The organism is Blastopirellula marina (assembly GCF_002967765.1).
GTDB lineage: Bacteria > Planctomycetota > Planctomycetia > Pirellulales > Pirellulaceae > Bremerella > Bremerella marina_A.
In genome coordinates this window covers 1-57,671 of sequence record NZ_PUHY01000016.1, presented here as the reverse complement: position 1 = coordinate 57,671, position 57,671 = coordinate 1, and the positions used below count along the sequence as shown (strand labels likewise).

The 57,671-nt window shown below is 51.5% G+C and carries 38 protein-coding genes and 1 pseudogene (1 of these 39 running past the window's edge); 18 read left to right on the top strand and 21 right to left on the bottom strand.

Annotation, left to right across the window (positions count from 1 at the left end; genetic code table 11):
- The 9 genes from C5Y83_RS28000 to C5Y83_RS27955 form a co-directional block, all read left to right on the top strand.
- Positions 1-899, top strand: the 3' portion of a protein-coding gene (locus C5Y83_RS28000; RefSeq protein ID WP_105333127.1) for a hypothetical protein. Its footprint begins 595 nt before the window's first position; 899 of the gene's 1,494 nt are visible here — the last part of the coding sequence; the start codon falls outside the window, past its left edge; the stop codon is at positions 897-899.
- A 1,295-nt stretch (positions 900-2,194) separates the two neighbouring features.
- A complete protein-coding gene (locus C5Y83_RS27990) occupies positions 2,195-3,181 on the top strand; it encodes a DUF1559 domain-containing protein (protein ID WP_105333125.1) in 987 nt (328 codons plus the stop codon).
- The gene (locus tag C5Y83_RS27985) at positions 3,182-3,634 is read left to right on the top strand and encodes a hypothetical protein (RefSeq protein WP_105333124.1); all 453 of its coding nucleotides are present in this window, start codon (positions 3,182-3,184) and stop codon (positions 3,632-3,634) included.
- Between the two features lie 191 nt (positions 3,635-3,825).
- On the top strand, positions 3,826-4,743 hold the full coding sequence (locus tag C5Y83_RS27980; RefSeq protein WP_158262568.1) for an ABC transporter substrate-binding protein: 918 nt from the start codon (positions 3,826-3,828) through the stop codon (positions 4,741-4,743).
- The gene (locus C5Y83_RS27975) at positions 4,740-5,750 is read left to right on the top strand and encodes a FecCD family ABC transporter permease (RefSeq protein ID WP_105333122.1); all 1,011 of its coding nucleotides are present in this window, start codon (positions 4,740-4,742) and stop codon (positions 5,748-5,750) included. The genes C5Y83_RS27980 and C5Y83_RS27975 overlap by 4 nt, the downstream gene beginning before the upstream one ends.
- Entirely contained in the window at positions 5,747-6,739 is a 993-nt protein-coding gene (locus C5Y83_RS27970; protein ID WP_105333121.1) for a FecCD family ABC transporter permease, read from the top strand. The genes C5Y83_RS27975 and C5Y83_RS27970 overlap by 4 nt, the downstream gene beginning before the upstream one ends.
- A 5-nt stretch (positions 6,740-6,744) precedes the next feature.
- A complete protein-coding gene (locus C5Y83_RS27965; protein ID WP_105333120.1) occupies positions 6,745-7,554 on the top strand; it encodes an ABC transporter ATP-binding protein in 810 nt (269 codons plus the stop codon).
- 607 nt (positions 7,555-8,161) lie between these two features.
- Entirely contained in the window at positions 8,162-9,754 is a 1,593-nt protein-coding gene (locus C5Y83_RS27960; protein WP_105333316.1) for an aldehyde dehydrogenase family protein, read from the top strand.
- Positions 9,755-10,428: 674 nt separating this feature from the next.
- Entirely contained in the window at positions 10,429-13,575 is a 3,147-nt protein-coding gene (locus C5Y83_RS27955) for a CHAT domain-containing tetratricopeptide repeat protein (protein WP_158262567.1), read from the top strand.
- A gap of 54 nt (positions 13,576-13,629) precedes the next feature.
- On the opposite strand, the gene C5Y83_RS27950 is transcribed toward C5Y83_RS27955, so the two are convergent.
- Entirely contained in the window at positions 13,630-16,716 is a 3,087-nt protein-coding gene (locus C5Y83_RS27950) for a CHAT domain-containing tetratricopeptide repeat protein (protein ID WP_105333118.1), read from the bottom strand.
- 241 nt (positions 16,717-16,957) lie between these two features.
- Here C5Y83_RS27950 and C5Y83_RS27945 point away from each other — a divergent pair, with 241 nt between their 5' ends.
- From C5Y83_RS27945 to C5Y83_RS27925, 5 genes are all read left to right on the top strand, one after another.
- Positions 16,958-17,500, top strand: a complete 543-nt coding sequence (locus C5Y83_RS27945) for an RNA polymerase sigma factor (protein WP_105333117.1) — start codon at positions 16,958-16,960, stop codon at positions 17,498-17,500.
- Positions 17,497-18,372, top strand: a complete 876-nt coding sequence (locus C5Y83_RS27940; protein ID WP_105333116.1) for a hypothetical protein — start codon at positions 17,497-17,499, stop codon at positions 18,370-18,372. The genes C5Y83_RS27945 and C5Y83_RS27940 overlap by 4 nt, the downstream gene beginning before the upstream one ends.
- Positions 18,373-18,529: 157 nt before the next feature.
- Entirely contained in the window at positions 18,530-19,906 is a 1,377-nt protein-coding gene (locus C5Y83_RS27935; protein WP_105333115.1) for a hypothetical protein, read from the top strand.
- Positions 19,907-20,116: 210 nt separating this feature from the next.
- Complete coding sequence (locus tag C5Y83_RS27930) at positions 20,117-20,602, top strand: hypothetical protein (RefSeq protein ID WP_105333114.1); 486 nt, start codon at positions 20,117-20,119, stop codon at positions 20,600-20,602.
- An 89-nt stretch (positions 20,603-20,691) separates the two neighbouring features.
- Positions 20,692-22,908, top strand: a complete 2,217-nt coding sequence (locus C5Y83_RS27925; RefSeq protein WP_105333113.1) for a c-type cytochrome domain-containing protein — start codon at positions 20,692-20,694, stop codon at positions 22,906-22,908.
- Between the two features lie 493 nt (positions 22,909-23,401).
- Here the strand turns inward: C5Y83_RS27925 and C5Y83_RS27915 are convergent, their stop codons facing one another.
- From C5Y83_RS27915 to C5Y83_RS30240, 11 genes are all read right to left on the bottom strand, one after another.
- A complete protein-coding gene (locus C5Y83_RS27915; protein WP_105333111.1) occupies positions 23,402-24,013 on the bottom strand; it encodes a carboxymuconolactone decarboxylase family protein in 612 nt (203 codons plus the stop codon).
- A gap of 81 nt (positions 24,014-24,094) precedes the next feature.
- Positions 24,095-25,009: an RnfABCDGE type electron transport complex subunit D gene (locus C5Y83_RS27910; RefSeq protein WP_158262566.1), complete on the bottom strand. Its 915-nt coding sequence runs from the start codon at positions 25,007-25,009 to the stop codon at positions 24,095-24,097.
- Entirely contained in the window at positions 25,006-26,811 is a 1,806-nt protein-coding gene (locus C5Y83_RS27905) for a CRTAC1 family protein (RefSeq protein ID WP_105333110.1), read from the bottom strand. Before C5Y83_RS27905 ends, C5Y83_RS27910 begins: the two co-directional genes overlap by 4 nt.
- Positions 26,812-26,841: 30 nt before the next feature.
- Entirely contained in the window at positions 26,842-30,375 is a 3,534-nt protein-coding gene (locus tag C5Y83_RS27900; RefSeq protein ID WP_105333109.1) for a CRTAC1 family protein, read from the bottom strand.
- An 11-nt stretch (positions 30,376-30,386) separates the two neighbouring features.
- Positions 30,387-30,821, bottom strand: a complete 435-nt coding sequence (locus C5Y83_RS27895; RefSeq protein ID WP_158262565.1) for a hypothetical protein — start codon at positions 30,819-30,821, stop codon at positions 30,387-30,389.
- 231 nt (positions 30,822-31,052) lie between these two features.
- Positions 31,053-31,817 (bottom strand): hypothetical protein, encoded by a 765-nt coding sequence (locus C5Y83_RS29715; RefSeq protein ID WP_199195168.1) that lies wholly within the window; start codon positions 31,815-31,817, stop codon positions 31,053-31,055.
- A gap of 743 nt (positions 31,818-32,560) precedes the next feature.
- Positions 32,561-32,977 carry a FixH family protein gene (locus C5Y83_RS30245; RefSeq protein ID WP_105333106.1) on the bottom strand — a complete coding sequence of 139 codons (417 nt, stop codon included), beginning with the start codon at positions 32,975-32,977 and terminating at the stop codon, positions 32,561-32,563.
- Between the two features lie 60 nt (positions 32,978-33,037).
- Positions 33,038-33,211: a hypothetical protein gene (locus C5Y83_RS29525; RefSeq protein WP_158262564.1), complete on the bottom strand. Its 174-nt coding sequence runs from the start codon at positions 33,209-33,211 to the stop codon at positions 33,038-33,040.
- Positions 33,212-33,282: 71 nt separating this feature from the next.
- Positions 33,283-33,885, bottom strand: a complete 603-nt coding sequence (locus C5Y83_RS27875) for a hypothetical protein (RefSeq protein ID WP_105333104.1) — start codon at positions 33,883-33,885, stop codon at positions 33,283-33,285.
- Between the two features lie 352 nt (positions 33,886-34,237).
- Positions 34,238-34,588: a hypothetical protein gene (locus C5Y83_RS27870; RefSeq protein WP_146117954.1), complete on the bottom strand. Its 351-nt coding sequence runs from the start codon at positions 34,586-34,588 to the stop codon at positions 34,238-34,240.
- 137 nt (positions 34,589-34,725) lie between these two features.
- On the bottom strand, positions 34,726-34,998 hold the full coding sequence (locus C5Y83_RS30240) for a hypothetical protein (RefSeq protein ID WP_199195166.1): 273 nt from the start codon (positions 34,996-34,998) through the stop codon (positions 34,726-34,728).
- 308 nt (positions 34,999-35,306) lie between these two features.
- Here C5Y83_RS30240 and C5Y83_RS30235 point away from each other — a divergent pair.
- Positions 35,307-35,645: pseudogene (locus C5Y83_RS30235) on the top strand (putative zinc-binding metallopeptidase); the annotation flags it as partial.
- Positions 35,646-35,739: 94 nt separating this feature from the next.
- Here the strand turns inward: C5Y83_RS30235 and C5Y83_RS27855 are convergent.
- Positions 35,740-38,820 (bottom strand): error-prone DNA polymerase, encoded by a 3,081-nt coding sequence (locus tag C5Y83_RS27855; RefSeq protein WP_105333102.1) that lies wholly within the window; start codon positions 38,818-38,820, stop codon positions 35,740-35,742.
- Positions 38,820-40,355, bottom strand: a complete 1,536-nt coding sequence (locus tag C5Y83_RS27850; RefSeq protein ID WP_105333101.1) for a Y-family DNA polymerase — start codon at positions 40,353-40,355, stop codon at positions 38,820-38,822. Before C5Y83_RS27850 ends, C5Y83_RS27855 begins: the two co-directional genes overlap by 1 nt.
- 760 nt (positions 40,356-41,115) lie before the next feature.
- Between C5Y83_RS27850 and C5Y83_RS27845 the strand changes: the two genes are divergently transcribed.
- Positions 41,116-41,790, top strand: coding sequence for an SOS response-associated peptidase (locus tag C5Y83_RS27845; protein WP_105333100.1), 675 nt, complete (start codon positions 41,116-41,118; stop codon positions 41,788-41,790).
- Between the two features lie 200 nt (positions 41,791-41,990).
- On the opposite strand, the gene C5Y83_RS27840 is transcribed toward C5Y83_RS27845, so the two are convergent.
- From C5Y83_RS27840 to C5Y83_RS27815, 6 genes are all read right to left on the bottom strand, one after another.
- Positions 41,991-43,073, bottom strand: coding sequence for a LacI family DNA-binding transcriptional regulator (locus C5Y83_RS27840; protein WP_105333099.1), 1,083 nt, complete (start codon positions 43,071-43,073; stop codon positions 41,991-41,993).
- A gap of 76 nt (positions 43,074-43,149) precedes the next feature.
- The gene (locus C5Y83_RS27835) at positions 43,150-45,018 is read right to left on the bottom strand and encodes a sodium:solute symporter family transporter (protein ID WP_105333098.1); all 1,869 of its coding nucleotides are present in this window, start codon (positions 45,016-45,018) and stop codon (positions 43,150-43,152) included.
- The gene (locus C5Y83_RS27830) at positions 45,002-46,189 is read right to left on the bottom strand and encodes an AGE family epimerase/isomerase (RefSeq protein ID WP_105333097.1); all 1,188 of its coding nucleotides are present in this window, start codon (positions 46,187-46,189) and stop codon (positions 45,002-45,004) included. Before C5Y83_RS27830 ends, C5Y83_RS27835 begins: the two co-directional genes overlap by 17 nt.
- Positions 46,186-48,882: a discoidin domain-containing protein gene (locus tag C5Y83_RS27825; RefSeq protein ID WP_158262563.1), complete on the bottom strand. Its 2,697-nt coding sequence runs from the start codon at positions 48,880-48,882 to the stop codon at positions 46,186-46,188. The genes C5Y83_RS27830 and C5Y83_RS27825 overlap by 4 nt, the downstream gene beginning before the upstream one ends.
- 91 nt (positions 48,883-48,973) lie before the next feature.
- Positions 48,974-49,378, bottom strand: a complete 405-nt coding sequence (locus tag C5Y83_RS27820; RefSeq protein WP_105333095.1) for a carboxypeptidase regulatory-like domain-containing protein — start codon at positions 49,376-49,378, stop codon at positions 48,974-48,976.
- Between the two features lie 35 nt (positions 49,379-49,413).
- Entirely contained in the window at positions 49,414-50,373 is a 960-nt protein-coding gene (locus C5Y83_RS27815; protein WP_105333094.1) for a DUF1559 domain-containing protein, read from the bottom strand.
- A gap of 765 nt (positions 50,374-51,138) precedes the next feature.
- Here C5Y83_RS27815 and C5Y83_RS27810 point away from each other — a divergent pair.
- Together C5Y83_RS27810 and C5Y83_RS27805 are read left to right on the top strand one after the other, a co-directional pair.
- Positions 51,139-52,020 (top strand): ion transporter, encoded by an 882-nt coding sequence (locus C5Y83_RS27810; protein ID WP_105333093.1) that lies wholly within the window; start codon positions 51,139-51,141, stop codon positions 52,018-52,020.
- Positions 52,021-52,525: 505 nt separating this feature from the next.
- Positions 52,526-54,571, top strand: a complete 2,046-nt coding sequence (locus tag C5Y83_RS27805) for a S9 family peptidase (protein ID WP_105333092.1) — start codon at positions 52,526-52,528, stop codon at positions 54,569-54,571.
- Between the two features lie 267 nt (positions 54,572-54,838).
- On the opposite strand, the gene C5Y83_RS27800 is transcribed toward C5Y83_RS27805, so the two are convergent.
- On the bottom strand, positions 54,839-57,070 hold the full coding sequence (locus C5Y83_RS27800; protein WP_105333091.1) for a sodium:solute symporter: 2,232 nt from the start codon (positions 57,068-57,070) through the stop codon (positions 54,839-54,841).
- Between the last annotated feature and the right edge of the window lie 601 nt (positions 57,071-57,671).

The following is a 57,671-nucleotide window of genomic DNA, read 5'->3' as shown; positions in this document are numbered from 1 at the left end:
ATCGTCTTTGGATCGATGACGCGGATCGCACCTATCCCCAGGCTGTGCCCATTCTGGTTCCTAATAGATTCCAATTCCCTCGTGAGATCGGGCTACGTGACGGTCTGCGATTTCGCATGAATCCCAAGTCGACCTACGATTGGACATTCGCGAGACCAAGTTTAGAGACGACCGATCCCGTCATGCAGATCTCTGCTGAGTTCTTCACAGAAGACGGTACGCTGCTTTCCCGTGAGACACCATCGTTTCAGTTATGGCAACTGCACGATGATGCACGCGGGGAAAACAAACTGAACTGGCAAGCAGATTCGGAAAAGACTGAGTACACCGCGTTCCTGCACGCGAAACCGAAAATGGGCGAGTCACCGCTCGTTGTTGTCGAAATGAAATGGGACTCGACCAGGCCGGACGAGGTCGCACTGAGAATTGCGGATATTCCTGCAAACGATCGCATTCGTCGATGGCAATTGCGAATCCATGACGGAACGAAACATCTCTGGCGCGCTATGCAGATTGGCGACAGAAAGATCGAAGCAAACGAAGCCTTTAACGAGAACGTGGCGTCCCCAAGCGACAAGATGATCTCTCTGGATCTTGGAAAGAGCGAATCGGTCGACACTCGTCTACGATGGCAATCCAACGAAACACTGCCACTGCAGATCGTGGAGAGACAACAGAAATCCTATCAGAGCATAGGACTTTACGAAGGCCTCCCTGTGACGTTCGGAATTCAGATACCCGCTGTGATGACCCCCATCGCGAACGTAAACATTGTCGCGGAGAATCCAAATGTTCCCGGTGCAGCGTTCCCCGGAGGACCAGTCTTCAAGGAAATCGAACTCGACCTCAAAGCGGTAAAAGGCGACTGGATTTGGCTCCAGGCCCAGACAATCGAGTAAGTGCGTTTAGGAAAACTCACCAGGAGTGAAGAAGAAGTCGAAGTGTAGGGCGAGATGTAAATGTGACCTGGGAACTTGGGTCCGTTTCATCTCTGACGAATTCTCGACATGCATTGCTGCATTTTCCAATCCGCTAAAACAAAAATCAGCCTCAAATCCCTCTCCGTCACAGCATCCCCGCCTCTCTCCGTCAACGGCAAGAAGAAGATTTCTTCCTGAATTTCCAGTACCAACTTTATCAAGTTCATGATCTTGTCCAATGCGATGATGCATTAACCCAGTGACGAATAGGAACTAATTGTCACTTGACAGAGCACCCAGGACGGTTCGTTCTGAGTTGGCTAGAAACTCGACGACTTGCCGAATCTCGCGCCGAGGTTGAAGGTCGTTCGTTCAACGTAAGCGGATCGTGGATCACCGTAGCCGATCTATCTAACGTGTGCTCTCTGCGGAAGTGCCCACCAAGGAAGGTCTCAATGCCCACGCCGTGCTGATGGACGAATTGCAAGCTTAGAAATCACGCGAAGTAGCGAGCCGAGTGGATTGACGAGTACGAAGTCTAGACTGGTATCTGGCCAATCATTCCCAGTAAATCAAACGAAGGTCGAGACGCCAGGTTCGTTGAATTCGATAAAGAAACGTACCGACGACGCAGAATTGTCGAGCATTGGATCGGCTGGCTGAATGAATGCCGCCGCATCCTAACCCGCTTCGAGAAGCGAGCTAGAGATTTCCTTGGGATGCTCAATTGGGCGTTCAATCAACCGTACTTTAAAACGATGGTGAAGATAGAATTTTCTGAGAGTGCCTACAACTTCTTAATGAGTGTTGTCTAAAAGATTTACAAGTTCTCTGAACTCGTGAACTCTCATTTAATGGGGCTTATGCGAGAAGCCTGCTTTAGAGCGGAATTTTCGAGAATATTTCATCTTGCTGCGTCATTAGCCATCAGATCGTGTCATCTGAGCTGACACGATAAGTCGCTTCACGTGACATTTGCAGCAGCTCGCTGCTTCTTGGTGTCATCTGATCCTAACGATGTTGGCCAGTTTTCCGGATCTTCAGCCGCACGTTATAGGACATTTTGTACGCCGCATACCGCCATAGTCGCATTTGATTCTTTTTTCCGCCATCCCATCCAAGAACCGGCATGGTAAATGCATCCCCTCGAGTTTTTCGTATTGCGAGACATAGGGCTGCGCAGTTGGAACACATGGAAACGTCTCGTTTCATATTCCTCGCGGTCGTAATTTCCTCTCTCACCTTCCCAAAACTCGAGAAAGACTAAGGACTAGATGAAGGGACATTCATCGTTCAAGCGAACGTATCATACTGCCGGCTTTACGTTGGTCGAGCTTCTTGTGGTGATCGCCATTATTGGCGTCTTGATCTCGCTACTATTGCCAGCGGTGCAGCAAGCACGGGAAGCAGCAAGGCGGATGCAATGCACGAACAACATGAAGCAGATCGGCCTGGCGTTGCACAATTACCACGATACTTTCGGCAAATTTCCTTGCTACGAGTTTCTCGATCTCAATCACTGGTCGGGGCATGAGTACAAGTCGGGTTGGGTCAGTAACATCTTGCCATATCTGGAGCAAGGCAACCTCCAGGACCAATACAATTTCGACTATACCTGGATGCACGCAAACAATGCGAATGTGGTCACGCAGAAGCTACCTGCATTCGAGTGTCCCTCGACGCCAAGTGGTACCGAGCTAATTGATACAGACAACTTCGCGGCGGAATATACGAGCATCAATTCCAATGTCAAAGGCTGGTCCTCCGACTATGCCGGGAATAGCGGTCAACGAGCGTCACTGCTACTTCCAAATGCCCAGAATTCGGAAGGAAGAAAGGGCTTCTTCGTCCGTGCTTACCCAGTTCGTCCGCAAGGCTTCCGAGACATCACCGACGGGACATCGCACACAATCGCGGTATGGGAATCTGCCGGACGCAGTAAGGTGTATCTCTTTGGCAAGATCTGGACAGATTCATCGGGTGCGCCACTAAAGGTTTCTCCAGATAACTGTGCTTGGGCCTCAGGCAACGCGTTCTTCATGCAATCTTGGAGCCGCGACGGAACGACCAACGGTGGTTCGTACGTCGTCAACGCGACCAATAGGAACTCGCAGCCGTTCTCGTTTCATCCAGGCGGGCTGAACGTGTTAGCGGTTGATGGTTCGGTACACTTCGTTCCAGAAACGATCAACGCACTGACCTACCTCGCTTTGGTTACGCCGGCGATGGGTGAAGTCGTCAGTTCGGAAGGGGCGTTCTAGGTGAGTTGGAATTTAGGTCCTCGTAGCGTGTCGATAGCAGTCTTGCTGATCAATGCTTTACTTGTTGGATGTCAGCAGGAGTCGTCTCTGCCGGTCTACCCTGTATCGGGAACACTGACCATCAACGGCGAACCTGCGAGAGGTGCCATCCTCGGTTTCCATCCCACGCAAGGCGATCTCGACAAGCGCGGTACGATCCCGGCTGGTAAAGTAAAGGAAGATGGCACGTTCGTGGTCTCGACGTTCGATATCGAAGATGGAGCGCCAGCGGGGGAATACGCGGTCACCGTGTTCTGGCCGCAATTTCCCAGTCGCGACGACCCTGGCGACGATCGAATGCGTGGCAAGTTTGCTCTGCCAGCCAAACCCTCGACTACGGTGATCATCACTGAAGGCGATAACACATTAGCGCCGATCGAGCTGAGGGCTTCCAATATGCTCCGCGGCGAATGATGCGGTCGGTGATGCAGCATAGGCATCGAATGCTAGGTCCGTGGGTTCAGCTATTTCGTTTTCGGCCAGCAATCCCACTGCTCATGATAACTGTGCTGGTGTGCTTAGGCGGATGCGCAGAAGACAAGTCCGCAGTTTCTCAGGCAAATTCCAAACAAGAGTCGAAAGACGGACTGCCCGGTTCCGATGGCGTGTCTATCGTTCTCAGGCCGCAAAACAGTGCGACGATCCGTGTTGAGCACCTGTCGGGCACCAGCGAAGTTCCCACTCATCCGAAGAAAGTGTGCGCGCTCGCGTTTATTGACGAGTTGCTGGCGATTGGGGTGAGGCCGTTGGCGGCATCGAGTTCGGCGACTGGCTTTCCTGATTATCTTCGTTCGCAGCTTGACGAGGTCGTGCCGATCTATCAAATGATGGGTACGATGATGCCCGATTTCGAGAGGATCGCGCTGCTTCAGCCGGACGTGATCATCACGTCAAACGTCGATCCGCAAACGTATGCCCAACTCTCGAAGATTGCCCCTGTCGTCGATCTAATGCGCAGCAGTTGGGACGATCAACAGCGAATCTTGGATATTGGCCTGCTATTCGGCAAAGCGCAGGAAGCACGCGCGGTATTGGCCGCTTATCAGGCAAAAGTCGTCGCAGCTAAACAGGTTCTAAACGAGAAAGTGCGCGAGCGGCCGGTCGCGTTCTTTCGGGTCTTCGGTCGCCAGATGTACATACATGGCCATACCCGCGGTGGGCTTCTACTCTATGACGAACTGGGACTGACACCGCCCGCACTAATTAACGATTCACCGCGTGGCTACATGCTGTCACCTGAGGCGCTCTTACAACTTGACGCGGAGTATTTATTTGTCGCGGCCGAGAAAAATTTGGGCGCGCGACGTTCGTGGGAATGCTTGCTGAACCATCCTGCTTGGCAGCGAGTCCCGGCAGTGAAGCTGAGAAACGTTTATCCGATTCGAGCCCAGCAGCAATGGCTGGTGCCAGGCATCCAAGGCAAGTCGCGCATGATTGACGAAATTATCTCGGCGCTGGCTCCCGAATCAACTGAGTCGATCCAGCAAGCAGCCAATGAAGCGTACGAGGCGAATCGGCCATGATGCGCACGACAACCCCTTGGATATTGTGGTGTGTATTCGAAGCAATATTGCTACTGCTGATGGGTATCTCGCTGCAATTGGGTCCTACTTCGGTAACGGGCACTGATATGTGGAATGCCTGTATAGCGTACGATAGTGCCTCAGATTCGCAATTTGCAATTCGTCAAATTCGCCTCCCACGAGCAATTTTGGCAGCGGTCATTGGCGCTTCGCTGGCAACTTCCGGAGCGATCATGCAAGGGGTGACTCGCAACGATTTGGCTGGTCCGACCATCATGGGGCTTAGCAGTGGTGGAACGTTTTGTTTACTGATGGGCTTACTATTACTGCCAACCATTGGCTTTCACGAGGCAATCTGGCTTTCGTTCATCGGAGCCGGCCTTGGTTACTTGACGGTTTACAGTGTGGCATTTCTAGCCCGCGGGAGGATTACGCCAGTTCGTTTGGCATTGGCTGGAACCGTGATTTCGATCTTGCTGAGCGCATTCACTCAAGGCTTGACCATCTACTTCTCCCTTCATGACGAATTGCTTTACTGGACGGTGGGTGGCATCGCAAATACCTCGTGGCCACAAGTGAGGACCGCGCTGATACCAGTCTTGCCTGGCATGATAGGGGCCCTACTACTTTCTCCTTCGATCACCCTACTAAGCATCGGCGAAGAAGTCGCTGGCGGGTTGGGACAACGAACACGGTTGATCCGCGCTTGCACCACGTTTTGCGTGTTGCTGCTCACCGGTGGAGCTGTCGCGGTCGCGGGTCCAGTCGGCTTTGTCGGTGTTATGACGCCACACGTGGCCCGCTACTTGGTTGGCTATGACTATCGCAAGATCATCCCGTTGACTGCACTGCTAGGAGCGATCTTAACGGTTGCGGCCGACATCGCATCTCGGACAATGATTGATGGGCAGGAAGTTCCACTGGGTCTGTTCACTTCGATGGTTGGCGCTACCTTTTTCATCGCATTGGCGAGGCGGAGAAGTTCGCACCGCGGAGGGAAGCGATGAGAACAGACTACGGCCGCACCTTCATCGCGTTGCTTGGCATCGTGGTATTTGTCAGTCTCGCTAGTTTGGGAATGGGAAGCCAATGGATGTCCCCTATCGCGCTGAGCAGAAGTTTGCTTGGCTACGGAAATGAGACACAGCAGATGATTGTCTGGTCGTTTCGTATGCCTCGGGTATTGCTCGTCTTACTCGTAGGATGGGGGATCGCTATTTCTGGTGTGATGATGCAAGGAGTCCTTCGCAATGATTTGGCCGAGCCAGGCATTTTGGGCGTCACTACCGGTGGTAATCTTGGCATCACACTGGCCTTGTCACTTTTTGGGATTCAGATTGCATCTCCTTGGACTTTGCCAGCAATGAGCATGGCAGGCGGTCTGTGTGTGGTACTGGCCGTCTGCGGCTTGGCGATCGATCGCGGTGGTATCTATCCAGCTAGGCTTCTATTAACAGGCGTTGCCGTGAGTGCAGCAGTTGGCGCTTTCACGCTCGTACTTTCGCTGAACGTCGATCGGCAGATTTACTCGCAAGCCCTAGCCTGGGCGACTGGAAGTTTCAATAAGGCTGATTGGAACTATGTGCTGGCGCTTGCGGCTTGGCTAGGGATTCTAATGCCGGTCGTGATGGCGATTTGTCCAATTCTGAACATTCTTCGCTTGCGTGATGAAAATGTAATCAGTCTAGGGGTGAGCGTGTTTCATTGGCGTTTGCTGCTACTAGTTATCGCAGTTGCTCTGGGATCTGCAGCCATGGCCATGTCTGGCGGGATTGTCTTCCTAGGACTAATCGCGCCGCACATCGCTCGGCGGCTGATCGGGCCGCAACATGGCCGACTGGTCCCAACCACAGGGCTGGTGGGAATGCTGTTGCTACTCGTCGCCGATACGGCAGGTCGCACGCTGCTTGCCCCAGTTGAAATTCCTGCCGGCATCATGGTAGGTGGGGTAGGGGGGATCTACTTCGTGTACCAACTAATGACAACCAAGGGCTAACTTTCATGGAGAACCTCCATCAATTCCGTTGCGAACAGCTGACCCTCGCGTATGATCAGGTCGAAGTCGTTCAACAGCTTTCGTTCGAAATTACGACTGGCCAGATAACTACGCTTATCGGTCCAAACGGCTGCGGCAAATCGACATTGCTTAAAGGACTTGCTCGGCTGCTCCGCCCTAAGCAAGGTGCGGCCTATCTTGACGGAAAGGCAATTCACAACGAACCCACCCGCCATGTTGCCCGCCAACTCGGTGTCCTGATACAAAACCCCGAAGCCCCTGAGGCCTTGACCGTTTGGGAACTTCTGACGCTTGGCCGCTATCCTCATCAAGGCTTTTTCGGAGGGATCTCCTCTGAAGACGAGTCAAAGATTGGTAACGCCTTGGAGATGGCAGGGATCCAACATCTCGCCGAGCGCCCTATAGGGGAACTCTCGGGAGGGCAGCGACAGTTGGCATGGATCGCAATGGTGTTAGCCCAAGATACACCGATCATCCTGCTCGACGAACCTACTACGTTCCTCGATATGGTTCACCAGTTGGAAGTCCTCGACATACTCGAACGTCTTCATCGTGAGCAGGCACGAACCATCGTGTTGGTGCTACATGATATTAATCACGCCGCTCGCTACTCGCACCATTTGATTGCGTTGAACGATGGAAGGATCGTCGACCGAGGTACGCCTCACCAGATCGTAACCGCAGAACTACTAGCGGACGTGTTTCGAATCGAAGCGAGCGTGATGATCGATCCCGAATCGCAATCCCCGTATTGCATTGCCCGCCGCCCGCTACCGCAGTGTCATGCCGTTTAGAAAGCATGTTTTATTAGATCGCTGAGAACAGATTTGCTTTATCGATTCTACCTATACGGATTGCTGAAGAATCAGCGATACTTCGCGACATTTCGGCAAGGCAGCTTTGTCTCGCGCTATTGCAGTCGACTTGTGTCTAGTTTGGGCAACGAACAGGAAACGGCTCGTTAACTTTGAGTAACTTATGGGGTCGAGTTTGGCCTGATGATGGTCAGAATCGTGACAAGTTGGCGCGATCTGGCGTGTGTCTGCCTTGTCGTTTTAGAGACTATGCAAACATTTCACGACCGATTGCAATTAGCCACATCGCGGAAGACGCAGACGACCATGTCATAGCAACTGTATTGAGTGCTGAATCACAGGCCAAGTCGGTTGGGAGCTCAATCCTGCTCATGTCGTCGGATTCGCGGTCGATAAAATGCATCAGCAAGTCCATTTCGCGGCTATTACGATTATCGGGGTTGTCACCAAGGCGACAGCGCTGGCCACTTCCTCCAAGCGTAAAACAGTTGCTACGGACGAAGAAAAACAATCAGCTTCACGGTTGCATCGAAACAGAGTGTTAGCATTGACGATTACGTACTACTCGAAATTAGGATTATTATTGATGTGCGACATCGCTCCGATCTTGCTCGCCGGTACTTGGAAAGCTGCCAATAGCAGCGAGACCTTCTCAACTCAAAACCCAATTACGCAAGAGGCTCTGCCTGGTAATTACCCGATCAGCACCTGGGCCGATTGCGATGCTGCACTGACCGCCTCTGCGTCTGCCGCTGACGAACTAGCCAACATCGCTCCTACGCAGATCCCGAAGTTTCTTCGCCGGTTTGCTGATTTGATGGAAGAAAATCGCAATTCGCTAGGGCATTTGGCCAGCCTAGAAAGTGGTTTGCCGTCCGAGCATCGACTGGCGGGCCGCGAGATGGATCGCACAACCGATCAAATTCGTCAAACTGCGGCGGCCGCCGAGGAACGATCTTGGAAGCAGATCTTGATCGAAACGAAGCGTGACCTTCGCTCTATGTTCGCTCCGATTGGACCGGTTGCGATATTCAGTCCGAACAACTTTCCTTTCTCATGGAATTCGATTTCTGGCGGCGATTTCGCATCAGCGATCGCAGCCGGAAATCCAGTCATAGCGATCGCCAACTCGGCGGCATCCGGCACCACTAAGGCCCTCGCGGAACTAGCTTTTCAGGCCTCCCAGGAAGCGGAACTGCCCTCGGCAACGGTTCAGCTTCTGTACCGTATGAATCATGAAGATGGCAAACGCCTAGTCGCAGACCCGCGGATCGGAGCAACCGCGTTCACCGGCAGCACGACAGCTGGACTTGCTTTAAAGGCTTCGGCGGATGCAGCAGGCAAGCCGATCTACGTGTCTCTTTCGAGCGTCAATCCAATGGTCTTCCTCCCGGGAGCGATTCGAGAACATGGCGATCAACTGGTTAACCGCTACAGCAATGTCTGCCTAAAAGGAACTGGCCAATTCTGCACCCAGCCGGGGCTGGCAATTCTAATCGATGACGAAGCAACGAAAGGTTTTATCGCCGCGACTAAGGACAAGTTCAATGGAGTAACACCGGGAACATTGGGCTCCAAGAAGACGCTTGCGAACCTGATTGAAAAGATTGCCGTGCTGAAGAAAGCTGGCGCCAAAGTCATCACCGACCAAGAGCAAAAGCAAGGATCCGGTTTTAGTCATCCAAACACATTGTTGGAAGTCAGCGGTGCCCAATTTTTAGCATCACCCAAGGCCCTCCAAACGGAAGCCTTCGGTAATACGGCGATGTTCGTCGTTTGTAAGGACGTAGCCGAAGCTAAGATGGTAATCGACGCGCTGCATGGTCAACTGGCTGGCTGCATTTACAGTAGCACCGACGGTACCGATGCCAATGCGTATGAAGAACTCGCACCGCGACTTCGTCGTAAGGTAGGACGGTTCATGAATGACAAGATGCCCAATGGAATGCCTGTCAGCATCGGTATGGCCCATGGCGGCCCATTTCCAGCAACAGGTCACCCAGGTTTCACTTCCGTTGGCATTCCCAATGCCATGCGGCGATTTGCGATGCTGCAGGCGTACGACCAAGTCCGCCAGTCGCACCTTCCAGAAGAGCTAAGAGACCACAATCCAACTGGCAAGCTATGGCGAAATATCGACGGGCAGTGGACAACCGGAGACATCGCCGAAGTCAAATAGGTCGAACTTACGAGAACCGCTCACATCATGTGCAAACCTGACCTTCTCCTTACTTAATTCAATGGTTTGAAGAAAAGGTCAGGTTAAATCTCATACGCGTAGCAATTCGATGCTGTACCGAGAAAATACGGTGTGACGAAAGAAAAGTCAGTTGGAGGAAGTGTCCTGGTATTTGTGTAGACTCTGTTAAGACATCCAATTAGCCCATTCTTCTTCAGTATCACGGAATGAATGTCTATTCCAAAATCGTGAGCAGGTGTCTCGCTCGGTGTGGTTTTTGGATGCAGGGGCGGTTTATCAGTTGAGCTTGGAAGCAATCATGTGACCAGGGCATAGTCAGTTAAACGCCTGCCATGTTGGATCATGGCAGGCGGGAAAGAATCCAAGTTCAGAACTCGCGCCAATGGTGGCGCAGTTCTGTATGACAGGACATCGCACTCGATTCTATATATGACATGTCCGTGGTAGATGTTAGCGCTGTGTTAATCAGAGATAGTCTTCGACGCGTGGCCTCTCTCGCCCAAGACAAAAACTTGCTTCCCAAGTGTCGTTGAATCGGGCAGAATACTATTCTCACGTTCTAGCTTTTCATCTGATGAGAAAACTACAACTTAGATTCGAGGGTAAAAGCGATGCCAGGTTGCAGATCGCTATGTGCAGGAATGCTTTTGGCCGTGTTATTCGTTGTCGAAGTCTCCGCCCAGGATCTCACGGGGCAGGCTGCCCAAACGGTCAGCAGACTCAATGATCAAATCGATACATTGAGCGATGCTGAGAAATGGGAAGAGGCCCATGCTGTTCAACTGAAAGTACTGGATATCTATTTGCGAGAACTTGGCGAGCGCAATGTCAACACGGCGTTCAATCTTGCCTATACAGGGGAACAACTGTACGAACTGGAGCGTTATCGTGAGGCCAAGCCATATTACGAACGGGCTATCAAAGCGTATCGAGCCACCGTTGGCGAGGCAAATGAGGATTATATCCTAACCCAATTTGGCTATGGCAAAACACTTCGGATTTTGACGGAACTCAACAAGGCCCGGACCGTGCTCAAGAAAGCTCTTAAGGCGGCAAGTGAGTTATATGGTCCTCGAGAATACACCGTCGTCGAGATTGTCGAGGAACTAGGTTTCACAGAATTGGATGACGATAAGCCGGAAGAGGCTCGCAAATGCTTTCTGGCTGCACTTAAGATTTATCCGTATCTCAGTGAAGAAGATCAAAGTATGCAGCTGTGGTGCTTGACCAGTCTGGCGACTGCAGAAACGTCGCTTGGAAACGATGCAGCAGCAAAAGAGTATCTCGACAAGGCCTATCAGAACGCCGCTCGATCCTTTGGTGAAGATAGCTACGAGATGACGGAAGTCCTACTGGCCCTTGGAACGTACTATCAGGGTAAGAGCGATCTCGCTACAGCTCGTCGTCACTATGAACGAGTAGTGAATATCACCAATCAGATAGGTGAGTCGGATAGCGAGGAGGCGCGATTGGCCTCCGTCTATTTAGCCCAAATCTTCATCGATTTAGGGGACTACGTGACGGCGGAACAATTACTCACGAAAACCTATCGTCAAGAGATCGAACTGTACGGCGAGGACAGCGTACAGCCGTACTACACATTATGGGATATCGGCTATCTGTACGATATGCAAGATAAGCATCCCCAAGCTCGCGACGCGTACGGCAAGGTATTGACGGGACTCAAACGGCACCTGAGCGAAGATCATTCTAGCGTTGTCATGATCCAAAGCGATATCGCTAGTGTGGATCAACTCTTGCTTCATTATGACGAGGCACGAGAAGGCTTTGAAGGCCTAAGAGACATCCATCTGCAGAAGTACGGAGAGAACAGCATCGAATTCGGGGCGCTGTTATTCAACCTGGGATGGTTGGAACATGATTTCGGCAACTACGAGATTGCGCGTGAATACTACGATCAGGCAATTAAGGTGTTCGAGAATCGGCTGGGGCCATCAAATCCTGAGACACTACAGCTGAAGATGATGCGTGCGAGCCTCGCCGCTTCAGAGCGTAAGTGGCCAGAGGCAGTACGACTTTTCGACCAAATGATCCGTGAATCCAAAGAGTTTTATTCGACATTGCTTGCCTCGCTCTCACCCACCGAGCAATTGCTATTTCTTAAGAATTCGGAGGATTTGTCATTAATGGTGTCGGTGGCGATCGCCAACCAGGACGATCCCGAAGTTGTCGCCACGACGATGAATTGGCTGCTTAATGCGAAGGGCGTTTCGCAAGAGACTTTGGCGGCTCGCGAAACGTTAACCCGTGATCTCGACGATGTGGAATCGCGAAACCTGGCGCAACAGCTATTGAAGATTCGTCAGGAACTAGCTGGACTGGCACTTTCAAGGCCTGAAGAGGGAACGGTCGACGAGCGAGCGAAGCGTATTACAGAGCTTACGCAACAAGAAGAGACCTTGGCGCGGCAATTAGCAGATCGAGTTGGTGAGCCGTTAGCACAGAGCAAGTGGGTGGAACTTGATTCGATTCGCCAAGCACTCGCCGCGGATCAGACCATGATCAATTTCTTCGAGCTCCGACCGTGGGATTATTTCTCGGTTAAGACGGGACGCAATCGCTTCAGTAAGGCCCGTTATTTCGCCTACATTATTCCTCCGACTGGAAAAGGTGAGGTCAAGCTAGTCGACTTGGGCGAGAGCAGCGAAATCGACAAGATCGTTTCTAAGATCCGTTCTTGGATTGGAGATAGCGGTGCGCGAGAAGCCTTCTTGGCTGAATCGGGCGAGGTAGCGACCGAGTCGGAATGGCGGACACTGTTTGCTCAAGCGAAGCAAAAAATATGGGATCCGCTCGCCCAGCATTTTCCAGACGAAACGAAGCAGCTCGTACTTAGTCCAGATGGTGCATTATGGTTAATGCCTTGGAATACGATTCCGATTGGGGACGACCGCTACCTAATCGAAGACTATTCGCTGCGATTTCTTACCAGCGGCCGCGAGTTGGTTCTTCCAAAAAAGAAGGCCGCCATTGGAGCTCCTCTGCTGTTCGCGGACCCATCGTTTGATTTGTCACCTGATAGCGTTCGCAGCGCCGTGCAATCAATATTCCGTTCGGTTGATATACAAAAGCTTCCGGCGGGCGCGATTTCAAGGACGGCGATCCCACAAGTTACGCCGTTGCCCAGCACCCGGTTGGAAGCATTAGCAATTTCGCCAAGCGTATCCAATATTTGCGGCAAAGAGCCGATTCAATATCTTGGTAAGTTCGCATTGGAAACGGTCGCTAAGGAAGTGAAAAGTCCGAGAGTGCTAGTGCTCAGTACTCATGGTTTCTTTTTGCCAGAGCAGGCGAGCGCGACAGGTCGCTCGACGGTTTCCAATGCTTCTTCAACACGTAAGTTGAAAGCGGGTATTCCTGAGAACCCACTGTTGCGATGTGGATTGCTTTTGGCTGGATGTAACAATCCAACGGCAAGAGGCGATGATGGGATTCTCACGGGAATGGAGATCTTGGGGCTCGATCTTCGAGGAACCGAGTTAGTCGTGTTGAGTGCCTGTGAAACGGGGGTTGGGACGGTTAATTCAGGGGAAGGTGTTGCTGGGCTTCGACAAGCATTTCAACTTGCCGGTGCCGAGGCAATTGTTTCAACCCTTTGGCAAGTACCTGATCGTGACTCAGCATTGCTGATGAAAGATTTCTTCGAGCAACTAGCCGAAGGTAAGTCGCATCCAGAAGCACTACGTCAGGCTCAAATAAAACGCATCGAGTCGCGTCGACAACGCTATGGCGCGGCTCATCCGTTCTACTGGGCGGCTTGGACACTCACTGGTACCTGAGTTCGATTAAAAAGAAGCCGATACTTCTTTGGCATCAGGGGACGCGGGAGGAAGTTAGTCTTTGCGTGGCTCTCCGGTTAGCGTCCACGCGGCCCAGAAAAATGGATGGGCCGCACCATATCGTTCACGTCGGCTTTCGATCCGCGCCAATTGAGCGGATCGGAGGGCATCTGCTGGAGGTGTTTCCGCGGCCAATTGGTCAAAAAAGTCCTTCATCACCACGGCGGAGTCTCGATCAGGTACCTGCCACAGTGTCGCAACAACGCTACTGGCGCCGGCAAGTTGAAACGCTTGTCGAAGTCCGGCGATACCTTCCCCAATCTGTACTTTTCCGATGCCCGTCTCGCAGGCACTCAGCACGACAAGTTCGGTGCCACGCAAATCGAGGCCGACAATCTCGAGACCGGTCAAAATACCATCGTCACCGCCGGCGGGTGGTTGATTACAGCCAGCTAATAGCAGTCCGCAGCGCAGCAAAGGATTCTCAATAAGCGTCCCATCGATTGCAAGTAGGCTTGCTGCTCTAGCTCTGTCGTTGTGAATCGATCGTTCATTTGATCGCATCTGTTGATCTGGAAGGAAGTATCCATGCGTACTGAGCACGAGCATGCGCGGGCGATGAACTCGCTTTACCACGCTTTCTAAAGCGTATTCTCCGAGATACTTAATGGGCGGTTTACCTACGAGTTTCTCTAAGCTGGGCGCAATGGCGTTTGCTTCTATCTCGGTATTGGGGAGGCTCGGAACCTTGCCCAAAGCCGTTTGTGAAACACGTCCCCGACTCGCATTGGCGTCGAGTCGAACGTCCCGAAAAATCGCCTTAACTGCGGCAATTACCTTTTGTGGAGTGAGATCAAAGGTTGGATTTGCGAACACCAGAGGCGTGTTAGAGGATGGAGCTGCCACTTCCTGTACAAATTCGCGGCCACTAATCAAGTAGCGAAACGCGTAGTCTTCAATCAAATAGCGGTCGTCTCCATCTGGCAAGGCGGCCCAAGGGACGAGCCATAAGGCACCGTCTGGGCTGAGATTTATTTTTTTGGTTTCGTCGCCGATATGGAAAGCGACCGGCAGCCAGACTTTTTCAGCAACGTCTGCAAGAGATCGGCGCAGCTTCTTTTCCGCGTCTTGTTCACCTTCGTTTCGGATCGCGCCGTCTGGTCGACCGGCGGCATTCAATTCTTTTCGCGCTTTTTCGATGAGCGAGTCAATTTCCTCTGCTGGCCCGACGTCGATCAAGCGGACTTCACGTTGACCCGCTGGAGGAATGATCCAAGCCATGTACCGGGGCGGTAATAGGTAACCCGATATCTGACTCTCATTATTGAAGTCGTACGGTTGAAAGCGAATCCAAGTTACGAAAGTTTCATCGTGTTTCAGCTTTTTACGAACATCGTCTAACTCGATCCATTTCTCAAGTTCGACGGAAGCTCCTACCTTCTTGGCCAATTGGCGACTGAGTTCTTCCTCTTGCTGGGTCAATTGTTCGACCTGCCTTTTCTTCAGCTCGACTTGGTCCGCTTGCGGAGCGGAAAGTACGATGTTGGCTAGTGAACGACGTGTCTCCTGAAGTTTTCGGCTGAGCGTTTGAGTCTCCGCATCTCCCAAATCGCGGAGTAATGTTTCGCGGGCTGCGAGTGTTTCCTGAGACAGCCCTTTGTCGTTTATGATCCAGCTTGCGGACGAGTCGGCGAACGCTTGGTCGTCTTTCTTTTGCCATGCAACCGTAAACGCAAATTCGTGATGGTCGTCTTTGTTTAGAAGTCTGAGCTGTTCTGCTGGCGTAAGACCGGACATCAAACGTGCCCCAGTTGTTCGCACGAGTCGTCGTGTCTTATCGGACAATTCGAGCACGCTAGCCCAATCCTCGTTTCGCATGTTAATCCAACAAAGCGAAAATAGGACAGAGAGCGTCTTTGGATGATTGTCCCCGTAAGCGTCTTCCATAATCTTGTACGATTGCTCAAACGCTTCTCGAGCTTCATCCAGTCTGCCGGCCTCTAAACGTACCGTTGCAATCTGATAGAGGGCTTCCGATACAAGTGGATGCCCTTCGCCCAGACTTTCGCGACGTAGGTTCAAAGCTCGAGTAGCGAGGTCCTCCGCCTCCTTCGACTGACCGAGTCGCTGTTTCACGACCGCCAGGTTCAACATCGTCAATTGCGTATTGACGTCTTTCTCGCCTAGCTGCTTCAAAAAAATGTCCAATGCCTTTTGATACAGCGGTAACGCTTTCTCAAAATTGCGTTGGTCCTGTTGATTAAACGCCATATTGTTAAGGGATTGAGCCGTGTCGATGTGATCTGGACCTAAGACTCGCATCCGGATATCGTAAACCTGACGGTCAATATCGTACGAACGCTGCACGTCTCCTAGATCGTAGGCCAGTTTGCCAAGGTTGTTCATTAGCTGCAGCGTATAAGGATGCTCCTCGCCGAGAGCTTCCTGAAAAATAGAACGCGATCGCGAATAGAGCTCTTGTGCCTTGTTGTAGTCTCCCTCTTCGTGGGCAATGACTCCGAGATTAAAGATTGACTCACCAACATCAGCGTGATCGGGACCAAGCGTGCGCGTGCGAATCGCCAAGGCGGCACGGTTGAGGGACTTTGCTTTCTCGAAGTTACTCGTCTTGAGATAAAGATTTCCTAAGTTATTCATCGTCTGCAGTGTTTCCGAACTTTCATCGCCCGTGTTACGACGATAGATCCGCAAGGCCTGCAGATAGGCCTCTTCACTCTGGTCATATTCACCCAACTCGGCGAGAACAAAACCAACGTTTCCATACGATTCGCCCGTGTCCTCGTCGTTTTCCCCAAGAACCTTTCGGCGTATCGACAGGGCTTGGGAATATGGATTGCGTGCCTCTCCGTATTCCCCTAACCGAAAATAAAGATGCCCCAGATAGTTCCATTCATATGCCGTTTCACTTTTGTTGTGTCCGAGCTCTCTTTCAGCGATGTCAACGATCTCTTTCTGTAGAGGGATTGCTGCACGATCGTTTCCTTGGTTTTCCAACTGAGCAATCTGTTCGTTCAGTTGCGTGACGCGTCGTTCGGACTGCGCGGTTAGCTGGGCAAGTAGATCGTTGCTCAGGCAACCGATAAACAAGCAGCTTAAAATTATCGTGCGAGCCAAATGCATACAAACGCTCCTCTCTGGACGCGAAGTCTCGGATGCTTTACGGAATGCAAAATCGCAAGTAGTTGATATGCTGACGACCACATGTTCTTTGATCTAATGTGGCCGAGGCATGTTTCTAACTCAAGCCTGGCGAATAAGTTTGTTAAAGAATTGCTTGGCGAGACAGGATCATATTACAATGCGACCGATCTCATAGCACATTCGCGTTCCTATTCTGTGATGGAAATGAAACTGTCCGGGCATGATGAGTACCTATGCGGAAACAGCAAGGGAACAAGATCTGATCGCAGGCTTTCAAGCGGGCGACCCGGCGAGCTTTCGTCAACTATATGACCAATTTGGTCACCAGCTGGAAATCTATGTCCGCACTCGTTGTCCCCGCGATGCGGACGACGTGATTCAGCAAACGTGGCTGAAGGTCTGGAATTCGCGTCAAACTTTTGCTGGTAGTCGCATAGGGGCGTGGATTATTACGATCGCACGAAACACCCTCTACGATCACTTTCGAAAACCAAAGTCTTATCCGCTAACCGAACAGTCGCTTGGAATTGCCGAACAAGCCGCCGCCTCGTTTCGTTTGGAACGGGAAGAGGAATTAAGGCAGCTTCGCGAATGTTCTGAGCAGCTTCCCGATGCGATACGTCGAATTGTTCAGGCCTTTTTCAGTGGCACTTCTGGGGAAAATATTGCCGCGGCGGAAGACATTCAACGGAGTACCGTTTATACCCGTGTACATCGGGCCCTGGCCAATTTGCGCAAGTGTATGGAGCAGAAACGGATATGACACTGGTTTCCTTAGATCTGCCCGAGAACCCTGAAAAACTCGCCGAATGGGTCGAAGAATTCATCTGTTCGGAAGACTTGCTCGAGGCGGCAATCATTTGGGAAACACTAGCGTCTGAAGAGGCTCGGGGAATGCCGCTACGCTTTGTCGATCTGACCGAAGATCAATTAGTTGATATCGAGCAACATGGGCTTAAGTCATTATCTGAAAGCCAGTTGCGAAAGCTGATGGCAAGTCCAGAGGCACTTGTGGACCTTCAGGAATACGTGTTGATCCAGGCGCCACTCTATTGGCAACAGCGCTCTGCCAGTCGCCAAGAAACGCCACTACATGATGCGCGCTGGTCCCAGATTCGACACGAACTCAATAGTCGTTCTGAGAAGCCAGATAAAGAGCGGCCGAGCAGAAGTGGGCAAGCGACTGTGTGGTCCGGGCTGGCTGGGTTGATTGCGGTCGCGGCTTCAATCGCTGTCGGGGTATGGGTTAACTTGACTCCCCCCGCTCCGCAAGGATGGGGCTTCAACAAACCAGGCGTGTTGGAGTCATCCCGTTCGGAAACGAAATTGCTGGAAAACTTGGCGGCCGCGGCACATTCATGGTTCAACAAGCGTCCACAAAACAGAGAAGAACTGATCACTCGCTTGAAGCAATTCGATGCCGGGTGCCAAAAACTACTGACCGCGCGACTTTCTGCCTTAGATGGCAAAACACACAATGCTGTGGATGCGGCCTGTCAAAAGACTCGTCAGGATATTGCTGGTCAATTGGCTCAACTAGAACAGGGAGCAGACTTTAGATCGACGCAAGCCGAGGCGGATGAGACCATGAATAATTTAGAACAAAGTCTACGGCAGCTTATTACGTCATCTTAATAGAGTGTTATTAGCGGTCAGAATTGAATATCCCAGGTGATTGGGGATGATTTTCAACTATTTTAGGTTAATTGCGATTTTCCTCGGGACACAGAAGCCTTCCCGCCGTTAACACCGTGAAGTAACTCCAATTAGCAATGATCGCTGGGAGACAACTATGCCGCGTTGTGTTCGATTTGGCTTAACAATTCTCTTTGTCTTCGGTGCTTGTTCTCTTTTGCCTGCAGCGGACGACCTGGAAAAACAGCTTCTAAAGCAGGGACCTCGGGTGATGGACGCTCTGAAAGAGCGTGGTTACCAGAACGTGGGCGTACTTAAGTTTCGCATCAAAAAGGGAAATGAAGCTTCTGTCGATCAGGTTGGTTCGCTGAACATGCGATTGACCAAGAAGCTCGAATTGGCCCTGGTCGTGGCCAATGACACGCGTGATCCGATCGGTTTGATTGCGAACGCCTCCCAGATTGCCTCTGAAATTGAGGGAGCCAGTCATCTGTCGGAAGAAGGACGTGAGAAGCTTTTTTCGCAAGAGTATCCTCTGGCATGGGGTGACGAGAAAGTTGTGCCTGACGCCTTCGTTACTGGCGTGGCTTTAATTTCCAGCGATCTTCGGACAATGGCTGTCGGTATTCTCGGTTTTGACAGCACTTCTGAAGCCCTGTTTCCGATTGTCAAATTCCAAGTCGCGCTCGATCTGGAAGACCTGCTCGATAGTGGTGAAAGTTTCACTGTCCGCGGTGTCTTTGACGACGGAAGCCTTTCGATGAGCCAAGAGGAGCGAAAGGATAAAGCAACCGAGGAGGCTCTCACCACCTCGTTAGAGGTCAAACAGGAAACGGTTAACGAGTCGTCGCCGGCAAAGTCGAAGATCCATCCGCTTGCCAGTAGTGATGCTGCCGTTCTCCTCGAAATTCGCTATGACAATGAGGTACAGGAGATCGAATTCCGAGATGGTGCCGCTTTCGTGCCAGAACCGCAGCAAGGGCAGAAAGTCTTTCTCATCGTTCGCAGAAAATCAAGCGACAAGCGACTCGGTTTAGTACTGAAGGTGAACGGTGAGAATACGCTTGGCCGTCAGACGGTGGCCGACTCCCAAGCCAAGGCCTGGGTTCTCGAGCCTGATCGTAAGGAATGGGGATTTCAAGGATATTACGATACGTCGGCGAACACGATGGAACCGTTCAAAGTCCTGTCGCAAACCGAATCCAAGGCCAAGGAAATCGACTACGGCGAGTTTGCTGGCTCAATCTCAATCAGTCTATTTCCCGAACAGAAAGTGAAACCGAAAGTCAGCACCGAATTGCTGACAGACGAAGGGGAAGACTTTCAAATTTTAACGCAAGGCGATTTCCCCTCGGAGAAGCCTTCGAATCTTGGTGCTCTTAAGCAACAACTCGCGCAAAATGTGACGCGAGGGTTGATTAGCAATGGGGAAGCGGTTGGGCAAACGCTAGGGACGGCCAAGTTCGTCAAAGATACGATTCCGATCATGACGGCGACGGTGAAATACTACAGCCCTCAAGACTTACCGGAATAGGGGTTCATAAACGCTGCTAACGACACTTCGTTTGGGCAGCGACTTTTCCCTCTTGTTTGGCAGACGCTGATGTCGCTGCCTTAAGAAAATCACCAAAAATCGAGGGAGATCCGGAAGATACTGCCGACTCCCTCGTTATTCAAGTGAATACCGGCTGAGATAGCCGCTGAAAGAACACCCAAGTTTTTTTCGTACTAGGAGATAGATTCGATGTTCTCACGTACTACTCGTCGCTCCCTGGTTTTCGGTCTACTGGTCGCCTTAACACTCGGTCTGGGAAGCGTCGCCTCTCGTCCTGCCGCCGCGAATTACTTGGCTGGACGACATTACTACAGCGGTTGGAGCTACCACCCTCGCAGCAGTTACTACTACTCGTACTACTATTACAAGCCCTATTCAAGTTACTCAGGATACCGTCACCATTACTGCGTTTACTATCCAACGCGAACCCGCTACGTCTACTACTACAATCCAGTTCGTCGCGTTTACTGGGGTCGTTACGACCTGGAAGAGAAGGGGTACTCGTTGTTGGCTGAAGAAGATCGGAAGGAAAAGCTAGAAGACATTCCGGAAAAGGCCTTTCCAAAACCAGGTAAGATGCCTGAGATTCCTGATTCGGAAGATGGCGAACGTATGCTGCCGATCGATCCCGAAAAGCTTCCTTCGACCAAAGACCCCAAAGACGCACCTAAATAACTGGGCGTAACGTCAAATTGTAGGCGAAGTCTCTTTGGTTATGGACTTCGCCTTTCCTGAATGTTCTTACCGCTCTAGGACTTGCATCCGTGACTTACTCCGATCGACTCTTCCAGGCCCGAAACACGATTTGCGGTACGGTATTGAGCTGGGCTTTGGCATTCGCGTTGTTCAATCCGAGTTTGTCACTCGCTCAGGATTCAACCGAAGTCGCAAAGTTAGGGGCGAAGGTAAAAGAGGTCTTTCGCTCTCGCTGTTTCGAATGTCATGGAGGGAGCGCCGTTCAAGGCGGCGTCGACGTGCTGAAAGTCGCGGAGCTCCGTGATCAAGAATATGCCACACCTGGCAAGCCGGACGATTCGTTGCTTTACGAGATTCTGTTGGAAGAAGACGAAGATGCGCGCATGCCACTGGGGCAGCCTCCCCTCGATCCTAACGAGATTTCGCTAATTCGGAAGTGGATCGTCGCTGGGGCCAAGGACTTCCCTTTGGACGTCGTCGGGGCTGAGGCTGATCCGACCGTGATGGAAACGTATCGTGATCCGGATTACCTCTTTCAGCAAATTCTGGAACATCAAAGAAGCTTGCCACTGCAAGATCGATATTCGTACCGCTATTTTAGCTCACATCATTTGCTAGTTGGTGGGGCCACGCGCGAGGAATTAGGACGCCAGCGAGATGCATTGTTCAAGGCGTTGAACCATTTGTCGTACCAGAATCAACTGGTCCAGCCAGAAGTCGTCAACGAAGACGTCGGGACTTTGTTTGCCGTCGATCTGCGAAAGCTGAACTGGCATCGAACGGTCGCGCAGTCCGAAGATAGCTCGTCTGATTCAAAACGTTTAAACAATCACGATCTAGTGTTACTCGATTATCCGTACGCAATCGTCTACGAGGCTTCGCAGACCTACGATCTACTCGCTCAGGAATACCTTCGCCCGTCGAAGATGATTCGACCGGTGCCATACTTACGGATCGATTGGTTCTGCAGCACGGCTACCTTGCCTCCCTTGTATCACGACCTGTTGCAACTGCCGCATACGCTTAAGGAACTCGAAGAAAAGCTTGATATCGATTCGGAAGATAATATCGCCCAGCGAATTGCTAAGCGGGCCGGCATGGCAGTCTCTGGCGTTTCTCGTAATAATCGCGCCGTCGAGCGGCATCCTTATGAACATGGGGCATATTGGAAAAGTATTGACTACGCTTCAAGCAAGGGAACCGAAAACATATTCATCGATCCGATCCACTTGGTAGGAACCGGCGGTGAAATGATCTTCAATTTGCCCAACGGCCTGCAGGCGTATTACGTTGCAGATTCGGCAGGGGGACGTCTTGACTTCGCACCCACGTCAATCGTGACCGATCGACTGGCCGAAGATAAAACGGTTCGCAACGGGCTTTCTTGTATTCGGTGTCACGATCGAGGCATGAAAGCATTTCAGGACGATGTGCGACCAGCGATTGAACTTATCAGTGGAAGTGGTCAGATCGACAAACGCTCGGCCTTAGAGCTTTATCCGGCTCGAAAAGAAATGGACGAGTTGATCCAGGCAGACGAGGATCGCTTTTTGACCAGCATCGAAAAGTTACTCGGTCATCCCCAAGAGGATGAGCCGCTGACTCCCGTCAGTAAACGATTTTTGGAGGCTCCGCTGCAGTTACACACCGTCGCTGGTGAACTGGGGCTGACGTCCACCGATGAATTGCGCGTCATCGTCCGGCAACCACGACTGACTGGCCTTGGGCTAGTATCGCTCGCAGATGCCGGTGTGATTCGGCGTGACACTTGGGAAGACTTCTACGATCAAGTGATTACGGGCCTGGGGATTGGTATCCCAGTAATCTCTTTCGATGGAATCACCCTGCCCAACTACATTCCTCCAACCTCATCGGTGGATGTCCGGGTCTCAACAACACGTGCCAACAACATCTTCTCACCTGGTGACGAGTTAGCGATCTTCATCGAGAATAAGGGTAACCAGCCTGTTTTCATTGAAATGTTGGGCCGCAGCTTCTCAGGCAAATTGGCTACCATTTTGCCCGCTGGAACCAAGTTAGCCGCCGGCGAGAAGCGAAGATTCCCCGAAGAGGGAACCTTGAAGGTGAAGCCGGCCCTAGGAAGCGAAGAGATCATTGTCTATGCCGGTGAAAACGAGTTCACAGGCGCCACCATCGTTCGAGGTGAAAATGTCACCGATCGCGTGGTCCATCCGTTTTACGAGTTGGAAGGAGATGGTCAGATCCGCTTGAAGAATGATCCCCGCGGATTGGTCAAACGAACACTTACAATTGAAACTCGTTAACCTACGCCGAAATCGTGAAGTGTCCTCCAATCTGGTCGGAGTCGTATTAGTCAATGCCCCAGGGCATGGCGCCGTACAGCGTCAACCGTTCGATTGCAGAAGGTGTTACCTCGATGCATGGATGTCTTGGACGCGTATTGAGGTGTTGAGTTGATCCCAACTTTGTTCGAAGGTTTGAGGGATCGCGGCGCTGAACGAAGACCGAGACGTTTGGTTCGTTACCTTCAATGAAGAAACGTACCGAAGACGCAACATCGTCGAGCGTTTGATCGGCTGGCTGAAAGAATGCCGAAACTTTCTAACCCGCTTCGAGAACCAAGCGAGAAACTTCCTTAGGATACTCGAATGGTCGTTTACCCAACGGAATTTGAAAACGTTGGGTTGATATGGCCTGCTAACTGGGCCTGATATTCGAGATCACTGTTCGCGAAACCAAGTACAGTTTTTGAAGCAGCAAATTTCTCCGCAGCTCTTTCGTGGCGAATACAGCTTGTCAGTTGGTCTCGCCGACGGCAGGGAGATATCCACTGAGGGGATCTGGTTTTTCTTCTAGATCGAAGTAGTTTGGATTTTCGAGCCCGAATCCATTGGCAACGCGATTAAAGAAAGCAAACAATGCGGTAATGTAGACAGCCTCCGCAATTTGTGGTTCGCTCCATCCCGCATCTCGTAAGTCCTGCACGTCCTCCGGACGATTCTTGTGCGAATTGTTCGTCAGCTTGTACGCAAACTTGAGAAGTGCCTTCTCGTTAGCTGGTATTCTCGCGTCGTCAAGGTCTCCTTTTCCAACCGCCGCAACGACACTATCTTCGGCTCCATGAGAGTGAAGGAAATAGGCATGCGAGTGCATGCAATAGGGACAACGATTTTGTCCGGACACCAACGTTGCGATCATCTCTTTGACTCGTTCCGATAGATGACCATCGCAGAAATGAACCTTCCAACTGAACTCCATCATTTGTTTCATGAAGTCGGGGCGATGGCTGAAGCATTTGACGATGTCTGCCACTTGAGTCCGGTCTGGACGTTTTTGGAAGTAAATGTCGTACCCTTCCGCCACCTCTCCCTCTGCATCCTGTTCGTTGATCCACTGAATAAATGGCATATGCGTTCTCCAGAAAGACTGTTGTGAAGCATGTCGACTTTGTTCTGCCCAAGTACTGGCACCTCACTCTTTTATCATTGGTTACGAAGGTTCGGCATGGGCAAGTGTCGTCTCAGGTGTGATGTTGACCTCATCCTTGATCGGATCAGGTGTCCGATTCTGCGTGAGCCAGATTTCAAGCACGTTGGCTGCTGGTCCCACTAGAAACAGTGCGTAGTACGGCGCGTGGATGACCTCGGCCAGACGAAGCATCATTTCCACCGCGGCAATGGATACGGCGACGAGACATTGTCCCCAAGTACTGCGTACCGTTGTTTTAGGATCGGTGATCATAAAGAAGACAAAGAGTTGATACATGGGCCCCGTTAGTGGAGCGATGCTCGCTCCGTAAGGCTTGCCCGTGATAAGGCAACGGACGTACGCCAGCACCAAAAAAGTCACGACGTACGTCAAGCAAATGTGAAATCGTTTTAGTCGCATCACGATCAGTGAGCCCAGGCACCAAATGATTGCCATGGGCCAGATCGAGTTCCCCCATTGAATACTAAGGGAGGCTACGGCGGCGGGATATAGAAACAACATCGCACTCACACCGAAGTTCGAGGGGTTCCATAGATGGCGATCACGCCAACGCAGAACGTATTTCGACATAATGGAAAGCGCCGCGCACAACGCGTATGGCCAAACAAATGGTGAACGTATAAGAATACCGACGCTGATCCCCGAGATATAAGCACTCGCCAGGTAAGGAAACTTTCCTAAAAGCAATCGGCCTAGCACAACTTCACAAACAATGCAGACGCCAATTGCGAGAAAGGTTCGTGACCAGCTTTCCAGCATACCGAATGTCAACTGGCCTACGACGAGAATCAACGTAATGAAGATCGGCGCGAGAAAGCGATTGTCGAGGCTGAAGAATTTGGCGAAGAACGAAACTTGCGGTTTATCGTTTGAGGAAGGTTCTTCATTCGCGATACGGTGAGTAGAGCTATTCATTTTGATTCTTCAATTCCATGAATCTTATCTGCCTGAGGAGCCTGAATGACTTGTTTCGTTCCCGATGGCCAGCGGATAACTACCTTTTCGACATCGGACACGTTCCCGAGTCCGAAATGGAGTCGACGCTGGTTCTGAGCCGCATAGCCGCTAGCTGCGATCACTTGTTGGAGTTGCTGTTGACCATTCCAATGAACCGTAACTTGCGTACCGATTGCGTTTCTGTTGCTTTCCGTTCCGGTCAGATCGAATTCAATCCAGTGGTTGCCCTTAGCGACGGTATTTTTGTAGAGAAGCATTGGCCCCGCTTGGTTAGCTACGACAACATCTATAACACCCCGATTCCACAAATCTGCCATCGCCACAGCGCGGCCGTCGCACTTATCGGCAACGCCTACGGCTTGCCCAACCTCTGTGAAACTGCCAGCACCGTCATTCAGCCAAACACGTTTGTGCTGAAAACCGGATAGGCTTCGACCTTGCATTGCTGGCCAGTTCTTGGCGTCGGAAATAATGCTTGAGTGGCCCCCGGTGATCTCAGAAAAGTCATACCAGTAAGTCGTGCCTGGATCACCTGACACATAGCCGTTGGTTAGGTACAAATCGAGATTGCCGTCGTTGTTCAGGTCTCCAAATTGCGCGCCGAAGCTCCATCCGCCCATCTCGACCCCCATCACCGAAGCGAGGTTCTGAAATTGGGCGGTTCCCTTTTCTAAGGGCATCCAGAGATTGTTTCCCTGAATGAGGACGCCTTCCTCGGAAATATTCGTTTCGTATATCGCCAGTGCTCCCTGGTTGAGGACATCACCGACCGCCGCGTTCATGCCACTTTTCGGCGAATGACCGATCCCGGCTTGCTTACCTATTTCGCGAAAGCGCCGCCCCTGATCATCTGTTTCATTGAGATATAGTTCGGAAACGCCGTAATCGTTGGCGAGAAAAAGATCGGGGTAGCCATCGTCGTTGAAGTCAGCAGCCACGACAGCGAGCGTCCACATCGTACTGGAAATGCCAACGTCCGATGTGACGTCTTTAAACGTTCCGTTTCCAAGATTTCTCAGCAACCACTTTCTGCCTCCGTTACCTGCGTACTCGAAACTTTCTGGCATGATGCGTGTATGCTCTAAGGCTTCCAAACGGACATCATCCGGCCAGTAACCAGCGATCAATAGATCAACATAGCCGTCGTTGTCATAGTCGAACCAAGTGGCTGAGCCCGCATTACACCACGACGGAAGATCGGCCTCCTCAGTGACGCGAACAAAAGACTTGCCTGCTTCATTGTGAAACAATTCTGGTGGTCCCCACTTGTAAACTAGAAGATCCTCGAAACCATCGTTGTCATAATCGGCCCAAATACTACCCATGCATGCCCCAGTCCCTGGCTCATTCAGCTGAGCGATCCCAAGTTCGGTGGCCATTTCGCGAAACGTTCCATCCTGTTGGTTTCGATACATCGCGTTGGCACTCCCTGGGCTGCTGTTGGTGACGTAGATGTCGTTCCATCCATCGCGATCGAAGTCGACGATCGAGATGGATGCTCCCATGGAGGCAATTTGTGGTTCAATATGTGCAAGCTGTGAATCAATCCGAGGTGGCGTGTGATTAAAGTCGATCCCTGCTTCAGAAGCTGATTCGTGAAGCTGGAATCCGTACCGATCTAACAAATCGTTCGAAGCATCGCTGGCAGGAAATGCATGTGAATTGGCCTCGCTGTTCGCGTAACGGATATATATCGCAGGCCCGAGTAGCAAGGCGACAAACAGAATCGCCACGTACCATCGACGGTTGTTTTGCAACATGATATTCACACTTATCTTTTGACGTGGAGATTAATGTCCGACTTTGGCACCCGTTCGGTAGCGAGTATGAAACCGCTCCCAGTCCGTGCGATGCTCAAGGTAGACAGGATCGCTCTCTAAGGAACTATCTTCGCGATCGTATTTTGCATTGGCGTGGCTAGGTAACGGACATACGGTCTTACTGTGGGTTGTATTGAAATCTCCGTCCTTGACCCAACCATCTCCTACAAGGACGAAATCTCGAGTCCATCCAGGGGGCGGTTCATCTTGTGCAGGGAACTTCAATACCATCTCGTCTCCGGCATTCATAATGACGTAGCGGTCGTCTGTCTCCGATAATAGCTCTCCCACTTCACCGAATCGGGTGTAGTAGCCCTGAAGATCACGCCAGCGTGGTCCAGTCGCCGCAATCGTGTCATATATCGGTAAGTCTGGTTTGCGACGGTCTTCGGCAGACAACTTCGAAAACCCTCGGTATCTAAGATCCGAAGTGATGCAATCTAAAACGTTGGTCGCGATCGCAGTGTCATCTTCTCTGACGGACCATCCCAAAAAGTCCCAGTAGATCTCCAGATTGGTCCTCAAGCGATATCGTCGTGTACCCGATTGTCCTGACGGGTTTGGCAAAGGAAGGACGACGGTTTTATTCTTGCCTGCGAGGAACCCTAGGTTGTCACTCACGACCTTCCATTGCCCCGGCACGACCGTCGTTTCTTGAGTCCTTTCATGTTCATAGGCTTCAAGTACCAAGCCGTGTGGTTTTGGAAAGCTTCCTTGCGAGATGGCCACGTTCAGAGAGCTATCTGTTGGATAGATCCATCCACTTCCAATTAAGCACAACGATCGATCTGGAGAGACATCCGCCGGGATCTCGAACTCTATCCAATGGTCTTCCGCGACGCCTTGGAATCGGCCCAGTGGAAATGAATCAACATAAACCTGATCGACTTGAGTCAACTGATCAGTGACATCATCTCCTTGTTCGTCTTTTACCAATTCGAACGGAGTTGGCGGCGTCACGCAGTGTAAGCGCAGGTCGGGAACACTGGTCGGAACGAAACGCTCGTCAACATACACCTCCATGGAAGGAGGATGGTCGACCGTCATGAGTGATACATGATCGAAGAAGTGCGTTTCCCAGAGATCTGCGGTAATCCTTATTTCGTAGGTACCATCAAGTGAGCTCAGTAACTCACCAGGTATTTTGATCCAATCTTCGGTTTGAGATACACCTGCTGTCTCTTGAGAGTTGATCTTCAGCCCTAACGGAGATCGCCAGATGAAGTCTTTGACAAAGTGAATTTCTTTCGCGTTACGTACAAACACCCAGGGACATGAGCCTTTCAGCCGCTGAGCAGCAATGATCGATTCGCCTGAGTTCAGGTTGAACTCTGCCTGTGAAGTTCCATTCGGCCACGTAACCCTGGCCACACCTGTCTTAGGATTCTCTCCAATTCCAAAATGAACGATCGGCGACTGAATTGGCGCCGTGCGACGAAGCTGGCCTGCGAAGATCTCAATTTTTCCTCCGATACCAAATGAATTGATCCGCTGGTCGCCCGGATTAGGGTTTGCTTGCGGTTTGATCGAAATCCACCCGTAAGCCTTTTCTCCTTGATTGATGGCAGTAGCCACGCCGTTCTTCGAGATTCCGATAAGATCCAGTCTTCCATCATCGTTTGCATCAACAACTTGGTTAACAAACATGTCCGGCGTATCCGTAAGTTGAATGAAACTTTCAGTTCCTTCGCTTAACCAGATAGCCGTTTTCATTCCTGCGGAAGCAATGAGATCGACGGCACCGTTATTATCGATGTCTGCTAGTCGCAGATTGATTCGCTCCCAGTCTGAAGAGTTTCGTAGTTCGCCTATATCATTCCAGTGGACCAAAGTGATAGTCGTCCATTTTTTATCGGTGTCGTCATACGACCACCGGCGGACGTCACCGCTGTCATCGAGCGTGATCAATTCAACAATGCCATCGCCGTCCGTATCGGCAGTGTCTGTCGACAGAATAGTGACTGGACTGGCGATGACTTCTGGCGATGTGTATTGTCCTGAACGTTCATTCCAAGCGATCAATAGCCGGCCTTCTGTATCCAGCCCAACGACATCTCCATCACCATCATTGTCGAAATCGATCCAATGCAAATTGCGTAGTGGTGGTATACTTTCTAACGAACTAATCTTGCTGAAGGTCATGTCACCGTTGTTGCGAAGAATCTGACACGTCGCTGGCGTCTCGCTTTGGCCTTCCTTTGAAGGTGGAGGACTTAGCAACAAGTCCAAGTCACCGTCTGCCTCAATATCGATCGCCCAAACACCCGCCCATGATTGTTGAAAGAAGTCCTTAAGTTCTTCCTGGGGAATGACTGAACTGAATTCTCCCTTGGGATTTTGGACATATATCACCAAGCCATTCTCGCCCACTGCCACCACATCAAGGCGAAAGTCGGAATTCAAATCGACGCCGAGCAGAGATGATATGTCGATTTGGGATTGATTCATCGAACTTGGAACTGGCAGCGGAGTCTTGTTGTCGATATGAAGCTGATTTCCATTCCACACGATGTTCGAGTGACGTTCGCCCGACAAAGCCAATGCCCAGAACATTTGTAGTCGAGATGCTTCCGCATTCCGTGATTGGAGGGCGAAGTGCAGTTTCCGATCGGCTTCAGCGACTACTACGCTGGGAGGTGCGAGATTCATGAAACCGCGAATCGGCTGCCCGAGCGTATGATTTGTTTCCTGAACTGCTGCGAGACTCTGCTGATAAATTGGTGTTGGTTTCAACACATTTTCGAGCATCAGAATCTCTCTGCCAACTTTTCTGAAATCATCGCTATTCGCAGCGTTAGTTGACGATTCGTACTTTGAAAGGGCTGTTTCATTCCACGATGCTTGTAGCTCATCAAGATTCTGCAACGCCGCCTGAAGCTCGTCCTTGTTTTGCAGTTTGGCAGCAATACGTGCACGGCTCAGTTGGACCAACAGATTATCCGGAGCCTGGGTAAGAATACGTTTCAGAAGGACTAGTCTTTCCTCGTCTGCCGAGCTACGTCCTGTTCTCTCGACAAGGTCTGCCAAAAGGTATAATGCTTTGATATCGGGAGTATTTAACGCACGAATCAGATCGATTGCTGCATCGTACTGACCCGCCCGCTCCTCAATCATCGCTTGCAACCAGATTATTCGGTCATCATTAGGGGCAATTTCCCTTGCCTTTTGAAGTGCTTCTTTCGCAGCATCGATCTCGTTCAGTCGTAATAACGCAATGCCGTAGTTAGCCCAGACCGCCGATTCGTTGGGGATTTTCTCAGACAACGATTCGAATATCTCACGAGCGCGTTGGTTCGCTTCAACATCCAAAGATGAAACGCCCACGTAAAATTCTTCGACGGCATCATTAGGTAGCGATTCGGAAACTTCACTGTTCTCGTCCCAGGGACCCTTGAATACCACGAAGAGTGTCAACGCGATGATCGCCACCACGATACAACCGACGACTATGAATAGTCGACGAAGAAATGGGCTGCCTCGTTGGCTGTCGGAGTACTGATTCATGGTGGACGTCGCTAGGGAGTAAGGTCGCTACGCGAATTAGAAGTATCAATGATTGATCCGTTCGGAGATTCCTCTTGGTCCTTGGTTGCATGAGGATTTATGGGTGATCTACTCCTCTTGAAGAAGCCGATCACCCAAAGTCCTCCAAACATCACGAAGGGGAAGAGGTAGATTGCCAAATCCCACGGCCCTAAGCCAGGTGGCGTCGCTTCTACCTCAGTCAAGAGTTCTGTCCGTCTTCCATCCGTATTCTCAATGACAATTCCAACGCTAAATACTTCCTGCCGATCAAAGACGGGCTCGGCAATGAACTGAAGTCGGTTCCTCAATTCCTGCTGGCGAGCGAGATAATTGCTCTTGGGTAGGCGTCCATTTTCAGGCTGCACCCATAACTCTATCTTTGGCGGATCTTGCTGAGGCGCAGAGTCTTGGGTGGGTTGCGTCATGACATAGAACGTTCCGGTGCCAATATCCGGATCCGCCCAGACGGATACCAAATATCCCGGTACCGGTTCGTCCATGATGACTGGAAAAGGGGGACCGTCATGCGCGAATAGAGGCCCCGCCATTATCAACGCGATACTGGTAGCGAGCACATATCGGCACCAGCCTTCTGCAGGCCACCGTCTCTTCGACTCTCGATGAGATCTTGTTGTTGCCTTTCGATTCACCGTAGTTCAACCTCCTAGAAAGGTTCCTCGCATGTCCATAGGTTGCGAAAGGATCCAACATGCGGTCGTGAATAGAATCACACTCACTATTCCCCATGGCAAGAAAGCCCCTATGACCTTGCGTGGAGCGAACCTCTCAGCGATACACCAGGCAACCATCAGGGAACCAAGGAGTCCCAACACGAGGAAACCGATTTCCATTGGGTAGACAAATCGCTCGGGAAGTCCACCAAGTTGCCACTGTGGAGCTCCCAGAATCGGAGATCCGACTAAATCACGAGCTGCGAGCTGAAGAACAGGAACAAATGTCAACGCTCCCGTGAAGAAATGGAATCCGTAGTGTGCAAGCCAAACACCAAACCCGAGCGGAATCAGGGATCTCGAGAAAGAGTTGACAGTCTCCATCAATGTCGCCTGTCGCTCGCCCCAGTAGCGTGTCGCCAAGGCAGCGCCTCCGAGTAAAACTAGTGGTTCCAGGACTAATGCGCCCAAAAACAGCATTCCCAAAATTGGCCACTCGACGACGAGACCGGTCATTCGAGAGATCGACTGTTCCAATGCGTATACCGGACTGACCATCGCGAAAGCGTTCAGAAGTGAACCGAAAACGAACACAATCGTCAAAGCCGCCCAGTCGCTTCGATGATTGAGGCTTCCAATTCCCGAACGCGCTTTGTCATCAATAAGTTCTTCACCTGGTAAACGCGAATGAATACCCACGTTATTGTGCGGACAAGCATAGACACAATCGAGGCAGAACGTGCAATCCAAATTGCCTTTCTTTCGAGGTTGGAACAACGCTAATTCACAGCCACGTTGCACAATCGGCAGGGAGTTACCGGTCGATCCAGATTCAGCGTCACTTGTCCCTACTCGACCGCGTATACAGTCCTTGGTTTCGCACTGGGTACATTGATTCTGGTTAACAACGGATACCTCAAGTGGCGACATCGCCGAGGCCAGAAAGTTAAATTGACCAATTGGGCACACGAATTTACAAAATGATGCCCGCTTGAATATGGCGTCCACACCGATTGCTATTGCGAAATAGCCAAGGATCAAAATGCCAGTCCACCAAGGATCGCCCCATAAGTCGAAGAGTTCATACGCGAATAAGACGCCTACGAAAGAAATCACGGCCGGCCACTTGTTACGCAGCCACGGTGGAAAATCCCACTTTGGACTGAATGCTCTTCGGGCAATCTCTCGCGGTAGCATAAACGGGCAGGCCATACAGAAGAAATTGCCGCCGAGCAACAGAACGAGTACGACCAATCCCCGATAATGAACCCAGGTAAGCAACGCAGCCAAATTCTTGGGAGCCAGATCGGGCCCGAATAGCCCGTGTCCAATCATAACTATGCCAATTAGCAATAACGGAATTTGTAACGCCACGCGCGACCAACGCCAGCGCAGAAAAGATCCGACGAGCGGAACGCGTAACAGATCGAATCGAGTGCGATCGACTGCCTCGTGTTCTACTTTTAGAGAGCTTTTCTGTTCCGATGTGAAACTCATCGTGGACTAGTGACTCCTGGTACCTCGACTTTTTCATTGATTTGAACATTGTCTGGTAGCTCCCCCGTGACGAGCACAAACCAGTCTCCTCCCATCGTAAATTGAAGCTCCCCTACGTACGTGCCAGGCTTTCTTTCTTCCAATTGAGAAAACACGGGCTTCATTCCGGCATGGTTCATGTTTCCTTCGAGTTCTATCTTGCCGCCGGAAATTGGCTGGCCATTCAGGTCAGACAATTCAAGCGTGACACTTGCTGTACCAACCTGTGGCGGCGATGGTTCGAGTACTAAGTCAACGTTAATGTTCGCAGCTTCGTCCGAAGTGTTAGTAATCCCGCATCCCAAGAGACACGAGAACGCAAAAGTGCAGATGGCAAAATAACACGCATTTACTCGAAAACGATTTGGGGGCATGGAAGTTTTGTTTCTTACCTCGTATTGGGACGTAAACAGCGGCGGCTGGTCGGACACACGCTAAGTTTGCTCTGGCGTTCTCTCGTTCCAGATCATCGCGATCGCTCCAGCGGCCATTAGGGCACACAAGGCCAGAACGACTCGTGCTCCAGTGAGCTTTGCCACAGGCAAATCACCCGCCCAAATCCAGCCCGCAATCGAGATTCCGACTACCGTGATAAGAAATATCGTCATGAGGGTTCGTATCAAGTTCATGTTGCGCAATTACCTTTCGATGCGACCAGCGCATTTCCCTTTGGGGATCATTACGTCGTGGAAACTTTAGATGTGACCAGGCGAGGGGCCGTATGCCAGGCACAGCCACAGTGCATCTGTGCTTCTTCTTCTGGAGTTGGGAACATGTGATAGAACATCGCGATTACCATCGGAATTGTGACCGCGGTGTTGTAGAAAAGGTGCAACTCAACACGTGGAATGAGGAGTTGTGCGATACTTAGAGGCACCGGTGAATCAAATAGATTGTGTTGCAGAATCGCTTGTCCCTGGAGCAACGCGTGTTCGATGTGATGCCAGAATTGGATCCAGAATGCGATCATCCACCAAGTATACGATCGTCCGACAAATCCCTTCCGGAGGATCCAGAAAGCGATCAGCATGACCAGCGCGTATCCGTAGTGCAATGCTTCTGATTTCACCATCCAAGGGTACCAAATACCAAGAATTCCTCGTGATTCAGGAATGGACCAACCCATCAAATAGATCTGAACGGTTTGTGCTAAGTGTTCCCCCCAGTGGGCGAGGACGATCGCGGTATAGATCCATAGCGACTGCTTATGCCACTGCGAATTGATCTTCTGTAATACGCTGTCGTTTCGGTGTTCTAGTGAACACGAAGATGCAGAGCTCATAGTGACTCGTGCCTCGAATATAGGTCTATCAAGAGAGTAACCGACGTGAATCGAAGGCAATCCTTTTGCGATTTCAACAAAAGGACTTCTTTCGAGATGTTGATTCTGCATGACGCGTGAGGTTCGATTAGATCGATTTCAGCGTGCAATGCAGATGGAACCGCCGAGAGCCAACACTTATTGTCCAGCGTTTAGAAGCTACCGATGACCATCGCATAAATGGGCCCACAGAAATTGCCCATGGTTACGATATCTCAGCAGCATTCATAAGCGGATAGCGTAAGTGCGCTTTGATGACGCACGAACGAGCCGCGCAGACGAATTGGACCGGAATCGGTTTAAGAAGATGGGACTAGAATCGCGGAGGATGATCGATTTCCGTTGGGTGCCCTTGGGAAGCAGATACTTCCCGTTCATAGAGAGTGTTCACATTGCCGTCACTTGTGTCAGCCGTTGCGGTCAAAGCGATGGCGACAAGATCTCGGTGTGATGTATTAGGTGGTGCTGGGGCAGGAGCGATCGGCTGGCGAGAATCTTTGCGACACGAGGGACCATGACATGGTTTCTCAGATGCCGGATTCTCCGTCAATTCGTCATCAGATTCATCCTCCGACGCTTTCGCATCATGCGCCGTGGATTCCTGCATTTCAGAATGAGGTTCAGCTAACCAATCTCCACACGTTGCCTCTGCATTTTCCACCATGGAGAAGACGCAAAGAGTTACGCCTGCCGTGACAAGAATTCGGCTTGCAAAACAGCGGAGGATCATGGACGAGCCGAGAAGGCAGTGAAAAGGGAAAAGTAATACTTTTTTATCATAGTTCACGATGCCTTGTTGCGTCAACTCGGTTCAAATTTCAGCGAAGAGAAATGTTGTGCTACGACGTTGGTCTCCGAGGCGCAAGTAGCCAATCGAATGATACGGGGCCGGCTCCCACCAAAAAGCAAATAGATGGAACCTAGTAACGTGCAAAAGTCAGTGCTTGCGGCGTCGGCCATTTCCCAGAAACCATCCACCCATATGATAGGCCGTTTGGTTGTGTCGATTGCCACCACCATGATTGTTATCTTGGGGAGCGCGGAGAAACGCGTCAGGAATCCAGCTACAATCACCGCCCCGCAAACTACCTCGATTTGATCAACTGCTAAGCAAGTGGTTCCAGTTCAGGCAGCTTGATCTTTACGAAGCTGCCGACACCACGAGTATCCGGGAGCAGGAACTTTTGTATTCCCTCGGATAGAAATACTAATCCGACCATGTGCCGGATCAGGGAATGCGGGGAAAGTCAATTCACGACCCACAGCGAGCGGACCATCCCTGATATAGGCGATCGTGAAATGTTTTGTGGTGGCGTAAAAGCGAGAAGGCTAAGCGAAGGTTGGTAACGCAACTCCTTTAGGTAGGACGTCTTGTACTATCTAAAGATAGCGAAGATCCCGATCGTGGCGTTCTGTTTGACTTTCTTCGTTCGCCCGCAAATGGACCTCGGGTACGGACAGGCCACGCCAATGGATTAATCACCTTGAACTTCGAGGGAGCAGAAGATTTAGTTCGGGAATAGACCAGGTGCCCGATGCGTGAGCCTTATCGTACTCTGCTCGGGCACGTGCGTCACGTGATCGGCCATTACTACCGGGATCAGCTCGTTGCCGATATGGACTGGTTGGAAGCTGTTTCAAAAAACGAGCCACGATTTGTACTTGTTTCGCTGATTTGGCGGAGGCGCTACTGCCGCATTAATAGAGGGTGCATTCGCTAAAGTGAGGCAGACGCAAAATGGAGAATCGAGTTTAGGTTACTGCCTCTTTCGGTGCGCCCGGACACAGAGGACAGCTTACGTTTCGCGTTTTCATCTAGCGAAAGTCACGTGATTTCGTATGAAGCGAGAGCAAGCGTGAACTTAAGTCTTCCAGTCGCCGCACTACTACGTGAATCACGGTATCCTTGGCTTCCAGCCTCCCATGGGCGATCCAGGCCTGAGAATGCCTGGTAATCTTTCGAAACCGCTCCCAAGTCTTGTGGTGTATGACCAAGTTTATCGTACCGGTTTCGTCTTCCAGCGTCACAAACGTGATTCCTTTGGCCGTGCTGGGACGCTGTCGCAAGAGGACAATTCCGGCGACTTTGACTAAGGATTCATTCGGAATATTGGGAAGCTCACTAGCGGGAGTGACTTGTAGTCGTTTCAAACGTTCCCTCTGAAATGCGATAGGGTGTGATCTCAGCGAAAGTCCCGTGGATCGGTAGTCGGCGTAGACTTCTTCCTCCTGGGACATTACCGGCAAGGTGACGAGTGGTTCGGTCGGGTCATCGACTTGATCGAACAGCCACTGTTGTCGCGGCTTCCTGTCGAGTGAAAGAGCATTCCAGAGGGCGTCTCGGCGAGATCCTTGTAGGCTGGCTAAAGCGTCCGCATCAGCCAGGATTTCAATTTGTGCTTGGGGAAGCCTGGTGCGCCGAATAAAGTCGGACATAGAACTAAATGGGGCTTCGCTTCGCGTTTCTGAGATTTTCTTAGCGACTTGTTGTGGGAAACCTCCCACCAGACGAAGTCCCAATCGAATTCCTTGGTTCTCAATCGTACAGTCCCAATCGCTACGGTTGACGTCGATAGGCCAGACCGGCACTTGATGCTTTTGGGCGTCAGAAATGATCTGGGATGGAGCATAGAATCCCATGGGCTGACTGTTAATGATCGAAGCGGCGAACTCGGCCGGATAGTAATATTTGAGCCAGGCAGAAATATAAACCAGGAGAGCAAAACTTGCCGCGTGACTTTCCGGAAAACCGTACTCTCCGAATCCACGGATCTGCTGGAAGACTCTCTCGGCAAATTCACCTTCCAGACCATGCTTCTTCATACCGTTTAACAGTTTAGCGCGGAACTGGTCGATGATCCCGGGACGTCGCCAGGCTCCCATAGCCCGTCGAAGCTGATCGGCTTCGCCTGGGGTAAAGCCTGCGGCGACGATTGCCAATTGCATGCATTGCTCTTGAAAGAGGGGAACCCCAAGAGTTTTCTTCAGCACTTCACGAATTGCCTCGTTGGGGTAGATCGTCTCTTCTTCGCCAAACCGGCGGCGCAAGTAGGGGTGAACCATGTTCCCTTGGATTGGCCCTGGCCGCACGATCGCTACTTCAATAACCAAGTCGTAATAACATCGCGGTTTCAAACGAGGCAGCATGCTCATCTGGGCACGGCTTTCAATCTGAAAGATGCCGATTGTATCCGCCCTGCAGATCATGTCGTAAACCTTGGAATCTCCTTCGGGAATGCTGGCCAGAGTATGTTTTTGGCCGGTGTTAGCTTCGATCATCTGAAACATTTTGCGAATTGCGGTCAGCATTCCCAGTGCTAGGCAATCGACCTTGAGAATGCCCAGATCGTCAAGATCGTCCTTGTTCCACTGAACCACGGTTCGCCCTGGCATGGTTGCGTTTTCGATGGGAACCAGGTCATGCAGTGGACCTCGAGTGATTACCATGCCGCCTGTGTGTTGTGAAAGATGCCGGGGAAATCCGATGAGTTCCCGGACCAGGTAGAGAAATTTCTGGCCGAGATTCGATTTGGCATCCAGCCCCATCTCGCCGCATCGCGCCGCGAAGTCGGTGGTGGCTCGGTAATGATCCGCGTTCTTAGCTAGGCGATCGACTATGTCGAGTGAAAGCCCCAAGGCTTTGCCCACGTCGCGAATAGCGGAACGAGGACGATAGGTGATAGTTACCGCGGCGATGCCAGCTCGGTCTCGCCCGTACTTTTCGTAGACGTACTGCAGAACCTCTTCCCTGCGTTCGTGCTCGAAATCGACATCGATATCAGGGGCCTCGTCCCGCTCCCGACTGATGAACCGCTCAAACAAGACATCGATTCTTGCAGGATTGACAGAGGTAATTCCCAGGCAATAGCAGACGGCTGAGTTGGCGGCCGATCCCCGTCCTTGGCATAAAATCTCTTGCGAGCGGGCAAACCGCATCAGATCCCATACCGTGAGAAAATAGGGCTCATATCGCAGGTCTTCAATCAGCCGCAGTTCGTGTTCCAATAGCTGCTGAACCTTCCCAGAGATGCCTTTGGGAAAACGGTGGGCTGCCCCCTCCCAGGTCAAATGCCGAAGGTACTGCATAGGCGTCATCCCGACTGGAGCCAGTTCTTCCGGGTACTCGTAACGAAGTTCATCCAAGCGAAACATGCACCGGTCGGCAATTTCCTGTGTACGACGAAGAGCCTCGGGTATTTCGGCGAAGATCGCTTGCAGCCTGTCCTGTGGTCGTAGATGCCGCTGTCCATTCGGTTGTAGATGTGCTTCTGCCTGGGCGACTGAAGTACGTAGCCGAATTGCGGTGAGAACATCATGCAGCGGTTTTCGCTCCTGAATATGGAACAGCACGTTGCCAGCTGCGACTAAGGGAAGAGCGGACTTATGAGAACACGTTCGCAGCCAATCGAGGCGATACCGGTCGTGCGGGCCGTGATGCAGTTCTGCCAACAGGTAAGCAGCATCACCGAAGATCTCCCGATAGCGATGCAAATCTTCTAAGGATAGTTGCTCAGAATGCTCTGAAGGAACGATGCCTGCTAAAACACCTGGCGTGTGGGCCGCGATGTCTTCAACGGTAAGGTAGCATTCTCCCTTGGGAGCCAGTCGCCGTCCTAATGTAATCAGTCGACAGAGATTGGCATAACCTTCTCGACAAGTAGCCCAGAGGGCAACCGGTGGGCCATCGATGGGCACAATTTCTGAACCGATGATGATCTTGATGTTGTGATCTTTGGCGGCGGTGTGAGCCCGCACAACCCCGGCTAAGGTATTTCGGTCGGTAATGGCCAACGCGGAATAGTCTAACTCAGCCGCACGGGTAACTAATTCTTCAGGATGTGAGGCTGCTTCTAGAAAGGAAAAATTGGTTAGGCAGTGGAGTTCGGCGTAACGCATCAGAACCATTCCCCGTGCCAGAACCAGCGATTGTCTTGCAAACGTCGAAATACCCACAGCCGTTTCCCCTCGGTCGTTGCAACGTGGTAGTAGTCGCGTCGCACAAAAGGTCCTAGCCACCAGCCGAATTCAATTCGTTCTGGCCCCCAGTGTTGGGCAATCTCAAAGCGATCTGATTTCCAAAATAGCGCAGTGGGAGGACCATCAGGGATTACCGCGATGACTTCGATGGGCCGTGGAGAGAGGAACAAGGCCGTGGGACGGTCCAAGGGAAGCAATGCATTCTGCTCTACCGTTTTGGCGGAGGATACCTCGGTTATGGGTACTAATCGAACCGACAGCTCTGGAATGGGATTGGGGCGACAAACAGGTCGCATCACGGCCTCATCGCCGAGTCGACTACTAACTCGATCTAAAAGTTGAGAAAGGCGACAAGTCTGATCGTGAGTTGTCCCCTCAAACATTTCCTGCTGAGGACGATCCAGGGGAGCTACCTCTAAAGCCTCTAGGCGAAGGCCAATCAAGGGGGCGTTCCAATGCTGTCGCTCCAGCTGTAAACGCATCAGGTCGGCCAAGCGGCGAACATCAGCAGTAGCAGCACACAACCGAATGTTGATTTCGTGTTCGGTTTGATTTTCGGTAACAAAGTGGCAATGCAGATGGCGAGTTCCCAGCCGCATCGAAGACAGTAAACTCACCAATTGTTCGAGCAGTGAGAACCCAAGCTGCTCGATGATTTTTGGTTGGCTAAGTCCATCGTCCAGGTGTCGTGAGACGATAAATCTAGGCACAGGTCGACAAGGCGAAATCGATTCGGCACGTTCGCCGGATAACTGATCTATTCGCCTCAGAAGCTCCTCCCCGAATCGGGACCAAAGCGAGCAGCGGTCTAATTTTTGTACCTGACCGATCGTGTAAATGCCCAGCCGTTGTAGCTTGGCCAGAATCGTCTCGGGAAGACGCAACGTTTTTACAGGCAGCTTATTCTGAAACGCACAATCCGTAGCGGGGATGATTGCTCTCTGTTCTTGTTCCAGACAGTGGGTAACTGCCCACGCCATTCCCACGGTGTTGGCGATCGCTAACTTGGTTTCGAATCCTTGAGACGAAAGCTCCCGTTGCAATTGTTCCATCAGTCCGTATTCATCTGAAAAGAAGTGGGCGATGCCAGTCACGTCCATCAACAGGCATTCGGGACGATCTGCTTCTTCCAGGCCGATGCAAAAGCTGTAGGGCTCACAGCATAGGGCCATCTCAACCAGGGCGGTTTTGTCCTGATCAGGGCATATTTGTCTCAGCTCGAGTGAATCGTGGGCTTTGGCCAAGGTCTCTGCTTCCGAGACAGGCATGCCAGGTTGTACCCCACGTCGCTTCGCCAAATTGTTGCATTGATAAACAAAGTCCCCCCGTTTTGTATGCTCAGTGAGAATCACCATAGATCGTCTCAGTTCTGGTTGATTAGCAACGAGTCGTTGAACGGACCAGTTAGGAAACCAGCAACAGAGAACCCTTTGTGGCTGGGCCTGAGAACTCATCGATCGTTCCTCGATGTTGGTCAATCTGAAGGTCCATCGTTGAACGAAGGGTTCTGCCTTGGCTGTAGGCAACCGAAACTCGGTATCTTAGAGACTCGCTATTGGAACGTTGAGGCTCAACCACAAGACGTACTTCTGCCCAGGAAGTTTGTCGCAAAGCTTTGTGAGGGCGGAGTAGAAAACAGACGCTTTCCGAGTCTTCCGCTGCCAGTCGCAAGCGTCTCGCCGCTGTCACCGAGAGGTGGTCGATCTGTGCCCAAACAATTCCTGCTGAGCAGGAACGCAAGGCCTCTTCGCAAGCCCAGAGGGCATCCCGTTCGGTAGTTGGACGTACAAGTATTAAGCATGAAAGATCGATTCCCAAGGTTGCCAGTGAGGGGGAGTAAAGTTGCCGCTGGGGATCTATCAGGAAAATGGGGCGCGCTGGTTGGCACACTTGTCGGCTTATCAGTAGCGACAACGTGCCGGCACCGCTGGCCGTTCCACTTTCGATCCATTCCACCAGACTCCCTGGACGAATTCCCTGCTGGGGAAACATCGCATCCAGGGCTCGGCAACCCGTTTTCCTGATGGTCTTTTCGGTCGAGACCGTCCCCCTCTCCAGGCTCCGAATTTGCTGTTGGAGGTCGGCAATCGTTTGCCTGGGTTCGTTAAAATGATGATCAGTCCTCATTGCTGCTTCCTCGGCATAGAATATGTACACTTGTACACTTTGTGTCAAGCATCAATCAGCAAATTTCAACGAGCAAGGAAATGCTTCATGTGTGGCCGCTACACTCTTCGTGCCCGGCTTAATCAACTGCTCCAGATGTACTCGGCGCAGTCAGAGATTGAGATTTCACCGCGGTACAACATTGCGCCCTCGCAAAAAGTTCCCGTCTTACGATTAGGTGAGGACAGCGGTATGCGGGAGATCGTTCTGATGCGTTGGGGCTTGATTCCATCTTGGGCAAAAGACGAGAAGATCGGCTACAAAATGATCAACGCACGCAGCGAGACGATTCAGGAGAAGCCATCATATCGATCCGCATTCAAAAGACGCCGCTGCCTGGTATTGGCCGATGGCTTTTTCGAATGGCAGAGACAAGGCAGCAAGAAGCAACCATACCTGTTTCAAAAGAAGGATGGAGCACCTTACGGTTACGCCGGCCTGTGGGAAACCTGGACGAAAGGACACCAGCCGATGCAGTCGTGCACGATCATCACCACGACTGCTAACGAACTTGTTGAGGACGTTCACGACCGAATGCCAGTAATCCTACAAGAACGACATCTGGAAAACTGGCTAAACCCTGAATTTGACCACGTCGACCGACTCAAGGCGATGCTTGCACCCTATCCGTCCGATGAGATGCAACGCTACCCGGTCGACCCAATGGTAGGCAGCCCAAAGAACGATAAGCCAGAGTGTGTGGAGCCAATCGAATTGGGGTAGTGCTTCTTGTCGTCGTGCCTCTAGCTGCGTCGTTACTACTGCTGGGGAGCTATTGATGCCTGCGCCAGTAACCCAATACTTGTGACCTCATGGATCAGCGGTCGAGTTGGAAGCTCGGTGGATGAAGGCTTTGGATTTGAATTGTCAAGGTTGGCGCGTGATGGACTTGGAAGAAGCATTAAACTTTCGGTGAAGACAGCCTAAGTTGATTCACGTTGGATTAACTTAGGTTGCACCAAAACCTGTCGCTGTTCCAAGGGTAATGAATCGCCGCTGATCATTTTCTCGAGCATCGATACCATTTCCTTCGCCGCAGCCATATGGTTCAGATCAATAGTGGTAAGCGCAGGAGCAGTAAAATCTGTTAGGTAATGATTCAAGTAACCGACAATACTTATATCGTCTGGAACGCGAATCCCGCTTCGATGTAGTCTCTTTATGAGTGTGGCTGCCCAATAATCGTCCTGGGCGATAATGGCGTCTGCCGATTGATCTATAACAATCCTTTGGATGAGGTCATCAATTACTGCCTCAGGAAAGCTCCATTTCAAGCTATCAACGTCGTGACGAGCGTACGCATCTTTGTGTTTTGGCGAAGCGTAGAAGACCAACTCCGGCTCGTATTTTAGGCTACTCTCGCTTAGTGCCTGTTTGTAGCCACGTAGGCGATCTTTCTGACTTCTCTTCGATTTGGCTGTTAATGCCAGGCCAATCCGCTGACGGCCCCGCTCAATGAGATGTCTTGTCGCTTGATGGATCGCCCCTGCGCGGTCGACGGATACAAAGCATGCATCGCGAATCCCTGGATCTTCATAGAAGACGGTACAAGGATGCTGCGTCAACAGGGCGAGACGGTCACCTGGTAACCAATTGTGCACTGCGCATAGAACGCCATCGACGCCGCTGTTGGTGAATAGCTGAACGTTCTTATCGAAGCGGTCTGGGGCAACGACGGTATTTCCGATCAGGGTACGATTGCCGTGTGCCGCAGCTTCTTCATCGAGATGCTGAATCAGGAACGAACGCAGTGGATCGCCCGCCGATGCGACCAGCAATCCAAAAGTGTGTGAACGCTTTCCGACTAGCTGGCGTGCCGCGAGATTGGGTTGGTAGCCCATCGACTTGGCAACCCGCTGAATTTCTTTCGCCTTTTCTTCTCCGACGCTGACACGACTTCCACCTGTTCCGAGCAGGACGGCTGAGACCGATCGCCTGGAAACACCTACTTTTTCGGCGATATCGACTAAACGGACTCTTTTGGGCCGGTCGAATTCAACATTCATGATGCTTGTTCTATCGAGAAACGAAGAAAGGGAACAGGAAACTATATTCCGGTTTCCTTATATTTTGCAATCCGGCTTAGGAGTTCTCGACAACCTGTGCTTCTACCGTTTCGACTGCGGGATTTTTTGGGGCATTGGATTTGGTATTGTCGCCATCGGGAGGCCGAATTAGCTTGCTGAATCCAACATAGAATATGGTCCCTGTGATGAGCATTACCCCAAAGGTCGTCACCGCTCCATTCCATTGTCCCAAATAGAGCAGAGAAAGTGTCAGGATGCCAGTCGCGGCCATGACCGTTCCGAATGGTGCCACGATAAAGCCGAGAGCGATGCGACCTTGCGGAGGTAACGGTTCCCCAGCGGCTTCGGCTACGGGACGCCAAAATCCGTAGGGACGCGCACGCCGATAGAATTCGACCAAGTGTTCCATTGGCTCGGGTGGGGTAAGCAACGCGACCGCGACCCAGGCGATCAATGTCATACCCATGGAAATAAAAATGATCATGTAGTCGTTATGCGGTCCGAAGTCCAACAGGTTCGGAAAAGAAAACCACGGGTTTGGAAATAGAAATAATTTGTTGAGTAAGAAGATCAGCGGACCACCCAGCGATGCGGTCAATCGAGCCCATCCATTAAAACGCCACCACCACCATTGAGCCCAGTTCGCTGTTAATTCGGCAGATGAAAGCCCTAGCATAAAGATCGAGATCTGGATTACGTTTGTCGCGGTGACTGCTACTATTATTCCCAGAACTAGAATGCCTGCGGAAAAGATCTTTCCCATCAAGAGGTAATGTGGAAGGGATGCCTTTTTAATCAGCGAGCGCTGGTAAACATCGTTTACGAGTACCTGGGCACCGAAATTCATATTAGAACTTACCGTGCTCATGATAGAGGCCAGGACGGCGCTCAATGAAAGCCCTAGTAATCCTGGGGGTAAATACTTGGCCATTAACATTCCGTACGCAAGCTCCTTCTTTTCGGCCGTTCTGACCTCCGGCCAATGGATCATTGCTGCCAATGCCGGCAAGGTTAGTGTGGCCAGCAACAGAAAGAGAATGAGAGTCGTCCAGACATACATCTTGGCCGATTCGCGCTCGTTACGGCAGGAGAGAATACGTTGCCCTTCCATAGCGCCTGCCATCGGAGCGGCATCGCCTCCGTAACCGATGGCAGTTCCCATCGTCCATGCGGCGATCGCAACAAGGCCTAGAACCTCGTGTCCGATGGGGGGAAAGACACTGGCTGCCTCACTACCGACCGAATTTTCGAGTGCCACATAGAGCTGTGTTGGTCCGCCAAAGTCGACCAGTACGATCATCATTAGCAAGATGGAACTGCCGATGATGATCAGAGTCTGAAAAAAATCAGACGTAACCACTCCGACATAACCCGAGGCTAGCACGTAGAACAAGATTACCGGAATCACCACCGCGAGTGTGGTGAATATTGACCAGTCAAGCAGAGGGGACGAGATCTTGTGCAAGCCTAATAAACCGGCTCCGGTCCAGGCTGGCAATGCGATCAATGCACTTCGCAATGCCACCCAACTCCGCATTGTTAAGGCTGCCGAGCCGCTGAATCGTAGTTCGTAGAACTCGGGCGAAGTACGCAGGTTCAGTCTTCGCCACAGGCCAGCGAATAGCAATGCTGCGATCATCAGCGCCAAGCCAAATCGGGCGAAATAGAACCAGCAGATAAACACTCCAGTCATGACGGTCATGCCACAATATGCCGGCGCAACATCCGCATTCATGCACGTTGCAGCGTACGAGAAGCCATTCAGCCAACCTGGGAGTTTGCGACCAGCTAGAAAGTAGCCCTCAAGATCTTCTCCGCTCTGCTTGCGCAGTACGAACCCCAACAGGATCAGGCCACCGAAATAAACTCCCAATACACTCCAGTCGAGCCAGTTAAGATGCGCGGAATCAAACAGGTTGGGCATGAATCACTTCCTCAAGCAGTTGCCAGCAATAGAATTGCATCCGCGGCAGATGGAACGGTCCCTTCCATTGATTTCCTTTCATTGTGCTTGATAGTGAGCCATCGCGATGTAAGTAGCCAAACCATTCTCCGAACTCAGGATCAGCAAAGTGTTCGTAAGACCAATCGAAGATCGTCTTGTGCCAATTCCAATACTTGTCATCGCCCGTCATACGCCAGGCAAGCAGTGTTGCAATGATCGCCTCGGCATGAGGCCACCAAAATTTCATGTCGTGCCAGTATTCGGCACACGGTAGCCCTTGGCAGTCGCGGAAGTAGTACAAACCGCCATGCTGTCGGTCCCAACCGAGCTCAAGCGACCAGTCAAGGATTTGTTGGCCCAATGAGGCCACGTCAGGCAGATCTCGTTGCCGAGCTTCCTCCATTAAAAACCAAGCCAACTCAATGGAGTGGCCGGGATTGACGAGACGCCCATCGAACGTGTCGATCACTTCGCCTCGCATTCCCACGTTCTCTAAGACGCAGTCTAGGTCTTCTTTCATGAAGTCTCGACGAATCTCTTCGATGCAATGGTCAATGACCTCGTTGCAATCTTGTAGGTGAGTTGCCTTTCGAACCTCTTGACCAACACCAATTAAGATCATGGGAGTTGCCAAGGACTTCATGGCTCGTACACGCGGATTTATCTTGGGAGGCAGCTTTGAATCGGGGCCTGTGTAATGGCGAATGTTGCGAAACAAATCGATCGCCATCTGCAGGTGTTCATCACTATCAGCCGCCTTGCCGTACGCTGCGTAGGCCATCGCCGCAAAACATTCGGAGAATACATACCGACGTTTTCGCAGTGGCTGGCCATCCCTGGTAACTAGGAAGAAGTATCTGCCATCCCGATCGATGCAGTGTCGCGTCAAGAAGTCGATACCGCTTCGAGCCTGCTTCAACCAATATTCACGCGGATCGACTTGATCAGCGATCGTCGCCAGCATCCATGCGAAACGCCCTTGGAACCAAACCGACTTATCCGTTTGAAGCCGTGTTCCGTCGCGATCAAACGCTGTGAAGTAGCCGCCATGCTCTTCGTCGATGCAACGATCAAGCCAGAAGGGAAGGGTGTCGTTAAACAGATCATCCCGAAACCGTAACTTGGCGATCCGAATTTCTTCCGAGGTCATTGGACCTCCTTGCTGCTCTCAAATACTGGATTGACAGCAATCTCATCGACGAACAGCCACGCGTCCCGACCGGCAGCCTGTTTGCCTTCGGGAATGCTTCCCCGACTATTAATGGCTACACGCAAATATCGCGTGGACATTGACTCGCCGCTGATCGAGAACCATTTCTGGGATTGCTCAAAGTCATCCTGGGCTTGCCATTTCGCGTTCTTCCATTCCGTGAAGGTTCGTCCGTCCTGGGAGTAGGACACATTCGCTTCCGAAGGAAAGTAAATTCCAACAGGCTGACTTTGTAAGGCATGGATGGCGACCTTACTTAGCGAGACTTCATGTCCCAGATCGATGGTCACGATAAGAGGTTCTCCCTCGATTCCAGTCCATTGGACATCGTGATACGAGGAACTTCCTAGCAGGCCATCGGTCAAGGAATTGGGGCCAAAAAAGGAGTAATTCTTCGCGGGATTCGTTTGCCAATTGGTCTTGGCGTAACGAGCTTCATGCAGTAACGGGGCTTTTTCAAGCGAAGCGATGTGCTCCTGGGGGAGCATCTCTGAGCGTTGCTTGTCATAAGCATCAGCGACGTTAACCTCCTGGATCGACTCCCACAGCGAAGTGTTCTGGATTCGGAGTCCTAGAACGGTCACGATCCATCCTTGGGTCCAGCCTGATTCGATCGACCATGCTCCCCAGCCGGCATCTCCGTTTGAGCCCCAGTACTCCCAGCGATGAAAATCAAATGCACGCATCCAAGCACCGTCGAGTTCAGGATGAACGTCACTTGATGTCTGAATTCGGCAGAGAAACTTGGCCAGCCGATCTTCCGCATCTTGATAGTAGGAATCTCCCGTGGCGGCCGCAGCCTCATGCAAGCCAAGGAAAGCAAAATTGGTCGTGTAAAGCAGATCGGATACTGGTTCTCCGTTCTCGTGAATCAGTGGCGCCTCATGGGCACCGAACGATTCATTATCGCGGTGGGGCGGAAACCCACCATGATCGATTTGGCCTAGTTCTTCGCGAATAGCCCCGGAAGCATCCTGACAAGCAATCACATCTTCGGCGATTCGACGCAACCACCGACGATGCTCGGGACTATCCTCTACGCGAATTAACCAGGCCAAGGGCAGCAGCATACGTGCGCGCTCTTGTTGAAGTCCATTGGTCCATCGCCATTCATCGGGGTATTTTGACATCATCACACGGATACCCGTTTTGGCGCGTTGCAAGAGAAGCTCATCTCCCGTCTGTTGGTAGGCCGCCAAATAGCACGCCCAGAGATAGGATTGAAAGTGAGGGGCCAGGTGCACCGTTGAAGACTGGAAAAAGTATTCCCATCCATGTTTCGTCAAATCGTTTTGAGTCGTATTCGCAGGCCTAAAACCATAGGGGCCACACGACCTGAGATTGGAGAGGATGGCTCGCGATGCGAAAGGACTCCACCGATGATCGTCCGTGGTGGACTCGGTTGAAAGTGTCGACAAAACCACCCGGGCAATATCGTCGCCGTAGTTCGACCGCAGCCAAGCGTCGTTTGTGACGCCCCATGCGATCATGCCGTAAGATGGGTGTGAGGGATCTCCTCGATCTCCATGGACGGCTCCAGAACGTTCGTAGAGGTACTCCTGCAGATTCTTGGAAATCGATGAAAGCTTTTCGTCGTTGAGCACCTCTCCTGCGATTCCCAAGGCCATTGCCGATTCACTGATGCAATCGCTTCGAAGGATCACGCGAACTCTTTGACTCCCATCTGGTAAAATGCCCGAGTCAAATCCTTCTAACATCCCCAGACTGCCGTCGCCAACTTGGTTATCGAAGGGCTTATGGTTCGTAACTTCTGATTTTGCCGCGGCTAATCGCGTGACCTCTTCGGTCTTTAAGGTTAGGAGCAAACCCGATTTCAGATACCAACTTGCTCCTCGCCGAAACGCCTCAAGCTCGGCGTTGACCGGAAGCTGGTCTTGCTTGTTGTAGGTTGGGTGAACCGTGGGCGTCCAAGTTAGTTGGATGTTTTGCTTGTTCGGAAGAAGTTTGGCGAGGACTGCCTGCCAGACCTTCTGCCAAGCGCCGGCCGGGGCGTATCGTGCTGTGATAAAGGCACTCATTTTACTGGATGCTAGGAACATTTCCGGACGCCCTTTTGTGGCAGGAAGATGAACCAGCAGCGGGCTAGCCGAATCCGGAATACCATAAACGGCCTTATCGAAGCCTGCTACTCGAGCGAGAACCATCAAAGGGCTGTCTTCTGTCATCGGGACAAAGCGACAACGGTTCATCGACAGTATTCTTAACTTACTAAGATCCGAGCTAAGCTCTTCCGAGGAAACAACGACCCGCTCCCAGCGACTTTCCGTAGGTGATCCCAGCGTGATGCCAGGAACGTATCCAGGAAATTCTAGGTAGACACGTAGGTCTTTCTTGGCGGCGGTTTGGAAGAATTCGTCTGGCAGATCAGTTGTTGACTCCGGGTATCCATCTGCCAACACCGCAATCGCACCACCGGACTCCACCGCAGTCAATGCGGATTGCCAAGTTGGCTTGCTTTCGAATCGAATGTTTTGCTGCTGAAGTGCCTGGCAAAGATCCGATTCTGCGGAGCCAACAATGCACAAATGCGTATCTTCCTCGGCCGAAAGCAATCGTGTATTGGCCCCGAAAACCAAAGCGAATACGGTAGCAAAATACCAAAGACGAAACATGGGCATAGATTCTCCAAGCCCTGGTCCACACCAGGACTAGATTGAAAGCTAACGAATGTAGCTCGTTGAAGACGACGTTAGAGATGCGAGATTATTTGGAATCAACTTTGAAGTCCAAGGCGTTCTCGCCAGGGGTAAGTTCCGCTTCGAGTCCACTCGTTTCTGGGCGGGTCAAGTGACGCGGCAATTTTGTCCGGATAGGTGTTGGGGAGGATTCATGCGGCGCAGGCGGTGGGGGGGGCTGCAAAGCAACCGCGTACTTACCAGTCGGCAAGGATGTTGGAAATGAAAAACTCCCATTCTCGATAACAGCAGTTCCCCCGGCACCGCTCGCGCGGTCCTCAAGCAGGATAACAGCTGACGACAACGGATTGCCATCCAGAGTGACTTGGCCACTGACTTTCGCGTCCTCCGGTGATTCGGAACAACCGGCACAAAAGACGGTCATGGCCAAGAGAACGGCGGAAGATGAGTGTGTGAGTAATGGAGACTTCATCTTAGGGCTCCCAATCTAGAAGTCATCTGTTTTGCTTAGAAGGAAACCGTTTGACCATCGTCACATGCGCTCAAACGACGCAAGATTTCCATATCGATGGTTTCAGGAATAAAGCGAGTCGAGCCATCTCCGAGCGCGCCCATAACGCCTCCGGGATGTAGAGAATTGAGGATCGTATTGTTCTCGTACGGCTGACTGCTAGAAGAGGCAGTAGCTGTCTCATAGTTGATCTGCCAACGGACCGTAGTTAGGCCTGTGTAGTAGTAGTTCTCTGAGGTGCTGCCAATCGACGGGACGGGATGACTTTCGGGCTGGCCTGCCCAACCTCCGCCGTAATTGGCTGCCAGTACCACGCCATCTACCATGCCTGATTGTTCCGAGACCATTAGGCTGTTGGAAGTTCCATCGGTAGCGTTCCGAAATCGAGTAACTTCGCCGGGACGCAGCATACCTGTTCCCGCGGCATATCCTCGAGCCGTTTGCTTTACCACGGCAGTTCGACCACCCGGATCCGGATAAGCGCCAGCGATCCCGACGTACTGGTGCATGAGACTACCCTGATTGCCGTTCAACGCATTAGGAGCGGCCACCTTGGGATCTACAGGGCTCGATGGGCAGATGTAGGCATCGATAACGAGATTATTCAAGACTTCGTTGCCAGTGAACGGCTCGTTGAAACTACCCGTTTCAAAGTTGAGTTGGTCGAAAACGTTCTTTTGCTCCAGAAACGGAAGGATCGAAGTTCGCCAATTAACACCCGATAGATTCGGGTAGCTCACCGTTCCCGCGCGAGAGCCGTAGGGGAATGCCCCGAACGTGTCGTGATAGTTGTGCAGTGCAAGACCCAACTGCTTGAAATTGTTCGAACATTGCATACGCCGCGCTGCCTCGCGAGCTTGCTGAACTGCCGGCAGTAGAAGCGCAATAAGGACGCCGATAATGGCGATTACCACAAGAAGTTCTACGAGGGTGAAAGCGTTGCGACGAATTCTCATGAAACCGGAAAATCCTGAATAAGTGATTAATGAGTAATAGAGCAAGGGGTTAGTGAATCGCATTCAGGGGAAAGGAATCCCTCGTGGGATGCATAAAGCTTAGTTGGATATCGAAACTTGTCAATAATGTTTGCAGAATTCGTTCCGGGTGAGGCAAGTCCGTCTTTAACTTTATCTCTGTTCCAGAAATGGTGGTCCACCGGGGAGCGAGCTCAGTAGCTCCAGTCAAGACACTATTAGTTACGAATTGGTTGGTCCGAACGTGAATTCGCTCGAAGTTGGCTCACTTCTCGTTACCGGGGCGGTTAGAAGACGCGTCGTCCCATGTGCTTCTATTCGACATTGCTTCTATCGGTGAATTGAAACGGCGTCTTGGGAGGCTAAATGTGGCTTGAGAAGCCAATAGATTTCGTGCGCGGCATGGGTAACTGCGAATGTGGCGATAGGCTCCTCATTAGGTCGAAAGAGAACCCAGGTCGCTATGTCCACGTTGAATCAGCAAAACGGGGAGAGTCATAAGCACAATCCATTCACACTGAGGCTGCTCTAAGAGAAGCGGCATCTCGTTCTCCAATGAAGATCGGTCGTGTGGTAGGCTTACGTGGGTATTGTTCGTGGAATCGTCGCATGGTCCGGCAGGCAGATCACGTAACGAGTATGGGGCTGCTTGGGCCTTCGAGCAGCGCAATGAAGATCTCAATCATCTGGGCTGAATCGCGTTTTGCTAGCGTAGGAAGCGAAGAGAATTTGTAAGGACTTGCGGAAATGAATCTAGAACGCAACGTCGTCAAAAGCGATCCGGATGACGCACGCACGTGGCGACAGCAGATTTATGAGGTCGTGTTTGAAGCCGATACTCCGGCCGGCGTACTATTCGATGTCATACTGCTTGTAGCCATTGTGCTCAGTGTCATGGTAATCATGCTCGAGAGCGTCGAGTCGATTCGGCACGAATATGGCACCCTGCTTGTCGGTGCGGAGTGGTTTTTCACGGCTCTATTCACGGTGGAGTATGTTGTTCGAATCGCTTGTGTCCCTCGCCCACTACGGTATGTTTTCAGTTTCTATGGCATCGTCGACCTTCTCGCAATTTTGCCGACCTATCTAATCGCTCTGCCGATCATGACCGATGCCGAGACGCAGCGGCTTACGACGATTCGTGCCCTGCGTCTTTTGCGGGCGTTTCGAATCTTCAAGCTGGCCCACATGCTATCTGAAGCTGAAGCGTTGCGAGATGCTATTTGGGCGGCTCGCGCTAAGATTGCCGTGTTCTTGTCGTTCGTGGTAATTTCAGTAGTCATTGTCGGTTCGGCAATGCACCTGATTGAAGGAGGTCGACTTGATGACGATGGACAAACGATGTCCAACGGGTTCGGCTCCATACCCGAAAGCATGTACTGGGCCGTCGTAACGATGACGACCGTAGGTTACGGCGACGTCTCGCCAACGACCGCTCTTGGCAAGGCACTCGCGGCGTGCATGATGCTCCTGGGCTACTGCATGATTATCGTGCCGACGGGGATTGTTTCAGCTGAATTCGCCCAGGCCGCTAAGAAGAACATGACAGTGCGCGTGTGCGACAACTGTATGGCAGAAGGACACGAAGCCGACGCTCGCTACTGCAAGTATTGTGGAACCATGCTCTGAAGAAGCTGTTGACACTCGTCAATCGCGTCCTTTCGGAACAACGAACAAATAGACTTCTGGCAAGAAGTAATAGCAGACAGCCTAAGAGGGAAGAAATGAATTAATCGCAGCTCCTCGCGCCCCTTTCAGCTGTCACCGCGTAGTGGTGTGATTCGAAGCGAAGTAACGATATCCAGCCTGCCGCTGGGTTTTTAGCATCGCTCGTCGGGCCCATCGATTCAATCTCCTCTGGACGCTCTACGACAGATCGGATTGAATCGAGTCTCTGTAATCGTTGCGCTGGAAGCGAGTTAGAGAAGAGCATCTGTCGTAGGCATCGCCAGAAGCAAAGAGGATGCTAATATATCTAAGGTCTTCGGGTAGTCAGTTTATCGATAATTACGGTTAGGATCGTCTTGGTTATCCGAGCGGTGCACCGCGGTTCCGTTGTCCCGGGAGATCGACTTGGCTGATTTTACCGAAATGATGCTGTTCACTGCATAACGCCTACTCTGGGATTTCATTGATGAACAAAACATTAATCGCCGTATTGGCGTCAACCTTATTGGCCTGCTGTATGCAAACTAACTTCTCATTATCAACGGCACATGCGGCTGAAGCGCCGCTATTGGATCGGGAGCTCTTTTTTGGGAATCCGCAAATTTCTGGCGGCCAATTGAGTCCCGACGGTAAGTACATTTCGTTCATGAAGCCGTACAAAGGGATCATGAATGTGTGGGTGAAGGAGTTCGCAGAGCCTTTCGACAAGGCTCGCCCGTTGACCGATAGCAGTCGGCCTTTGTATGGGTATACCTGGACCGAAGATGGAAAGTACATCCTGTTCGTAAAAGACTCAGGGGGAGACGAGAACATGAATCTGTTCGCCGTTGATCCGAATGAGAAACCAGAGGGGGATAGAGAGACGCCTAATGCCCGCAATCTGACGCCCATGGACGATGTTACTGCGCGGATGATGCACGCCAGTCACAACAATCCCGACCTCCTTTGGGTGGGGCTGAATGATCGAGATAAGGCTTGGCACGATCTCTATCAACTCGAGATTTCGACGGGCAAATTGACTTTAGTCTATAAAAACGACGAACGCATAACCGGTTACGAATTCGACTGGGACGACAATCTCCGTTTGCTTAGTCGAACGGATCCGGCGGGCAATACGACCTTGTTACGAAAAGACGGCGACGATCTCGTTCCGATCTATGAAACTTCCGTTACGGAAGATGCAACCGTCCATGGTTGGGACCCTCAGAATAAGAACATCTACTTGGCCACCAATAAAGGTGACCTCGACTTGATGACTCTATTCAAGATGAATCCGGAAACGATGGAACTAGAGTTATTTGAAAGCGACCCAGAGAAGTCGGTTGATTTCGGTGGAATTCGATTGGATCGCAACACTCATGAAATCATTTCTACTTCATACACCGACGATAAGACCCGCAACTACTGGCGGGATAAGACCTGGGAATCCAACTACAAGTTTCTCCAGGAGAAGTTCCCTGGACGGGAAATAGCCTTCCAGAGTTCAACCAACGACTACAGCAAATTCTTGATCGCCGTATATGGCGACAAGTACGCGGCAGAAGCGTGGTACTTCGACGCGAAAACACGCGAACTCATTCATCAGTACACACCGCGACCCGAACTGAAGAAGGTCGAAGAATATCTCGCACCAATGACTCCAATTCGCTATGCAAGCAGCGACGGTTTGGAGATTCCAGCCTATTTGACGCTACCCACTGGCGTGGAACCGAAAAACTTGCCGGTTGTCGTGCTGGTTCACGGAGGTCCAAAAGGACCTCGCGATACTTGGGGCTATGACGCGCAGGTTCAGTTCCTCGCCAATCGGGGATACGCGGTATTGCAGCCAAATTTCCGTGCCAGCGGCGGCTATGGTAAGAAGTTTCTCAACGCTGGTGACCTGCAATGGGGGAAGCTGATGCAGGACGACATCACTTGGGGAGTGAAATACTTGATCGAGAAGGGAATCGCGGACAAGGATCGCGTTGCTATCATGGGTGGCAGCTACGGCGGCTACGCCACGCTGGCGGGACTCGCTTTCACGCCGGAGCTTTATGCTTGTGGTGTCGACATCGTTGGACCGAGCAACATCTTCACATTACTCGATTCGATTCCGCCTTACTGGGAGGCTGGACGTGCCTTCCTTTACGGCATGGTTGGAGATCCTGCGACCGAAGAGGGAAAGCAGCGAATCAGAGAAGCGAGTCCGCTCTTTAGCGCCGAGAAGATTTCACGACCACTACTCATTGTCCAGGGAGCGAATGATCCGAGAGTGAAACAAGCGGAAGCTGATCAGATTGCCATCGCACTTCGCGATCGAGGTCATGAGGTCGATTACTTGTTGGCGGACGATGAGGGACATGGATTCGCTAAACCCGTTAACCGGATGGCAATGTACGCGGAGATTGAGGCATTTCTAGCGGAGCAGATCGGAGGACGATTTGAAAAAGAGATGCCGGCTGACGTTGCGAAGCGACTTGAGGAACTGCGAGTCGATGTGACGACGTTAACTTTTGAATCTGAAGAGCCATAGGTGAGATTTGGCGACGTCGTACTGGCTAAGATTGCGTTCGTTGCACTGAACGGTTGTCACTCTTGCATTTCAAACAATGTTGACATTGCTCCATTAAACCCCGGTTTGGCAGACAATGCTAAACCGGGGTTTTTCATGACCTGAACACGACATTGGCGAATACGAGGGTTTGCGACCGCCGAACACTCGTCGATTCGTGAGTAGTTGGAAAGAGGGATGGTAGAAAACACATGCGCCAACGTTCGGTTGCATTTGTCATTCCTGCCGCTACCCGCCAATGCCTGCGACCCAACCTGCGATTGCAATAATCCCGCAGCAAACGGCGACGCAGATGATAAATCCCACAAGGTCTAACCTCGACGGCCAGTAGAATTCCAAGTCGCTGCCGGGAATTATCTTGTGACGTTCGATTGCTGAAGGATCCTTCATTGCTGCCGCTAGATTCTTTTGGTCTCGCTCGTGATCTGGATCGACCGGTGTGTTCATCTTGGCGTAATATCGATCAAGCCCAGTCTTGGTATTTCGCCTGGTAAACAGGCTGAAGAGAATCATTACCAGCAGGGGAGCGGCCATCTTGGGTAGCAAACTTAACGTGTCGATGGCCGCATTGCTCTTCGACCGGAGGTCAACGCCAAGCCATTGAAAAAGCAGAAGGTCAAGTTTGAAATTGCCTGAAGCGAGAAGTCTGATGTCCTCCGGGTAACGCATTATCTTTTGCGTTGAATTCTCATCCAAGCGTTGCTCTTTCACCAAGGTTAGCTGAATGTCTTCAATTGGATCGCCATTTTCGTCAATGGGGGAGACACGACCGCTCCAAAAAATTGGTTGTCCGCCTGTTCGCGTGACTTCGGTCATCTGATCACCGACGGCCAATTCTTGAGGTCCTTCTGATTCAAGAAGCTCTTCCTGCTGCTCGAGTCGGGCGATCTTGGCGGCATCATTCTCCCCCTTAGCGATTGCCAACTGTTGTTTCACTTGCTGGTGTTGATCACGCCATAACTCGATATCCAAATTGCGGCGGGCGACATCGGAGGGAGCTGCTGGCCGAGTGGTTGTTGTCTCCAAGATATCATTCGTAACGGTGTAGGAAGCTGCCGTTCGAACTCCTGGTACCAACGGCAACAAGTTAGGGGCAATAAAGAATACGATAGCGCAGTAAGCCAAAGTGATCCAAGCGGCGGAAGTTGTCGCACGCCGCCAGTACATACCGACCCAGAAAGGGGCTGCGAAAAGAACAGCAAGGACCCAGGTTAATTGCAATTGCTCGAACACGTCCATCATTAGTAGCGAAATCAGCACTGCACCAGCAACGATGACGCTTCCGGTTAGTCGGCCTACACGAACGCATTCTTGCTCTGTGGCGTCCTCGTTGACGTAGGCTGCATAAAGGTTTCGCACGACAAGTCCGGAACCGACTATCATGTAGGCGTCGATGCTGCTCATCAAAGCCGCCAATAGACAGGCGACCATTAATCCGGTTAAGCCAGGGGAAAGCAGTTCCCGCGATGCGATTCCCCAGGTCTTGTCGGGATCGCCGGCCAGCTCTGGGTGGCCTGCAAAGAGCGCCAACGCAATAAGTGCGGTAAGCATCCATCCCACTGTACAGAAGCGTTTCAGGAAATTGCCAACGACGAGGCCTACTCGGGCATCCCACTCGCTTTTAGCCGAACCGCCCCCTGTTGCGATAAAGTGTGGTTGAACGACGATACCCATCAAGTTGATCAGCACGATGGCGACAACGCGGTACCAGGGGAACTCGCTCATGGATGATGACCCGACCAGGTCGAAGTGCTCTTTGGGCAGCTGCTCGTGCAAAATACGAAAGCCAGCCAATAAGTTATCTTGGCTGGGATCACCGAATTGCTCCACTAGAGCATGCAAACCAAAAGGTATCAGCATTATCGAGAGTAGGATGATGCAGATGCCCTGAATCAGATCCGTATAGTAGGCCGCCCGCAAGCCGCCCAAAACTCCATACGCCAGCACGACGACACCGATGATTGGAACTAGGATGTACTCGATGGGGATCTCCGTTTCGCCGACTGCAATCGCATTGATATTCGCCAATGGTGCTGCCACTTTGCCAATGGCGGAAAACAGCATCGACCCATAGACCATGAAGAAAAGAAGTCCGAACACACAGTACGCTGCTCCCAGGGCTTTGGATTCATATCGCTCAACGAACCAGTCCCCCAGCGTCAGGTGCCGCATTCGCCGATACCATACGCTTGTGATCCAATAAAATGGAGTCACGAAAAGCCAGTACATAACGCTCCACATTCCACTTAGCCCAGAGGTGAACGTGGTGCGGCCGGTATTGACTGGGTCGCTGGAACCTGTGCCGGCGCCAAATGCAGCAAATGTCTGTAGGATCTTGCCGAAACCCCTCCCCCCCATGAAGTAGTCTTCTTGTCCCTTGATGCTCCGTGCCGAAATGATGCCAATCACAATCATCACCACGAAGTACCCCAACAACACCGCATAGTCAGGCCACGTCATGTTACGATTTCCTCGAGTTTGAAGGCGTTTACCTGGTAAATCAGGTAAGAAGCTGTGTTTGGTAGGTGTCGAAGCGGATTCAAGGATTCGCGTAATTTGGTTAGAGCAGACAGCTCCCTGCGAATTTATGAGCGCTGGCGGGATGCCCCCACGATATCGCACTTTAGATGTCACAAACAAGTAGAAAGACCGTCGGAAAGGTCGCTTTCAACAAGCAATCAAAATGCACGTGGCGTACGGAATACGATTGGGAACGATCTTGATGGGCGAGGCGTTTTGGAGGGACTACGAAAAAGAATTATCAGCTCCAGAGTCTGCGTGCTAACATCGAATTTCGTTTCGAAGCTCGAACGAAGTCAACTCTCGACGCTCGTTAGCCTGGAATTGGTACGAGAATCGTTGATGAGCAGAGCGAATTGCTTATCGAGTTCGCGCCGATTGATCGTGAAACGACTAATTCGCAGCTCTTTAACTTAGAAGCTGTTTCAAAACCTACGTAAACAAATGAGCCCGCACGCTACGTGCATGAAGGCCTGGTAAATCCACGAATGATGTTCGTACCGCACGACAAGTCGACGGAAGTTGCCGATCCACGAGATCG

What these genes read in the sequence shown, in the direction of transcription:
- C5Y83_RS27990 (WP_105333125.1), top strand. Translation starts at nt 2,195, where the DNA reads ATGAAGGGACATTCATCGTTCAAGCGAACGTATCATACTGCCGGCTTT.
- C5Y83_RS27975 (WP_105333122.1), top strand. Translation starts at nt 4,740, where the DNA reads ATGATGCGCACGACAACCCCTTGGATATTGTGGTGTGTATTCGAAGCA.
- C5Y83_RS27970 (WP_105333121.1), top strand. Translation starts at nt 5,747, where the DNA reads ATGAGAACAGACTACGGCCGCACCTTCATCGCGTTGCTTGGCATCGTG.
- C5Y83_RS27965 (WP_105333120.1), top strand. Translation starts at nt 6,745, where the DNA reads ATGGAGAACCTCCATCAATTCCGTTGCGAACAGCTGACCCTCGCGTAT.
- C5Y83_RS27960 (WP_105333316.1), top strand. Translation starts at nt 8,162, where the DNA reads ATGTGCGACATCGCTCCGATCTTGCTCGCCGGTACTTGGAAAGCTGCC.
- C5Y83_RS27950 (WP_105333118.1), bottom strand. Translation starts at nt 16,716, where the DNA reads ATGCATTTGGCTCGCACGATAATTTTAAGCTGCTTGTTTATCGGTTGC.
- C5Y83_RS27945 (WP_105333117.1), top strand. Translation starts at nt 16,958, where the DNA reads ATGATGAGTACCTATGCGGAAACAGCAAGGGAACAAGATCTGATCGCA.
- C5Y83_RS27940 (WP_105333116.1), top strand. Translation starts at nt 17,497, where the DNA reads ATGACACTGGTTTCCTTAGATCTGCCCGAGAACCCTGAAAAACTCGCC.
- C5Y83_RS27935 (WP_105333115.1), top strand. Translation starts at nt 18,530, where the DNA reads ATGCCGCGTTGTGTTCGATTTGGCTTAACAATTCTCTTTGTCTTCGGT.
- C5Y83_RS27930 (WP_105333114.1), top strand. Translation starts at nt 20,117, where the DNA reads ATGTTCTCACGTACTACTCGTCGCTCCCTGGTTTTCGGTCTACTGGTC.
- C5Y83_RS27915 (WP_105333111.1), bottom strand. Translation starts at nt 24,013, where the DNA reads ATGCCATTTATTCAGTGGATCAACGAACAGGATGCAGAGGGAGAGGTG.
- C5Y83_RS27910 (WP_158262566.1), bottom strand. Translation starts at nt 25,009, where the DNA reads ATGAATAGCTCTACTCACCGTATCGCGAATGAAGAACCTTCCTCAAAC.
- C5Y83_RS27905 (WP_105333110.1), bottom strand. Translation starts at nt 26,811, where the DNA reads ATGTTGCAAAACAACCGTCGATGGTACGTGGCGATTCTGTTTGTCGCC.
- C5Y83_RS27900 (WP_105333109.1), bottom strand. Translation starts at nt 30,375, where the DNA reads ATGAATCAGTACTCCGACAGCCAACGAGGCAGCCCATTTCTTCGTCGA.
- C5Y83_RS27895 (WP_158262565.1), bottom strand. Translation starts at nt 30,821, where the DNA reads ATGACGCAACCCACCCAAGACTCTGCGCCTCAGCAAGATCCGCCAAAG.
- C5Y83_RS30245 (WP_105333106.1), bottom strand. Translation starts at nt 32,977, where the DNA reads ATGCCCCCAAATCGTTTTCGAGTAAATGCGTGTTATTTTGCCATCTGC.
- C5Y83_RS29525 (WP_158262564.1), bottom strand. Translation starts at nt 33,211, where the DNA reads ATGACGATATTTCTTATCACGGTAGTCGGAATCTCGATTGCGGGCTGG.
- C5Y83_RS27875 (WP_105333104.1), bottom strand. Translation starts at nt 33,885, where the DNA reads ATGAGCTCTGCATCTTCGTGTTCACTAGAACACCGAAACGACAGCGTA.
- C5Y83_RS27870 (WP_146117954.1), bottom strand. Translation starts at nt 34,588, where the DNA reads ATGGTGGAAAATGCAGAGGCAACGTGTGGAGATTGGTTAGCTGAACCT.
- C5Y83_RS27855 (WP_105333102.1), bottom strand. Translation starts at nt 38,820, where the DNA reads ATGCGTTACGCCGAACTCCACTGCCTAACCAATTTTTCCTTTCTAGAA.
- C5Y83_RS27850 (WP_105333101.1), bottom strand. Translation starts at nt 40,355, where the DNA reads ATGAGTTCTCAGGCCCAGCCACAAAGGGTTCTCTGTTGCTGGTTTCCT.
- C5Y83_RS27845 (WP_105333100.1), top strand. Translation starts at nt 41,116, where the DNA reads ATGTGTGGCCGCTACACTCTTCGTGCCCGGCTTAATCAACTGCTCCAG.
- C5Y83_RS27840 (WP_105333099.1), bottom strand. Translation starts at nt 43,073, where the DNA reads ATGAATGTTGAATTCGACCGGCCCAAAAGAGTCCGTTTAGTCGATATC.
- C5Y83_RS27835 (WP_105333098.1), bottom strand. Translation starts at nt 45,018, where the DNA reads ATGCCCAACCTGTTTGATTCCGCGCATCTTAACTGGCTCGACTGGAGT.
- C5Y83_RS27830 (WP_105333097.1), bottom strand. Translation starts at nt 46,189, where the DNA reads ATGACCTCGGAAGAAATTCGGATCGCCAAGTTACGGTTTCGGGATGAT.
- C5Y83_RS27825 (WP_158262563.1), bottom strand. Translation starts at nt 48,882, where the DNA reads ATGTTTCGTCTTTGGTATTTTGCTACCGTATTCGCTTTGGTTTTCGGG.
- C5Y83_RS27820 (WP_105333095.1), bottom strand. Translation starts at nt 49,378, where the DNA reads ATGAAGTCTCCATTACTCACACACTCATCTTCCGCCGTTCTCTTGGCC.
- C5Y83_RS27815 (WP_105333094.1), bottom strand. Translation starts at nt 50,373, where the DNA reads ATGAGAATTCGTCGCAACGCTTTCACCCTCGTAGAACTTCTTGTGGTA.
- C5Y83_RS27810 (WP_105333093.1), top strand. Translation starts at nt 51,139, where the DNA reads ATGAATCTAGAACGCAACGTCGTCAAAAGCGATCCGGATGACGCACGC.
- C5Y83_RS27805 (WP_105333092.1), top strand. Translation starts at nt 52,526, where the DNA reads ATGAACAAAACATTAATCGCCGTATTGGCGTCAACCTTATTGGCCTGC.
- C5Y83_RS27800 (WP_105333091.1), bottom strand. Translation starts at nt 57,070, where the DNA reads ATGACGTGGCCTGACTATGCGGTGTTGTTGGGGTACTTCGTGGTGATG.